A 57,671-nucleotide genomic window follows, 5' to 3' on the forward strand; every position below is an offset into this window, starting at 1 on the left:
CCACCGCAGCGAACTCGGTCGCATCGATGCCGACGTCCAGGCTGCCGTCGGCCTCCAGAAAATCAACGAACAGCAATCCGAACGAATACTGAGCTTCGAGAGGATCAAGAGAGTTTCTGAATAACTTCCCTGTCCAGGCAGATCGGGTACAGCTGGGGCCGGACCGCGGATGACGTGGTGTGGACACCGCTGCCGATGTTCCACTACAACGCTCTGGTCACGGCCGTGGTCGGAACACTGGTGTACGGCGGGCGGGCGGCTGTCTACCGGAAGTTCTCGGTCTCGAACTTCTGGCAGGAGATGAACCGCACGGGCGCGACGATGACCTCGACCCTGGGGACGATGGCCTACCTGCTGGCGCACGACGTGGACCGGCCGGAGATGCCGCGCTCGGGCGCGCCGGAGGCGAACCGGACCCTGCGGCTGATGGGCGCGGCGCCCCTGCCACCCGAGGTCGACAACGTGATCCGTACCAGGTTCGGGATCGAGACCTTCTCCGGGGCATACGGCGTGACCGAGGCGAGCCTCATCTCCTGGCAGCCGCCGGGGGTACGCAACAGGCCGCGTGCCGCGGGGATCATCAACACCGAGTACTTCGACGTTCGGATCTTCGACGACGAGGACAACGAACTGCCGCGCGGCACCGACGGCGAGATCGTGATCCGCCCGAAGCGCCCGCACGTGATGTTCGAGGGCTACTGGGGCCGCCCCGAGGTCACGGTGGAGACCAGCCGGAACTGGTGGTACCACACCGGCGACATCGGAAGGATCGACGAGGACAGCTACCTCTATTTCGTTGATCGCAAGGCCGACTACCTGCGCCGCCGGGGCGAGAACATCGCCAGTTTCGAGGTCGAGCGCATCCTCATGAGTCACGGGCAGCTGGCGGATGTCGCCGTGCACGCTGTGCCCAGCAAACTCACCGAGGACGACGTGAAGGTCACCACGATCCGCGTCGCTGGCTCCACGCTCACCGAGGAGGAACTTTTCCGCTGGTGCGTGGAGGCGCTTCCGTACTTTGTTCTTCCGCGCTATATCGAGTTCCGTGACGAGCTGCCCCGAAGCCCGGTCGGCCGGGTTCTGAAGCGTGAGCTGCGCGCCGAGGGCGTCACGGGGGCCACCTGGGACGTCGAGGCGGCCGGCGTCACCTACGAGAAGCGATAGGACGAAGCTCGTGGGTCAGACCCGGGACAGGACCCGGTGGAGCCCCTGGCTGACCATGTTGTCGTAGGGAAAGGTGTCGGGCATGAAGCCCATGTCGACAACCAGCTTCCCTATCCGAACCATGATTACTGCGAACCGGAGCCCCGCGAACACCTCGAAGTAGTCGAGGTTGTCGGTGGGGCGTCCGGTGATCGACTGCCATAGCGCGGCAGTCTCGTCGTGTGAGGGAAAGCCCGGCAGGCGGTTGAGGCCGGCTCCGGTGGTCAGCGTCTCGTCGGCGAAGACCCACCAACCCAGGTCCAGGAGAGGGTCCCCGACGCTCGTCATCTCCCAGTCGAGCACCGCGGCCACCTCGAAGTCCTGGAAGATGAGGTTGCTGAGCCGGGCGTCCCCCCAGCAGAGCGCCGGAGCGTCGACAGGTGCTGACGGYTGGTTGCGCTTCAGCCAGGCGAGTGCGTCCCTGGCCAGGTCGAAGGGCTTGCCCTCCTCGGCCCAGGCCAGGAACCGTTCATAGCGGTCGATCTCCGCGCCCACCGGGTCCTCCTGGCTCTCGAGAAGGCCCGGGGGGAGTCCGAGGTCGGCAAGCGGAGTGGTGTGCACGCCCGCCAACGCACGTACGCCGCTTACCCAGGCGCGGTGCTGCTGTTCGGGGGAGGCGTCCGCCAGCCAGCCAGCCGACGCGTAGGGCGGGGTGTCGCTGGGGATCTGGCCAGGGACTCTGTCCATGATCCAGAATGGGGCGCCGAACCAGGACCTGTCCGGCTCGAACCAGTGCATGCGGGCCATCGGCACGCGGGAGGCGTCGGCGAGGGCACGCATCACGTGGAACTGCAGCGCGAAGGTGTCGTCGGGGAACACCACATAACTGGTCGGCGCGATGCGTGCGACCAGTTGGTGCTGTTCGGGCCCGGAGGGGCCGGTCCAGACGGCGCCGAAGAGGACTGTCTCGTTGGAGGCCCCGGTCCCGGCCGGGATGGTCGGCTCGTCGACCTCCACGTCGGTCAGTCCGCGGACGTCGGTGAGCCAGGTGCGCAGGCGGCTGGCGGTCTCACGAGGATCTCGTAACTGGAAGTCCATGACCTGGCCTAACTGTTGTAGCGACTGAAAAGAACTATATGTTTTGAGGGGTGGGTGCTGCCGGCCTGGCCGACCGGGTGGCGGGCCCACCGCGGGACCCGCCACCCGGATGCACAAGCATGGGACCGACAGCAGGAGGTGCTGACTGCAGGTCAGATACCCAGGAGGTCCTTGACCGACTGCCAGACGTAGCCATGGCCAGGCATTTCGATATACGGAATTACCTCGGCGTAGGCCTGCCCGGTCACCGCCTGGCCGTTGACCGTTCCGGACACGGTCGTCGTGCCCTCCCAGTACGAGCCCACCGTGATGAGATCGCTGTAGACCTCCTGATCGGGGAACTGTGAGGTCACGTTCAACGTGCCGCCCGGAACACTGACAGTCCAGTTCTGGGGATAAACGATGCCGGTATGTGGACTGGTCCAGCTACCGAGCGCCGTGTGGCTGAGCTGGTTCGCAGGAAGGTCCACGGTGCTACCATCGGCGTTGACGAGAGTCCCGATCGTCTCGACGTAGTTTTTGTGTTCGTCGCGGATGAAGTAGAGCATGTACTGTGTGTTGTTGGACAGCTGGATGCTGTACCATTCCCAGCCGCCCTTGCCGGGGTTCCAGTTGCCCCACTGGTGGTCCATCCAGGCTTTGCCGGTCACGTTCACCAGCAGGCCGTGGTCGAAGAGCTTCCCGGAGACGTCGAGGTTCGTCTGGGAGTAGTAGCCCGACTCGCCGAACGGGCCGTAGGGGATCACGCCATCGGTCCCGTGCAGCGCCGCCGGGGTGCTCTGCTTCAGCGTCAGGCCACTGTACACATAGCTCAGGTCGGGGAAACCGCCCCAGATGTGGTTGACGCCGTTCTTGCCGTCCATGTGCACGCCACCGACGTCGAAGCTGAATCCTCCACCGGCCGGGGTCCTGTCATCCTGAATGCTGTAGATGTCCCTGTTCTGCTTGAAGGTGCCTCGGGTCAGGTCCGTGACAGAAATGTTCACGTTGTAGATGACCCCGTGCGGCGCGGTGTTGAGCCCGTCGTTACGAACGACCATGGTTTCGAAGCCGTACGAGTGGTTCTTGCCGAAGACGTCCTTTCCGGCAAGGTGGCCGGTGAAGTACCACCACTCCATCCCCGCACTCGGATGCGCGGACTCGTCCGTCGGCAGCGACACCGGGGGTGTCGCCGCCGAGACCACTGGTGCCTGCGCCGCGACCAGTGCGAGGCCGGCTGTCGCGCATAAAGCGAGCGAGACCAGTCTTCGGAAACGCGGCCTTCTTGCTCGGAAACCCTTGGTCGACGCCATGAATTCGCTCCTCTCGTAAACTGCGTTCGTACGATGAGGCAGTCGCCTCGCGGCCCGTCGGCGGAATTTCTGCATCGCCGAGGTTCGTGGATATCGGCGACCGCCGAGCGGCAGGCGAAAACGCCGATGTGACGTTCACTCGAAGAGAGCCAGAGGATTGTTTCCGTGGCCGAGCGAGGATCCCTTGCCCAGCCCCTGGGGAGAGGCATCCAGCGTCGGTCTTGCATCCGGTGAATACGAGCGCCCTGGAATATGTCGACCACATCGACGTCCGAGGCGACCGCGACGATCGCCCGGGCTTCCCGGTCGCGGGTGGGCCGCGAGAGTCCGGACGGTCGTCACCGGCATGCGACGATCACCCGACGAGTGAACCTAGCCGATACATCTAGAAATTTCAAGCCTACCCTTGGGCTGCTCTGAACGGGCCCCGCCCGCCTGCTGTCCGCCGGCCGGCGCCTCGGAGGGGCGACCAAGCTGGTCGGTCAACCACACGGCGACCTTGGCCCGGGAGTGGAATCCAAGCTTGCTGAGGACCTGGTGGACGTGCGACTCCGCGGTGCGCGGGGCGATCACCAGCTCCGTCGCGATCTCCCGGTTGGTCCGCCCCAGCGCCAACAGGGCGACGACCTCTCGTTCACGGCGGGTCAGCCCGGCTTCGGAGAGCGGGCCGGCCTCGGTGATCCAGGTCGCGACACCAGGCGGTGCGGCGGCGTCCCGCTCATCCATGCCGCTGGAGCAGGCCTCCGTCAGGGTCAGCTCTGCGCCGCGCGTCCACGCGGCGTCGAAGGAGGAGTCGCCGAGCGACCGACGGCACTCCGACTCACATTCACGACGAAAGCGGAACAGGCCGGGGAGGGCCGCGGTCGATGTCCCCATGCGCGACCACAGCCGGTCCGCGGCGCCGAGCAGCACCGCGGTCGTCACGTGCCGCCCGCGGCTGGCTTCGATCCAGGCGATGGTCTCCATGCACAACGCGAGGCTCAGCTGGTCGGACCGGCTGGCCGCGAAGGTCAGCGCCTCCCGGGCGCTCGACAGCGCGGCGTTCGAGTCACCAGTGCGCCAGGTGGCAAGCGCATAGGGCCACGCCGTGTACATACGCAGCGCCGGCACGTGACGCAGTTCGGCCATCGCGCCGCACGCCCCGTGGTAGCGCCCCGCCGCCGTGGGGGCGGGACCGAGCGCCGCGGCCACGGTGAGCATCGCGAGGGTCTCCAGCTGACGGTTGACATCACCGACCACACGGAACCGCTCCAGCGCGAGTTCGAGGTGTTCCGTCGCCACCGACTGGCCGGTATACAGCGCGTGCAGACCGTCCAGCTGGGTGATCAGGGCGGCGGCCGAGGCGTCCTCACTGCCTGCGGCCAGCTGCGCGCCCTGGTGCAGGATCGCCGCCGACGCGACCGCATCGCCCTGTAAGGTTGCCAGCCAGCCGGCCGCGTGCACGCCCCGGAGGCGATCCAGCACGGTTCCGTCGTCGGCGCGGAGGAACCGCGCGAGCCAGGTCCGGCCCTCGTCGAACCGCCCGTCGGCCACCCAGTAGTAGTGCAGCGACCGTGCCATGGTGAGCCCGTGCGCGTGGTCGTGCGCTTCGGCGCTGTACGCCATCGCCCGCTGGAGGTTGGCGTGGTCACGGCGCAGGCGACGCAGCCACTGCCGGCGGTTGGTGCCCAGCATCCCGCCCGCCGCCCGGACCGAGAGATCGAGGAACCAGTCGCGGTGAGCCCGGCGCACGGGGGCGTCCTCGCCGCTGTCCCGGAGCTTCTCGTAACCGTACTGACGCAGCATCTCCAGGAGCCGGAACCGGGCCTTCCCGGAACCTGCCTCGGGCATCAGAATGGATTTGTCCACCAGCGACAGGATCAGGTCGAGTACGGGCTCAGGGAGCCCCGAACCCTGACAGATCCCCTTCACCGCATCCAGCTCGAAGCCGCCGGAGAACACCGAGAGCCGGGCCCACAGGTGCTGTTCCTGCCTGGTACAGAGGTCGAAGCTCCAGTCGATGCACCCTCGCAGCGTGCGCCGGCGTTCCGGCATGCGGCGACCGTCGTGCGCCAGGACCTCGCTGCCTTCGCGGAGCAGCCGCAGGACCTCGGCTGGCGACAGAGCCCGAAGCCTGACCGCCGCCAGTTCGATCGCGAGCGGAATCCCGTCGACCAGACGGCAGATGTCCACGATCGCCTCGCGGTTCTTCCGCGTCAGATCGATGCCCGAACACACCGCGCGGGCCCGGTCCAGAAACAGGGCGACGGCGTCACCGGCTGACTCGCTGCGCCCTTCGAGGCCGGGCCCCTCAGGCACCGAGAACGGCGTGACCAGATACGTGCACTCGCTCTCGACGCGCAGCGACTCGCGGCTCGTCGCAAGAACGCACAGCCGCCGGCACGCCCGCAGCAGGCTGTCGACCAGGTCGGCACAGGCGTCCGCCAGGTGCTCGCAGTTGTCGAATACCAGCAGCAACCGCTTGTCGCGCAGGTGCCCCAACAGCATGGTCAGAATCGTCTGTTCCGCTGGCGGCGAGCAGCCGAGCGTGGCCGCGAGCTGATGTGTCAGCAGGTCTGGGTCACGCAACTGCGCAAGTTCGACGAACCACACCCCGTCGGGAAACTCGCCGCGGACATCCGCGGCGGTGCGCAAGGCCAGCCGGGTCTTGCCCACACCGCCCGCGCCCACGAGGGTGACCTGCCGAAACCGCCCGAGTAGCTGCCTGAGGTCGGCACGCTCCTGCCGCCGGCCGACAAAGCTGGTCACCTCTGTGGGCAGGCCCGTTCCGGGGAGCCGCGGCGACGTGGACGCGGTCATGGTCAATTTTTTCCGAGTGCGAGACAACACGTCAAGTCGCGACCCGCGGGCTGTCTGGCGCCCGGCGACGCGGTGGGAGCGATCGGAGAACTGTCAGACATCCCCGTAGGCCGTCTACGTAGTTCCACTGTGGACGGGCCCGGGAGAAACGCCGATCCTTTTCCCACGGCTGGGTCCGGCATCCCAGCCGCTCCGCACGTCCGGATGCGCGTCCCGGACAGCCCGCCAGACCCCGGGCATCCGGGTCCCTGGTCCAGGCACGTCGAGTACCTGGAGGATCCGTCGATGACGCCCCTTTCGGTAACTACAACTACCCCACACACCAGAAATCCCGTCAGAAGCCACCACCGAACAGCCAGGCACTGCTACCGATGTCACACGTCGTGGCGGCGAGCACTCCGCTGGCAACGCCTCTCTCACCCGAGTCCCGGCTGACCGGCGGGCGGCAGCTCCCGATCCTGTCCCGGACGCCCGTCATCGCCGTCCGCGACGGGCGGCGGTGGCCTGGGCCAGGGCCGAGTTGAYGGTGGCCGGACGATGTCCGCCGGAGGCCCTGCTCCGCCAGATCCACGCGCGTACGCCTGCGGAGGAGCAAGCCCGGGTGCCCCGTCGCGTCGTGGTGGATCCGGCATCGAGCCCCACGCACCGAGAGGCTGCGCAGGCCGGGTCCTGACCTCTCAGCAGCAGGCCCGCAGCCGAACCACGAGGTCGGCGACGGCGTCGGAGTCGAGGCTGGCAGGCGGGGTGAACGAGAGGCGGGTCAGCAGCCCGGAGTAGCGCGTGGCGATACGGCCGGGCAGCTCACCGGGGGCGGCGACGATCGCGAACGCCTCGACCATCTCGTCGGTGATCAGTCGGGCCATGTCGGACCAGCGCCCGGCCTTCGACAGGGCGGTCAGCTCCTCGTTCGCGGCCCCCCAGCCGTGCAGGTCGAAGACACCGCGATAGGCAGGGGTGGAGGCGTAGAAGGCGATCTGGCCGCGGACCTGCGGGAGCTTCCGCTCGATCTCCTCGTCGGTTCCGGTCACAATGAACGGGGTGTTGGCGACCTCGAAACCGTCCATTGTCGCACCCGTTTTCTCGCGGCCGGCGCGCAGGGCGGGCAGGGTACGCTCACGAATCCACCGGTCGGTGGTGTAGCCGTGGCAGATGAAACCGTCGGCCACCTCACCTGCGAGGCGGGTCATCGTCTCGCCGACCCCGGCGAGAAGTACCCGGGGTGGGCCGAATTCGTGGTGGGGCGGCACGAAATCCCGAGGCATGAGTGTGTGCTGGTAGTAGGTGCCCTGAAAATCCAGAGGGCTGCCGTCATGCCAGGACGACCAGATCGCCCGCAGCGCGCCCACGAACTCGCGCAGCTGTGCGGCGGGCCGCCCCCACGGCATGCCGAAGCGGCGGGTGACGTGCGGCTTCACCTGGGAGCCGAGGCCGAGCAGGAACCGGCCGCGGGAGTGGCGCTGCAGGTCGTCGGCGGTGTAGGCCAGGCTCATCGGCGAGCGGGCGAACGCCACCGCGATGGAGGTGCCCACCGCGAGGCGTTCGGTCACCTCGGCGGCGACGGCCAGTGGCAGGAACGGATCCTGGTTGAYTTCCCCCGCCCACACTGCGTCATACCCGCGGGATTCCAATGCGCGGGCGCGATCCGCTGCACCGGACAGTCCACTGAGCGTACCRTCGACTTTCACCCCGCAAAGAATACTTCCTCACGCCGTCCGTGACACCCTTCTCACCATCCGAGGCGCGCACATGACCGAATCCGAGTCCGCACCTGTCATCCTGACCGACGTCCGCGACCGCGTCGCCATCATCACCCTCAACCGGCCCGCGGCCCGCAACGCGCTGAGTCGGCAGCTCACCCATGCATTGTGGGACGAGGTGTCCGCTGCCGGTGACAATCCCGACGTCGACGCTGTCGTCCTCACCGGCGCCGACCCGGCGTTCTGCGCGGGGGTCGATCTGCGGGAGGTGTCTGGCGAGGTGCCACCGACCGACACCGAAAGACCGCCCGGCGCCGGCCCCGAACGTGACACCAACGGCCTGTACCGGTTCCTGCCCGTCATCGCCAAACCCGTCATCGGCGCGATCAACGGTGTCGCGGTCACCGGCGGCCTGGAGGTGGCGTTGCAGTGCACGTTCCTGGTGGCCTCGGAACGGGCGCGGTTCGCCGACACCCACGCCCGGCTCGGGGTCATGCCGGGTGGTGGGGTCACCGTTCTGCTCGCGCAGTCCATCGGGTGGCGGGCGGCTGTCGAGATGTCCCTGACGGGAAACTTCCTGACCGCGGACGAAGCACTGCGCCTGGGCCTGGTCAACCGGGTCGTCCCGCACGCCGAGCTGCTGCCCACCGCCCGCGGGCTCGCCGCCGACATCGTCAGCAACGACCAGCGCAGCGTCCGCCGGCTGCTGCGGCACTACCGGCAGCTGGCGAACACCGCCACCCTCGACGAGGCGCATCTCGTCGAGGGTGTCCTGGCGGAGACGTGGCGGCGCGGCACCGCCGACGTCGCCGCCCGCCGGGCCGCCGTCACCGCCCGCGGGAAGGCGCAGGCCTGCGAAGCGCATCCCGGACCGGCACCGTCATCGACTGCTCGTGCGCGCCCGACCGATGCCGCACGATGACTACGCACCGAGCGGCGTAGGGACGTACACGGGCCGCGTCGTACCGGCGGATCCGATACATCGATGGTTCTGGCAACCTGCGGGTGCGAGGCTTCCGGTATGACGACGGAACGGTTCGAGGTCCGGCGGCAGATCGCTGCGCCGAGGGAGGACATCTTCGCGGTGCTGTGCGACCCGCAGGGGCATGTCACGATCGACAGCTCCGGGATGCTCCAGTCCGCGGAGGGGAAGCCCGTCACCGGGATCGGCGACGAATTCGTCGTCCACATGGATCGGGAGTCCCTGAACGACTACCCGCTGGGGAAGTACGACGTCACCGTCGTCATCACCAGGTTCGTTGCGAATGCCGAGATCGAGTGGACGATCACCGTCAAGGACTGGCCGCGTATCGGGCACCGCTACGGCTACCACCTCGAGCCGAGCGAGGTCGGCACTCTGGTGACGTCCTACTACGACTGGAGCGAGATCACCGAGGACTTCCGTCAGGGCGTTTTCCCGGTTATCCCTGAGGCCGGTCTGCGGGCGACCCTCGGCATCCTCGCCCGCACCGTCGAACAGCAGCGGCCCGACCACTGACGCCTGGCTGTCCCGATCATTCCTGGGCCCGCCGAGCCCGCCGAGCCCGCCGCGCGCGGTCAGGGGCCGCGGCGAGCGACCGGTGGGTCGAGTCTGTGCAGCAGCAGTGCGGCGACGCCGATGCTGACGAGTCCGATGGCGCCGACCGCGGCGAGGTCGACGAGGTAGATCGGCGCCTCGTGGCGCCAGATCGGGTCGGCGGGGACGCCGGGGTTGAGGTATTCGACGTCGATTCTCTGGACGGCGATGAGGTCGGTCACCGACGCCGTGGCGGCGTAGCCCCAGCGGCCGGGGAACAGCCAGGCGAGCTGTTCCAGTCCTGGCCGGCCCGCCACCGGCACCAGGGGGCCGGCCAGCACCAGCTGCGCCGCCGAGAACACGACCAGCGGCGGAAGCGCCTTGTCGGCGTTGTCGACCAGTGCGGACACCGCCAGGCCCACCATGGCCGAGGCGACCGCCGTCGCGGTCACCGCCGCCGTCATCTCCGCCATCGGATGGGAGGTCAGAACGCCGTCCGCCGGGGCACGCCCGGCCAGGGCGATCATCGTGATCACGATGCTCTGGGCGGTCGTGATCAGTGTCTGCACCAGCACCTTGGAACCGAGGTACGCGGTGGTGGACAGGCCGATCGAGCGTTCCCGCAGGTAGACCGGTCGTTCCTTGACGAGTTCCCGGACCGAGTTGGACATGCCCAGGAAACAGGCCATGATGATCACGATGAGCAGTGCCCGGATCGCGTCCCGGTTCGGCTCGCCGGTGGGCGCGGCCCGTAACCCGTGTGGCGTCTCGACCAGGCGGGGGATCAGCCCCAGCATGATCGGGTAGCCGAGGAGCATGCGCAGGTAGGACGGGTCGGAGGCGATGATGCGCAGATATCGGCGGCTCAGGGTGAGCAGCTGGGAGAGCACTGGCTGCTGGCGGATGCCCGGCAGCGGTGCCGGTTCGGATCTGGCGGACGGCATGACGGTCGAGCTGTGGACGAAGTAGCCGGAGGACTGGTAGGTGCGGGCGAGCCGAGCCGCCCCCCTGGCGCTGGTGAGGGCGCGGAAGGCCTCCGACCAGGTGGCCTTGCCGAGGAACCGCAGGGCGTGCTGCGGCGGGCCGAAGTAGGCGACGTGCCCGCCTCTGGCGAGGACGAGCAGATAGTCGCACAGGTCGAGCTGGGCGACGCTGTGGGTCACCACGACGACGGTCCGGCCGTCGTCGGCGAGCCGCCGCAGCGCCTCCATGACCTCCTGGTCGAGCCCGGGGTCGAGGCCGGACGTCGGTTCGTCGAGGTAGAGCAGGGTCGGCTGGGTGAGTAGCTCCAGCGCGACGCTCGTCCGCTTGCGCTGGCCGCCGGACAGCTTCGCCACCGTCAGGTCGGCCACGTCGACGCCATCCAGCCAGCTCGTGCCGTCGGACTCGTCGTCGGAGGCGTCGGAGGCGTCGTCRGGACGCGTTTCGTTCCCGGGGGCGAGGCCGAGCTCGGCCAGCACCGCGTCGATGCGTGTCTGACGTTCCTGCCTGGTGGTGTCAGCGGGAAAACGCAGCCGCGCGGCGTACCCGAGGGCCTGCCGGACAGTGAGGGATCTGTGCAGGATGTCGTCCTGCGGCACATAGCCGATGCGCCGGCGCAGTTCGTCGTACTCGACGTAGAGGTCGCGGCCGGCGTAGCGGACGGTTCCCGCATCCGCCGGGCGGAAGCCCGTGAGTGCGTTCAGCAGCGTGGACTTCCCCGCCCCGCTGGGCCCGATGATGGCGAGTAACGCCCGTCCCGGGAGCCGGAACGTGACGTCGTGCAGCAGCCGGCTCTCCCCGATGTCGACGCTCAGGCCGTCGGCCTCGAAGAGGACGTCACCGGAGTCCACGTACTCGATCAGCCGTACCGGGACAGTCCGTGGGCCCGTCGCGCAGGCCGTCCCAGCCGCCCCCGCTGGACCGGCCGCCCCCGCTGGACCGGTCGCGCCGGCGGCGACGTGGAAGACGTGGTGCCCGATGGCGATGATGTCACCGGAGCGCAGGACGGCCCGGTGGATCCGCCGGCCGTTGACGAAGGTGCCGTTCGCCGACCCCAGGTCGACGATCCGTGCACCGCCGCGGTCGACGAGGATCTCCGCGTGTTCGCGGGAGGCGAGCAGATCACCGACGACGATGTCGTTCGACAGCGCCCGCCCGACGGACGTCCGGCCTCGACGCAGCTCATGCGTCCGGCCGGGTTCGCGGGTCTGGCCGGAACGACCCGCATCGAGCCGGCGTGGTGGGACCGACGGGCCGGCGATCCTGCGCCTGATCGGCTCGGTGGCGGGCGCCGAGTCGGGAGTCAGCGTGATCCGTGGCCCGTCCACCGCGCCGAGACGCAGCTCCGACTCCGAGTGGACGAGCATCCGGCGCATCCGCCGTCCCGCCAGCCAGGTTCCGCTGGTGCTGATGTCCACCACGGTCCAGCCGTCGGACGTCGACTCGATCAGCAGGTGCCGGCGCGAAACCCGATGGTCGGAGGCCACCAGGTCGGCGTCCACGCCACGACCGACAACGAACGACTGGTCCGGCGAGACGACAAGGAGCTCATCCCAGCCACGAACGGTCAGACTGGCCGACATGTTTCTTTTCCCCCGTCGCCCGAGTTCGGACAGAACTGTCCAGAATATCGCTGGCGACTTTCCCTGCCCCACCTCGACCGGCTGACGGCGACGTGCCCGGTCCGCGACCGTCAGCCTGACGGTCGCGGACCGGGCGTCGTCCTGTCTGCCGTGACAGGCCGCTGGTACCCGGAGTACCTCGACTCCGGTCAGCCGAGGTTGCGCTGCTGGACGTCCCAGTCGGGGTCGGCGCACAGGCCGCAGGACGGACCGGCGAAGCGCTGCCCCGCCGTCTGGTCGCCCTTGAGCTGCCACTTCAGCCAGTCCTTGCCGACCTGGGCGAACTCGCCGCCGTTCGTCTGGCCGTAGGTGCCGTAGTGGCCGACATCGAGGCTGCCCAGGAAGGCGGGCAGGGTCGGCGGCAGCTTGCTCCAGTCGTCGAGCGCGTTGGCGTGGGCGATGTCGCTCTCGCCGCCGGTGATGTAGGCGACGGGTGCGTGCAGCTCACGCAGCTCGGGCTTGGGACCCGTCCCGAACAGGCCACTGTTCCAGATCACGCTGGTGGTTATCCGCGGGTCGGCGCTGACCTCGATGGCCTCGAGCCCGCCGCAGGACTGCCCCATGGCCGCGATCTTCGTGGTGTTGAGTTTCCCGCGGTACTTGCCGAAGAGCCGGCTGTTCTCCCGGACGGCCCAGTCGATCCCGTCGGTCAGCCAGGATGCCTGGGTCTGGCCGGTGCCGCCAGGGCGGCCGTTGGCGATGACCAGAAATCCGTGCGACGCGATTTCCAGCAGGAAGTCATCGAACCAGGTCCCGTCCGCCCGGCAGGCGCCGTTGCCCCAGACGACGATCGGCAGGGTCGTGTCAGTGGGCAGGGTGCGCGGTCGGTATACGGTGTGGTTGGATAACCGGAGGTCGGTCTCGTACATCGCGGGATACGGCCCGGTCCCACTCCCGGCCGGTACCTGGGCGTTCACCGCGGGGACGGCGACGAACAGTCCTGCGAGTGCGAGTGCGAGGCTGGTCACCACAACGCAGGTGCGCCGAACAAAAGGTCTCATGTATTTCCTCCGATGCATCGGCGAGTGTCGCCGATTTTGCGGTCGAAGCTAGGTTGATGAACGCCCGGAGTCAATACAGTGCATGTCCCTGGAGCGGTCTTTCGGCCTGAAGGTGGAGTCGGGTCAGGTGAGGGAAGCGAGCGAGAAAGCGGAAATTATCCCTCCCTTTTCGGGGTCACCTCCAATGCGGGCTACCTGACCGTCGTAGTGGCCGGAAACTGCCTGGGGGCCTTCCTGGCGTACGTTTTTCGCAGCCGGGAAGAATATCGGCGGCCAGCGCGCGCAACTCCTGACAGGCCGCCGGAGGCGGCCGGAGGAGTGGGAAGGGGTGGGAAGGGGTGGGCAGTGACCTGTCCCAGCCCGGTCCACATGACGGGATCTCGACGTAGCGGACGTCCAGCGGTGGGTGGCGGCGGTGGCGGTGGCGCGCAGGCGGCTGGTTGACCCGGGTCGGACGCCGGTGTTTGGCTCGGGAGATGCCGGATGACGACCTGCCTGGTGACGGTGACGGTGTGGCCCGGCGGATGTGGCAGCTGTTCGAACCGGTGCACGCCGTCAGCTACTTCGCGCCGGCCTGTGCTGCGGCGTTCGAGGGTGCCGGTCTGCGCGGGTTCTGGCGGGGCTACTTCGCCGGGCGGTCGGCGCCACTCGGCCCGGTCGGTGCGGCGCCGGTCGTCGGCTGCTTCTTCGGGTTCGCGCCGGCGATGGTGGCACGGGCGCTGCCGGACATCTGGACGAGGATCACTCCCGCGGAGGCACTGACCGCCCGGCTCGACGGTGCCCGCGAGGCCCTGGTCCCGCTGCTGGCGCAGACGCGGCCGGGCGAGCTCGTCGAGCTCGCCGGGGTGCTGCGGGCGGCCGCGGAGCGGGCACCGGTCGCCGGCCGCGTGCTTGCCGCCGCGAACGCGGCCCTGCCCTGGCCGCAGGACCCGATCGGGGTCCTCTGGCAGGCCACGACGATCCTGCGGGAGCACCGCGGCGACGGCCATGTGGCGGCGCTGGTGACCGCCGGCCTCGACGGCGCCGAGACCGCTGTCTGGCGGGCCAGTCTCGGCGGTGTCGGCAGCGGCGGTGCCGGCGGTGTCAGCCGGGAGGATCTGCAACGCGCGCGCGGATGGTCCGACGCCGCGTGGGTCGACGCAGCCGGCCGGCTCCGTGCCCGCGGCTGGCTCGACGACACCGGCCGGCCGACGGAGGCGTCCCGGTCCGCCCTGCACGCGGTCGAGGAGACGACGGACCGCGCCGCCGCCTCGGTCTGGGAGCCGCTCGGCCCTGACGAGATCGAACGGTGCGTCGCGCTGCTGGCCCCCGTCGCCAGGCGCGCCGCGGCCCTCCTGCGGTGGCCGAATCCGATCGGTGTGCCCGACCCGCGGGAGTCAGGCTCCGGCTAGGCGTCAGGCGTTCCGACTCCTGGAGCGCCGCGCCTACGGCTGGACCGCCAGCGGGCCGGCGCCCGCCTCCCGAGGGCCGGGGGTGAACGCGATGGGGAGGGAGTTCGGGGCGCGGGTGAGGGTGTTGTGGAAGTGGATCTCGGCGCCGTCGGCGACGCGGATGTCGTGGAGTCGGCGGAGCAGTTCCTCCAGCGCGATCCGGAGGTTCTGCCGGGCGAGGTTGGAGCCGATGCAGCGGTGTGGGCCGGCCCCGAAGGCCAGGTGACGGTTCGTGGCCCGGTCGAGGTCGAAGGCCTCGGGGGAGGGGAACTCGTCCTCGTCGTAGCCGGCCGAGGCCCAGTAGAGGAGAACCTTGTCGCCCTTCCTGATCTGCTGACCGCCGAGTTCGACGTCCCGGGTGGCCGTGCGGGCGATGGCGACGAACGGCCCGTCGAGCCGCAGCAGTTCCTCGACCGCCTTCGGGATCAGGTCCGGCTGGGCGCGCAGCTGCGCCGGGATCTCGGGGGAGAGGCAGAACCGGTGCATCATCAGGCCCAGCGCCCCCGCGGTGGTCTCAAGACCGCCGAGAACGAGGAGCTGGACGATGCCGATGATCTCCTGCTGGGCCAGCGGCCGGCCGTCGAACTCGGCCTTCAGGACGGCGTCGACGACATCGCCGCGCGGTGGCTCGCCGCGCCGGCGCTCGACGAGGGCGGTGATCCACGCGGCGAGGCCCGCCCAGGACGCCGCCGCGTCGGGGTCGTTGGGAATCGACGACGTCGAGGCCAGCCGTGACACCTCGTCGAGGTCCTCGGGTGGGGCACCGAGACCGAACTCGAAGAACGTCAGGCTCGGCAGCGGCCGGGCGAAGTCGTCCATGAACTCGCAGCGCCCGCTCTCGACGAAACCGTCGATGAGGCGGGAGACCAGCGCCCGGGTGGCCTCCTCCCACGGGGCGATCATCTGCGGCGTGAAGTGGGCGTTGATCAGCTTCTTGTAGGCGCGCTGCTCGGGCGGGTCGACCTCGACCGGAATATTGCGGACATGCGTCCGGCTCGGCGGGATGTTGAGGCCGTCGGTCGAGGTGAAGGTCGCCCAGTCCTGGGCGACCCGCAGCACATCCTCGTATTTCGTGATGACCCAGAATCCGCCGTGCAGGTCGCTGTGGGCCACCGGGCACAGCGACCGCATCCGGGCCAGGGATTCGTGCAGCACGGGAGCCAGCTGCGGCGAGACATGGTCGAACTCGCGGAGAAGCCAGGCGTCGGGCATCGCGGCCGGCGACGCGCTCGACCCGTTCGACGTGCTAGACCCGTTCGACGTGCTAGACCCGTTCGACGTGGTTGGCGTGGATAAGTTCGTGTCCATGGTCGCTCCTGAAAGGGAGGGGCAGCGCTCGATTCGGCCGGGGAGGGGAGAGAAGGCGGTCAGTCAGTCGCTCAGTCCGTGTTGATCCAGACGGACTTGACGTTGAGATAGCCCTGGAGTGACTRCTGGCCCATCTCGCTGCCCCAGCCGCTCGCCTTGTGGCCGCCGAACGGCACTGCCGGGTCCAGCTGCAGGAAGGTGTTCACCCACACGGTGCCGACCCGCATCTCGGCGGCCAGCCGGTGCGCCCGGCCGACGTCGCGGGTCCACATTCCGCCGGAGAGGCCGAACGGGGTGTCGTTCGCGCGGGCGGCCACCTCGTCGTCCGAGTCGAACGGCAACAGGCACGCCACCGGGCCGAAGATCTCCTCGCGGGCGATCCGCATCCCGTCCTCGACGTCGGTGAAGACAGTGGGCGCGACGAAGTAGCCGTCGGCCAGGCCGTCGTCCGTCAGCCGGCTGCCGCCGGCGATGGCCCGTGCGCCTTCTTCGCGGCCCAGGTCGAGATAGCCCGTGACGCGGTCGAGCTGCTCGGCCGACACGACCGGGCCGATCTTCGTTCCCGGTTCCAGGCTCCTGCCGACCCGCAGGCTCCTCGCGAACGCCGCCACTCCGTCGGCGAACTCGTCGTAGATCGGGCGCTCCACGTAGATGCGGGTGCCGGCGCAGCAGATCTGGCCCGAGTTCGAGAACACGGCCATCGCCGCGCCGGGGATCGCCTTCGCCAGGTCGGCGTCGGCGAACACGACGTCCGGCGACTTGCCGCCGAGTTCCAGCGTGAGCCGCTTGAGGTTGCCGGCGGACGCCCGGACGATGTGCTGACCGACGGCGGTCGAACCGGTGAAGGCGACCTTGTCGACGTCGGTGTGCTCGGTGAGCGCCGCGCCGACGGTCTCGCCGAAGCCGGTCACGATGTTCACGACGCCGGCCGGCACCCCGGCCTCCAGGAGCAGCTCGCCGATCCGGACGGCGGCGAGGCCGGCCTCCTCGGCGGGCTTGAGCACCATGGTGCAGCCGGTGGCCAGCACCGGTGCGATCTTCCAGACGGCGTTGCTGACCGGCCGGTTCCACGGCACGATCGCCGCCACCACGCCGACCGGTTCCCGCAGCGTGTAGGTGAAGAAGGCTCCGGGGAGCGAGTTCGGGATGGTCTCGCCGTGGATCTTCGTGGCCCAGCCGGCGAAGTAGCGCAGCACGCTGGCCTCCCACGACGTGCGCGTGTGACCCGGCCGCTGCCTGCCGATCGGCAGGCCCATGTCCAGCGCCTCGAGGAGACGGAGCTCCTCGTAGTGCTCCTGGAGCTTCTCGGCGCAGGCCCACAGCAGGTCCTGGCGCTGCGCCGGTTTCATCGCACGCCACGGGCCGGCCTCGAACGCGGCGCGGGCGGCGGCCACCGCGAGGTCGGCGTCCTCGGCTCCGCCCTCGGCCAGCTCGGCGATCACCCGGCCGGTGGACGGGTTGATGCTGGGGAACGTCCTCCCGCTGACCGCGTCGACCCAGGCGCCGCCGATCAGCAGCTTCTTCGGGCCCGCCTCCAGAAAGGGAAGCACCGGCGATTCAGGCAGGACGGCGCCTGTCGTCATCGGAACTCCTGCCCGCGCGGCTACCCGCGCAGCTCGTAAAAGGTGAGAGTCGGCGGTGGCTGCATCGCCACCGTCCTGCTGCGTGGGACCCGACCGTCGGCGGAACGCGCCCTCAGCTCGCGGAGCATCGCGTCGACGTCGTCGGTCTCGATCTCGTAGATCGTGAGATACCGAAACGAGCCCGGGGGCACCTGAAGATGGCCCGCCTCGCGGACGTGATAGCGACGGGCGGCGAGGAACCCGGGCACCTGGAGAATGCCCGGGATGTGGTCCTCGTCGTACCACCGGTTGTACTCCTCCTCGAGCTCCGCGCTGACGGGGCTCGACTGTGCGATGAGGACACCGCGGGGCATGGCCACCTCCGGATGGGCGGTGTGGCCGGCCGGGAGGCCCCGTCCTGCGCGGGCCTGGYCCGTGGGGAATCCCGATCGACGCGGCTGCGGGGGTTGTCGGCGCGGAAGCGCGGTCGGTCTCGGTYGGTCTCGGTCGTCCTGGTCAGGCGTCGGGCAGCAGCGCGGGGGGCAGCCCGATGCTGCGGGTCTCCAGAAAGCTCCGCAGCCCTTCGGGACCGAGCTCACGGCCGAGCCCGGACTGCCCGAACCCGYCGAACGGCACCAGGGGGAAGGGCGGGTAGGCGCCGTTGATCGCGACGGACCCGGTGCGGAGCCGCTTCGCGACGTCGAGCCCGCGGGACGGGTCCGTGGTCCACACGCCGCCGGACAGGCCGTACTGGGAGTCGTTGGCGATCCGGACGGCGTCGTCGGTGTCGTCGTAGGGGATGAAGCTCAGGACCGGGCCGAAGATCTCCTCCTGTGCGACCCGCATGCCGTTGTCGACGTCGCCGAGGATGGTCGGTGCCACGTACCAGCCCTTCGGCAGGTGCGCCGGCCGCCCACCACCGGCGACCACCCGCGCGCCGTCCGAGACGGCACCCTGGATGTAGCCCTCGACCCGGGTCCGCTGCCGCTCGGCGACCAGCGGCCCCACCACGATCGACGGGTCGTGCGGGTCACCGACCGGCACCGCGTCCGCCGTGGGGCCGGCGATCTCCAGCGCCTCCCGGTAGCGCGAGCGCGCCACCAGCACCCGGGTGTGCGCGCCGCAGACCTGGCCGGACAGGTGCATGCCGCCCTTCACCACCGCCGCGACGGCGACCGCCAGGTCGGCGTCGTCGAGGATGACCGCGGCTGACTTCCCGCCGAGCTCGAGGGAGACGCGCTTCACCTGCTCGCCGCACAGGGACATGATCCGCTTTCCGGCGGCGGTCGAGCCGGTGAAGGCGATCTTGTCGACGCCTGGATGCCTCACGAGATGCTCCCCGGCCTCGCGGCCACCGGGCAGGACGTTCACCACGCCCGCCGGGATGCCGGCCTCGATGGCCGCCTCGGCGAGGAGGTAGTTGCTCAGCGGGGCCTCGGCCGGCGGCTTGACCACGACGGTGCACCCGGCGGCCAGCGCCGGTGCGACCTTCCACGCGGACAGGGTCACCGGGGCGTTCCACGGCACGATCGCGGCCACGACCCCGACCGGCTCGGAGGTCACCAGACCGCCGCGGGCGCCGGTCCGGACGAGTCGCTCGAACTCGTAGGTGCGGATCAGCTCGGCGTAGTACTCGAAGACGGGGGCGACGAGACCTGTCTGGGCCTGCTTCGACTGGCTGACGGCGCAGCCCATCTCGTCGACCGTGACCCGGGCGATGTCGTCCTCGTGCTTGCGCAGCGCGGCGGCGAGCCGGTCGAGCGCGTCGGCGCGTTCGGCGGGGCTCAGTCGCGGCCACGGGCCGTGGTCGAAGGCGGCGCGGGCCGCGGCCACCGCGCGGTCCATGTCCTCGGCGGTGGCGAACGGGACCTCGCCGACGGGTTCCTCCGTCGAGGGCGAGATGACCGTGGAGGGCTCGCTGGCGCTCGGCTTGGCCCACGTRCCGTCGATGTAGAACGTCCGCCGGTACATCAGCTGATCGCTCATCGTCGTCTCCCTGGGTCGTTCTCCGGCGGACTTTAGCATCGGGAGCGAGCGCTCGCTAGCAGAGCAAGATCTTCCCAGCTCCGGGTGTTGGTCCGGGGTGATCAATAATAGGTGAGTACTTACTTCACTATCGAATCAACGTAATCATGGGCGCGGGCGGCTGTCGACCGGGAGGCTGGAGGTCAGGTCGGACCGGAGGTCAGGTCAGGTCAGAAGGTGGCGGAGAGTGCCCAGGGGCCGTCGGGGAACGGCTGGCCGAGCAGATCCATGCTGTAGGTGATGCGGCCGGTGACGGATCCCGGGGGGGTGGCGCAGAGCGCCAGCGTGGCGTCGGCCATGGCGCTGTCCGGCTCGACCGGTGCGTTGTCCGGGGTGTGCGGGGAGACCACGGCGACGCCCGGGGTCATCACCAGACCGGAGGTGCCGAGGGAGTTGACGCCGACGCCGGTGCCCTCGAGCTCGGCCGCGAGGCCGGTGGTGAGGCGGTCCAGGGCGCTCTTGCACATGCCGTACGGGGTGCAGCCGTCGCTGGCCCAGTCCGGGTACGGCGGGCCGATGGGGTGGCGGGCCTGTTTGGACGTGATGTTGACGATCCAGCCGCGGCCATGCTCGACCATCCCCGGAACGGCCAGCTGGCACAGTCGGAACGGGGCGTGGACCATCATCTGGAACATCAGCCCGTAGCGTTTCGGGGTGATCTCCAGCGCCGGCCCGTAGAAGTTGACGCCCGCGTTGTTGACCAGGGTGTCGACCGGCCCGAACAACGCCTCGGCGCGTTCGACGATGGTCTCGACGTCCGCGGGCACGGTGATGTCCGCCTGGACGGCCGCCGCCCGCCCGCCGTCCGCCTGGATGCGCCGCACCATCTCGGAGATCGAGCCGGGCAGCGGGGAGGTGTCCGGCTCCAGGGTTCTGGCGACCAGGGCGACCGCCGCGCCCTCGGCCGCGAGCCTGCGCGCGATGTTCGCTCCGATCCCCCGGCTCGCGCCGGTGATGATTGCTACGCGGCCATCCAGTGATCCCACGAGTCCTCCGAGGCTTGAACGCTCCGAGCCGGCGTGGCCGGGACAGGCGCTGGTCATGCTAACAGAGTGAGCAAACACTCTGTGCTGTTCGGGCTGCTCGCAGGACGTCCACCGGGCGGCCGCGGAGCGCCTGTGGGGGCGCCATCTTTTCGTGCGCCCGCGCGAGGCGCCGAATCTTGTGAGGTGAGCAGTCGCTGAGCTACCGTCGCTGCTGGGCGGAGTTCGCGCGCCTGTCAGGCCGATGGTCCGCCGCCGGCGGAGGGTGGTCGCAGGCGGAGGGCTGCCGTYGCCGTAAGCCGCGAGGCAGGGCTGGGCGGAGGTCTCCGCCGGCGAGTCGGCCAGAGCGGGCGGACGGGTGGATCCCGACATAAGTGAGTGAGTGCTTGCTAAAATTGTGCCCCTACAGTGTGGGTCACTGATCGGAGTCCTGATGGATCTGCTGTTGCGTCACGCCACGCTGATCGACGGGACCGGCGCGCCCGCCCGGCCGGCGGAGGTCGCCGTGGCCGAGGGCCGGGTGGCCGCCGTCGCCGAGCCGGGTGAGCTCGTCCCGGCGGCGGGCACCGAGGTCGTCGACCTCGACGGCCTGGTGYTCGCCCCGGGTTTCATCGACGTCCACACGCACTACGACGCCCAGATTCTCTGGGACGGCGACCTCACCCCGTCCAGCTGGCACGGTGTGACCAGCGTGATCATGGGTAACTGCGGCTTCGGTGTCGCCCCGACCCGGCCGGAGCACCGCGACCTCATCGTGCGCCTCCTCGAGAACGTCGAGGGGATGTCCAGGGATGCGCTCGACGCCGGCATCGACTGGTGCTTCCATTCGTTCCCCGAGTACCTCGCGGCCCTGGACGCACGCCCCAAGCGGCTCAATGTCGGCGCCTTCATCGGCCATTCCCCACTGCGGCTGTTCGCGGTCGGCGGCGAGGAGCGCCCGGCGACGGCCGACGAGCTCGCAACGATGCGCGGGCTGCTGCGCGAGGCGCTGGACGCGGGTGCGATCGGCTTCTCGACCTCGCGGCAGCCTGCCCATCAGGGGGCCTACGGGCGTCCCGTGCCGAGCCGGTTCGCCGAGATCGCCGAGATCGACTCGCTCGCCTCGGTCCTCGGCGAGGCTGGCCGCGGGGTCCTGCAGGTCTCGATCGGGCCCGGGCTGTTCGTCGACCAGTTCTCCGACCTGGCGGTGCGCCACGGCATACCGGTGACGTGGACGGCGCTGGTCACCCGGTCGGAGAAGCCGGGCGCCGCGCTGCGGACGGTCGCGCGCGGGGCGGCGCTGCCGGGCGAGGTGTACCCGCAGATCGCGTGCCGGCCGATCGTCATGCAGATCACGATGGCCGACCCCGTCCCGCTCGCCCAGATCGACGAGTGGAAGGAAGTGCTCGCGATCCCGCGGGAGGAGCGCCCGGCCCTCTACCAGGACGCGTCCTGGCGCGACCGGGCCCGGCCGGCCACCCTCACGGCCTGGGAGCACCGGTGGCACAAGATCGATGTCGAGGAGACGGGTGCCCACCAGGACGCCGTCGGTGTTCCGCTCGACGAGCTGGCCCGCCGGCGGGGGACCACCCCGTTCGACCTGATGCTCGACCTGGCGCTCTCCGACACCGCCACGACCCGTTTCCGGGTGGTGCTGGAGAACGACGGCGATGCGGAGATCGGTGAGCTGCTCGCCGACCGGCGCACGCTGCTGGGGCTCTCGGACGCTGGCGCGCACGCCAGCCAGCTCTGCGACGCCTGCTATTCGACCCACCTGCTCGGCCACTGGGTGCGCGAGCGTAAGGCGCTCACGCTGGAGGACGCCGTCTGGCGGCTGACCGGGCACCCGCACCAGGCGTTCCGGGTCGCCGACCGCGGGCTCGTGCGGCCCGGGTTCCACGCCGACCTGGTGGCCTTCGACCCGGAGACGGTCGGTGCCGCCCCGGTCGAGCGGGTACACGACCAGCCGGGCGACGCGGACCGGCTCGTGGTGCGCAGCATCGGGGTCGAGCACGTGTGGGTCAACGGCGTGGCGACCCGCCGTGCCGGTGCGGAGATCGCGGGCGTCGCCCCGGGCCGGCTTCTGCGCGCCTGACGCGAGGCCAGAAGAACAGAAGGAAGGAAAAGGGCCCTCGGTAACCACCGAGGGCCCTTTCTGCGGTGGGGGTCCGGCGAGGGCCGACCGAAAGCGATCCTGCCGGCCGGGTCTTCCTGGACCGGGCTTGAAAAGTGTATGCTCACTTACAATCGGGCGGAGGTTGTGCCGATGCTGGCCCGTGGCGGCTCGCTCGCCCCGTCGGTCCGCGGGCGAAAGCGTGTGGATCACGGTCGCGCCACTGTCGGGACTGCTTCACGTCGCGTCGTCGGTCGGGTGAGTCGTGTCGCTGGGCGGTGCGTCTGCTGGGCCGCTGAGAGCGCCGTCCTTGATAAATAGGTGTTCACTATTCAGGGCTGATCGGAGGTGGCGCGCGGTGGACTACAGCCTGATCGACGCCGACGGGCACTACTACGAGCCGGACGACTGCTTCTCGCGCCACATCGAGGCCCGGTATCGGGACGCGACGGTGCAGGTGCGGCGGGGGGCGGACGGCCTGGGGCGGGTGTTCCTCGGCGGCCGGCGCACCTTCATGAGCGTCATGCCCGGTGACTACGCGTCCGCTCCCGGCGCCCTGCAGGGGCTGTTCATGGGCGAGGTGGCGGACGGCTTCACCCACCGGGAGGTGATCAACGCCAAGGACCACCCGGAGTTCACACACCGTGCCGCCAGGCTGGCGCTGATGGACACCCAGGGTGTCGAGGCGACCCTGATGCTGCCGACGCTGGCGGTGGCGGTGGAGCAGGACATGGTCGGTGACGTCGAGCTGACCTACGCCAGCCTGCGCGCGTTCAACCGCTGGCTGGAGGAGGACTGGGGCTACTCGGCCCAGAACCGCATCTTCGCCGTGCCCATGTTGTCCCTGCTCGACCTCGACCAGGCCATGGCCGAGCTGCGCCGGGTGCTCGACGCCGGCGCCCGGCTCGTCCACCTRCGGCCCGGCCCCGTGGGTGGCCGCTCACCGGCGCACCCCGACCTGGATCCGTTCTGGGCGGCAGTGGCCGAGGCCGGCGTGCCGGTCGTGTTCCATGTGTCGAACAGCGGCTACAACCTGGCCTACGGGACGCTGTGGTCGGAGGATCCGGCCAACCCGTCCCATCTGCAGTCGCCGCTGCAGTGGGCGCTGTGCAACACCGAGCGGCCGATCGTGGACACGCTGACCGCGCTCACCCTGCACAACCTGTTCGGCCGGCACCCGAACGTCAGGGTCGTCTCCATCGAGAACGGGAGCAACTGGGTCAGGCCCCTCCTGAAGAACGTGGACAAGGCCGCCGCGCTCGGCCGCCGTGGTCCCGCGCTCGGCGGCAGTCTGCCGGCCCGGCCCAGCGAGGTGCTCGCCGAACACCTGTGGGTGTGCCCGTTCCCGGAGGACGACGTCCGCGACCTCATCACGGTTCTCGGCCCGGAGCGGGTGCTGTTCGGCTCGGACTATCCGCACCCCGAGGGCCTTCGCCATCCGGCTGACTTCGTCGGCCTGCTCGAGGGCTGCGACGAGGTGACCACCCGCCGGGTGCTGCGGGGAAACATCGCCGAGCTCCTCGGCATCCCCGACCGGCGGCCCGCGGCCCGGCCCGCGTAGACGAAGCTGTCGGCGTGACAACGCCGGCGTGATTCCGCTGGCAGCGGGGTCACGCCGGTGTCGCCCCCTCGCCCCCTCGCCGCCGGCGCGCCATCGGCGGCCTCGTCGCCGGCGTCGCCCGCGTGCTCATCGGCTGGCTCCAGACAGGGCATCGAAGCCCCGTGGCAGGCTTGGGCGAGGGGTGGGGCACCGATTCAGACGACCACCCTCAGTCCGGCCATCCAGCGTGATGCGCACGTACGAAAGGGGACGTCGCTGATGACCGTCCGCACCGTGAACACAGAGGCAGGGCGACTTTCCGGTGACCACGCCGACGGGGTCGCCCGGTTCCTGGGAATCCCCTTCGCGGCAGCTCCAGCGGGCGAACGCCGGTTCGCGCCCCCAGGCCCTGCCGAACGATGGGCAGGGACCAGGAACGCCACCGGTTACGGCGCCACCGCACCCCAGCCGGAACTGCACCCCGCTCACGCGTATCTGGCTCCGCTGACCGGGCCCGRATGGGTCACCGGAGACGGCGACTACCTCAATCTCAACGTCTGGACACCCGACCCGGGCGCGAGCGGGCTTCCGGTGATGGTCTACCTCCACGGCGGCGGGTTCGTGATCGGCTCGGGCGCCGCCCCCGCCTTCGACGGCACCTCGTTCGCACGCGACGGCGTCGTCCTGGTCACCGTCAACTACCGACTCGGGGCGGAGGGCTTCCTCGCGCTGCCCGGTGAGGTCACGAACATCGGACTGCGCGATCAGATCGCAGCGCTGCACTGGGTTCGCGACAATATCGCCGGGTTCGGCGGGAACCCGGACAACGTCACCGTCTTCGGTGAATCGGCCGGCGGTACCTCGGTCGCGTTCCTGCTGCACTCCCCGCTGGCCGTCGGACTGTTCCAGCGGGCGATCGTCCAGAGCGGACACGACGAGATGGCCCGCCGGCTCGAGCTCACCGAAGAACTCACGAAGGCACTCGCCACCCGGCTCGGAACCTCCCCGACAACAGAGGCGTTCCGAGCGTTCTCCGCCCCCGACCTGCTGCGCGCGCAGGCAGCTCTGCTCAGAAACGGACCCCGCCCGGACCTGCGCGACGACAACGGTGTCGACCCGGGCCACCGTCGTGCGCTCTTCCTCCCCACCACGGGTGACGACGTCCTCCCCGACCCGGTCGGAATCCCGAGCACACGCTCGCACGGGGTCGAACTGCTGATCGGCACAACACTCGAGGAAGCCAACCTCGGCCTGGGCGCCGAGGCGTTCGCCGCCTTCGACGCGCAGGACGCCGTAGCCGAGCTGGCCGCCACCTACCCCGATGCCGAGGCGCTCCTCGAACGACACGGGCTCCACGACCCGGCCGTCACCCCCGCGCAGGCACTCACAGCCGCCTACACGGACCTGATGTTCCGATCACCGAGCCGCCGCACCGCGCTCCGCCACCCAGGCCCCGCCTACGTCTACGAGTTCGCATGGCGATCACCCCTGCACGGCGCCGCACACGGCCTCGACGTCCCCTTCGTCTTCGACACCACACAGGCCTGCCGCGGCCTCATCGGCGACGCCGCACCCGACGCCCTCACCCGCGCGATGCACAGAACCTGGCTCGACTTCGCAACCCACGGAGATCCTGGCTGGCCCACCTACGACGACGCCAGAAAAGCGATGAGGTTCGATGCCAGCCCCCATCTCTGCGAGGACACAGCTCCCGACGACACCGGCGCCGAATACCTGCCGAGAACCTCCACAACATGAGTGGACACCTCGCCGGACCGGGGCGACGCCGCCACTCGACACACATGTCCTCCACTAGAGCTGGCGGACGACCTTGCCTGCCAGCAGGGCGTCGATCTCGGGCGGGCTCATCCCCAGCTCGGTGAGGACGCCGACGCTGTGCTCGCCGATGCCGGGCAGCATCAGTGCCGGACCGCTGCCGGCGCCCGCGGGACCGCAGCGGGGGAGCGGGCCGATCTGCTCGAAGTGGCCCCAGTCCGTGACCTGGTAGGACGCCACCCGGCCGAGCTGGCGGTTGACCGGGTCGTCGAGGATCCGGCGGCGGAAGACGTCGCGGTCCATCGGCTCGACCGGCTCGGCCAGCAGACCGGCCGCCCGCAGCCGGCTGACCCACTCGGCTGCCGGCGCGGTCGCGAAGGCCTGCTCGAGGACGGCCTCCGCCTGCCTGGCCAGCGCGTCACGGCCGTCGGCTCCACCCCGCAGGGGCGCGTAGACCGCGGGCAGGTCGCCCGTCCCGACCAGGGCGCGCAGCCGTGACCAGCCGGCTTCGTCGGGGATGACGAGAGCGAACCAGGCGCCGTCGGCGGCCTCGTAGAGGCGGTAGCCGGGGCCGTACCCGGTCTGGCGGCCGTCCAGCGCCGGCCCGCGGACCAGGGCGCCGTCGCGGAGGAACGCCCCGCTCTGCAGGAGCAGCCCCGCGCCGAGCAGGCTGGTGTCCACCCGCTGGCCCCGGCCCGTGGTCGCGCGGGCGTACAGACCGGCCAGGATCCCGATGGCGGCGACCCAGCCGCCGGACATGTCGAGTGGGATCCAGGTCAGCGCGACCGGGTTGTTGCCCTCGCCGCCGACGGCCCGTTCCAGCCCGGTGAGGGCCTGCATCAGTGCATCGTTGCCGGGCTGCTTCGCCCGGGGGCCGGTCGGCCCGAAGGCGCTGGCGTGGCAGTAGACGACGTCCGGGTTCAGGTGCGCGACGGTCGCCGCGTCGATCCGGAGCCGCTCGGCCACGCCGACCCGGAAGTTGTGGACGACGACGTCCGCCCAGCCGAGAAGCGCCTCGACGACCGGGCGGGCCTCGGGCGCGCCGATGTCGATCGCGATGCTGCGCTTGCCGCGCTGGCAGGCCGCCACCGCGTAGGCGGCGGCACGCATGGCCTCGCCCTCCGGCGGCTCGACCTTGATCACGTCGGCGCCGAGGTCGGCGAGGACCTGGGCCGCCAGGGGCCCGGCCACGAACGCGGAGAAGTCGACCACCCGGACGCCGGCGAGCAGCCCGCCGGACGGCCCGCCGGTCGCCGGGCCGTCCGGCGAAGGGCTGATGCCCGCTGCCGAAGGGCTCGCGCCGGCCGGTGCCGGGAGCGGCTCGACCGCGATCGGGGCGGCGAGCAGGACGTCGCGGTGGCCGTCCTCCACACGGGTGAGCGCCAGGCCGGTCTCGACCAGGTGCGGGTCGGAGAGAGCTTCCCCGGGGCTGAGCACCGGTTCGCAGGCCACGCCGGCCTCGCGGAGCCGCTGGATCCACATGTCCCGGGGCTGCAGCGCGAACGGCGCGCGCCACCGGAGGGCACGAGCGTTGAGCTGGCCGGTCATCTGGTCGTGGTAGTAGCCCTCGGTGCTCGGCTCGTCGCCGAGCACGTCGATGAGCTTCGCGTACATCCCCTTGCCGCCGAACCAGACCTGGATCAGCTGGTCGTCGGCGCAGCGGTAGAGGAAGTTCGGGAACGTCGACCCCGACCGCCAGTAGCCCTCGATCTCCGGTGCCGCGTGCTCCGACCTGCCGATCATGCAGCCGAGTGTGGCGAGCATGCCGTCGTAGAGCGAGGTCTCCGCCCAGCCTCCGGTCCCGGTGGCGGCACGGCGGCGCAGCAGCGCGAGGACGGAGGTGGTGAGCAGGAAGGACGCGCCGCTGCCGGAGGCCCGCGCGTCGACGAAGATCGGCCCCGGCCGGTGGCCGGCGAGCTGGCTGCAGAACCCGGCCCGTGCCTCCACCAGCAGGCCGAAGTCCGCCGTGTCGCCGGCCGACGTCCGGCTTGGCCGGCAGCGCGCGTACACCAGCCGGGGGTTGCGCCGGCGCAGGTCGTGGAAGCCCAGCCCCCGCTGTTCGACCAGCTCCTCCGGGCCGTAGACGAGCACCGCGTCGGCGTCGTCGAGCAGGGCGCGCACCTCGTCCGCGTCGTCGGTCGCGACGGTCCGCTTGTCCCGGTGCCAGGCACGGCCCCAGGTCACGTCCGCGTCGATCGCGGTGGGGGACGTGCCGACCACCCGGACCACCTCGGCGCCCAGGTCGGCGAAGATCATGCCGGGGACCGCGCCGGCGAGGTCGAGGCCGAGTTCGCTCGTCCCGACCACGACCTCGACGACCCGCAGCCCCACGCAGGGACCGGTACCGGAGCGGGCGCTCATGATGCGGCCGCGGAGGCGGGCTCGGCTCCCCGGGCGGATGCCGGCCCTGGCGGCGTCTTCGGCTCGTTCGGCTCGTTCGGCTCGCTCGGGATGGTCAGCCGGGGCAGGACCTCCTCGGCGGCGAGCCTGACCACCTCGAGGGTGTCCTGGTGCGCCGCGGGAGAGATGACGATGTGGCGGGCCCCGGCGTCCACATAGTGCTGAATGCGGGCCGCCACCTCCGCCGGGGTGCCGGCGGGTGCGATCCGGTCGAGCATGGCGTCGGGCTTGTCGCCGTAGGCGCGGCCGAGGAAGTTCCGCACGTCGGCGCGGGCGCGGTCGCCGTCGGCCCGGACGGAACAGTAGAGGTACAACATCCACTCGAAGCCGTCGAGATCCCGGCCGGCAGCGGCGGCCTCGGCACGCACGGTCTGCAGGGAACGGGCGTACGCGTCCGGAGAGACCAGGTAGGGCAGCCAGCCGTCACCGAGACGGGCGGCACGGCGCATCGCGGCCTCCTTGCGCCCGGAGACCAGCAGCGGCGGCCCGCCGGCGCGCATCCGGGACGCCCCGAGGCCCGGCTCCGCGGCCGGGTGCAGCTCCACGTCGTCGAAGGTGAAGTGGGTGCCATGGTGGGTGACCGGCCCGCCGCGCCAGAGGGCGCGCAGCACCGTCATCGCCTCGTTCGTCCGGGCGCCGCGCTGGGTGACGGGCACCCCGACCGCCTCGAACTCGTGCGGGAACTCACCGCCGACCCCGACCCCGAGCGAGATCCGGCCGCCGGAGCGGGAGTCCAGGTCGGCGATCTGCTTGGCGATGATCACGGGATGGTAGAGCGGCAGCACCAGAATGGCGCTGCCCACCCGGACCCGCTCGGTCCACGCGGTCATCAGCGCCAGCCGGGTGATCGCCTCGCCCGTCGGGTGGCGGGGCAGGATGTGGCCGCCCTGCCAGACGGAGTCGATCGGGAGGCGTTCCACGGCGGCGAGCCAGTCCCGATCCGGTTCCGGGAGTGCCGCCGCTCCGAAGATGACGCGATCGCCAGGCAACCGGTGGCTCCTTCGTGAACGGGTGACGCGTACAACCCGCGGACAGCGACGTGCCGGGCCGCCGGATCCGCGGCGGCCCGGGCCAGCGCTGCGCGGCCGGCCCGGCCGGCGCGACGTCCAGTCTCTGACCTGCAGTCGTCTGACCTGCTGTCTGTCTGGCGCCGACCTGATAAGTGAACGTACACTCCGTGAGTCATCCTGGCTACCGGCGTGAAGGGGACACATGGCCGCAAACGTGGGCATACCGCCTGCCGTGACCGACGAGTCCGCGGCGTACTGGGCCGCTGCGGCCGAGGGCCGCCTGCTGGTCGAACACTGCGGAGCCTGCGGGGCCGAGTCGTTTCCCCCCTACGGGATCTGCCGCTCGTGCCGGGGCAGGGCCACCGCGCCCGTCGAGGTGACCGGCCGGGGCGTCGTCTACAGCCTCACGGTCAACCACCAGCGCTGGATGCCCGGCCTCGAGGTGCCGTACGCGCTCGTCCTCGTCGAGTTCCCGGACCATCCGGGTGTGCGGGTGTTCGGCCGGCTGCGGGGCTGCGAACCCGAGGAGGCCGCCATCGGCATGGCGGTGGACGTCGGTTTCGAACCCGGCCCGGGGGGCTGCGCGATTCCGAGCTTCGTGGCGGTCGCCGCCAGCCCGGACCATGGCCCGGGCAGCGGCCCGGCCGTGCCCGGAGCGGTGTGATGGGCGCCGATCTGTTCGAGCGGCGGGCGGTGATCTCCGGCGTCGGCCAGTCCGCGATCGGCCGCCAGGTCGACCGGTCCGGCTTCCAGCTCACGCTGGACGCCGTGCTCGCGGCCATCGCCGACGCCGGCCTGACCGTCGACGACATCGACGGCCTGGCGATGTTTCCCGGCGGCGGGAAGGCCAACCTTCCCGGATACGCGAACGGCAACCTGTACGAGGTCCAGGACGCGCTGCGCATCACGACCCGGTGGCGCCAGGGCGTCGTCGAGGGGATGTGCATGCCGTTCCACGGGCCGGCGATGGCGGTGGCGACCGGCCAGGCCCGCCACGCCGTCATCTGGCGGACCGTCAAGGAGGGCAGCGCCGCCCGCAACGCCGGTGGCCGCCCGGCCTACGGGTCGACGAACCCGATGGCGGAGGGGCCGCTCGCCTGGCTGCTGCCGGTCGGGGCACTCTCGCCGGTGTGCCAGGTCGCCCCGTACGCCGCCCGGTACATGCACGAGTACGGGGCCACCCGGGAGCAGCTCGCCTGGATCCCGGTCACCCAGCGGGCACACGCCGCCCTGAACCCGGATGCGGTGTACCGGACCCCGCTGTCCGTCGACGACTACCTGAGCGCCCGGATGATCTCGACCCCGATCTGCCTGTACGACTGCGACGTGCCGGCCGACGGGGCCACCGCGATCGTGGTGTCGGCCGCGGAGACCGCCCCCGACCTGCGCGCGCCGGTGGCGATCGAGGCGATGGCCGGTGTGGTCGACGGCCGGCCGTCGTGGGAGCAGTGGGAGGACATGGGCCGGGTCGGCTACGCGACCGCGGCGGCGCTGTGGGAGCGCACCGACCTGCGGCCGGCGGACGTCGACGTCGCCCAGCTCTACGACGGCTTCACCATCGAATGCGTCTGGTGGCTGGAGGCGATGGGGTTCTGCAAGCCCGGCGAGGCGGGTGCGTTCGTCGAGGGCGGCAGCCGCATCGCGCTCGGCGGGGAGCTGCCCCTCAACACCTGGGGCGGTCAGCTCTCCGGCGGACGGCTGCACGCGGCGTTCGGGCACGTGGCCGAGGCGGTCCGGCAGGTGCGCGGGGAGGCAGGGGCCCGGCAGGTGCCGGGCGCCCGGGTCGCGGCCGTCACGAACGTCGGCGGCTACGAGGCCGGCGCGGCGCTGCTGACCACCTGGTCCGGATGACGGCGCCGGCCGGCGGCCGGTGGCCGGTGGCCGGCCGGGGCATGGYCGGGGCCGGGGCAGGAGCAGGGATCACGAAACGATGCCAGAGGGAGTGCCACCATGACCGGGAGCGCAGGCGACAACGGCAACGGCAGCRGTAGCAGTGCTGGCGGTGGCAGTGGCGGCGGGCGGGGCGGGCGCCTCGACGGGAAGGTCGCGATTGTCACGGGCGCCGGCTCGACCCCCGGCCCGGGGGTCGGGACGGGAAAGGCCAGCGCGGCGGTGCTGGCGCGCGAGGGCGCCAGCGTGCTGCTGGTGGATCTCCACGCCGAGCGCGCCGAGGAGACCCGGAAGATGATCGAGGTCGAGGGCGGGACGGCGGAGGTGTTCGCCGCCGACTGCACGAAGGCGGCCGGCTGCGAGGCGATGGTGAAGGCCGCGGTCGACACCTTCGGAACCGTCGACGTCCTGGTCAACAACATCGGGCTGGCCTCGGTGGGCACTGTCGTCGACCTCTCCGAGGAGGCGTGGGACAGGGCGCTCGACATCAACCTGCGGACGGTCTTCCTGGCCTGCAAGTACACCGTGCCGGTGATGGCGGCCCGGGGAGCCGGCTCGATCGTCAACATCGCGTCGATCTCGGCGCTGCGCGGCGACGGCACCATCGCCTACTCGGCCGCCAAGGGCGGGATGCTCGCGATGACCGTCGAGATGGCCTACGCCCACGGCCGGCAGGGCATTCGGGTCAACGCCATCGCCCCGGGCCACATCACGACCCCGATGGTCATGTCGATCCCCGGGCAGACCACCGACTACGTCAACAGGCTGCGGGAGGAGGCCGGCCTGCTGGGGACCCCGGGAACCGGCTGGGACGTCGGCGCGGCGGTCGCCTTCCTCGCCAGCGACGACGCCCGGTGGATCACCGGCGTCACCCTCCCGGTCGACTCCGGTGTCCTCTCCGTGACCCCGCTGGCGATGGCCAGGTACATCCGCGCCATCCCGGAGTGACGGCCACCGCGGGCGGGCCGGCGTCGACCACGGCGCCGCCTCCCGCGGTGCCGGCGGCGGCGCCAGCGGTGTCAGCGGTGGTGTCAGCGGCGGCGGCGGGTCGGTTCCAGGGTGGGAAAGAAACCCTTGATGGTGCCCTCGCTGACCAGCGCGACGGCCCGGTCCCGGTTGAAAAGGTCATTGTGCTGGCTTTCGAGGGCCATGATCAGCGCCGTTCCCATGACGGCGCGGGCCGAGACGTCCGGCGACTCGAACTCGAATCCGTAGCGGTCCTCGACCTCCCGCCAGGCCTCGGCGAGCCGGTCCATGGCGACCGTGAAGTGCTTTCGGTAGAACTTCCGGGCGACTTTCGGGTCACCGAAGAGCACGAGCCCCAGCAGCGGGAGAATCTCCGCCAGGGTCGAGATGAGCTGGCGGTAGAGGCCGTTCATCGTCTGCAGCTGGCGCTCGGGGGTGAGGGGCTCCTCGAGGTCGACGACCTGGGAGGCGGCGACCAGCTCGTCGATCGCCTCCCGCAGCGGCTCGAAGACGGCCTCGTAGAAGAGCTGGTCCTTGCCCTCGAAGTGGCGGTAGATCACCCCTTCGCTGATCCCACCGCGCTCGGCAATCTGCTTGATTGTCGTGCCATTCATGTCACCGGTCTCGACAAACGCGGCGCGAGCTGCCTTGAGGATGGAGCTCTTGCGGGCTTCGGCGGTGAGGCGCCGTGGCCGCGGGGGACCGTCCGTACCCGACGATTCGGTGGTTTTCTCTGCCATCGGTCCTCCCTGCGTCTCCGAGCCCGCCCCTCGGTGAATGAACGTACGCTATCTTACGTTGCAGATCTTGAGGGTCCTCCCGCGCTGTGATGTGCGCCTTCGTACCGCCTTCGTACCGGTTCGCCGGCGCGTTGTCGGCGCCGGCCGGTCCGCCTGCGCGGCGGGATGCCGGCGGGCGGCGCAGAACACGGGCGCGGCGAGACGCGGCGGCCGGAGGCCCGAGGGCTGCGAGGGCCGTGGCACATGACCTTGACAGGGTTCGAGCGGTCATCCTAGGATTTTCTGAAAATGAGTGCTCATTTACTGGCGTGCTTCAGCTGCCAGCCATGCTCCAGCTGCCAGCAGAGTTCCTCGTACCTGCTGGTCCTCGCGGGACCCGATCCTGGGTGAACTCGCTGCCGACGTGTGCGCCCCGTCCCGAGGACGGGCCCGCCCGGCACCGTCGGCCGGCGCTTCCGCCGAGGAGCGAGTTGCCGATCTGACGACGTCCGGGCCGTGGGCGGCCTCCCGGTCGGAGGTGCGGGTATCCCATGCATGACATCGTGATCCGCGGCGGAGAGGTCGCCGACGGGACCGGCGCACCGCCGCGCCGCGCGGACGTCGCCATCGACGGCGACCGTGTCACCACCGTCGGAGCGGTCCCGGAGCGGGGGCGCCGCGAGCTCGACGCCACCGGAAGGCTTGTCACCCCCGGCTTCGTCGACATTCACACCCACCTCGACGCCCAGCTGTTCTGGGACCCGGTGGCAAGCCCGTCCTGCTGGCACGGTGTGACGACGGTGGTGCTCGGCAACTGCGGGGTGACCTTCGCGCCCGTCCGCCCGGACGCGCACCTCTATCTCGCCGAGATGATGGAGTCGGTCGAGGACATCCCGACCGCGACCATCATGGACGGGCTCGGCTGGGGCTGGGAGTCCTACGGCGACTACCTGCGTGCTCTGACCGGCCTGCGGCTCGGGGTGAACGTCGGCGGCATGATCGGGCACTGCGCGCTGCGGTACTACGTCATGGGGGAGCGCAGCCTGGACGAGTCCCCCGCGACCGACGACGACATCGCCCGGATGGCCCAGGTCGTGGGTGAGGCGATCGACGCGGGCGCACTCGGCTTCTCCACGTCCCGCAGCCTCATGCACACCGTCCCGGACGGCCGGCCGGTGCCGGGCACGTTCGCCGGCACTCCCGAGCTCGCCGCGATCGCCGGCGCCCTCGCCGACCGTGGCCGGGGCACGATCGAGGTCGTGGCCCGGATCGGGGAGCGTGACGGTCCCACCCGGCAGAACTCGGTCGCCGAGCTCGCCTGGATGGAGGAGGTCAGCCGGGCCTCGGGCCGGCCGCTCACCTTCGCGATCATGCAGAGCGACCGCCGCCCGGACCTGTGGGCCTGGGTCATGGAGCAGGTGGCCGGGGCCCGCGCCCGCGGCGCCGATCTGCGCCCGCAGACAGCTGCCCGCGGCAGCGGCATCCTCTACGGGCTGATGGGCCGGACTCCGTACGACAGCGTGCCGGCCTGGGCCGAGCTGATGGCGAGGCCGTGGCCGGACCGCCTGACGGCGCTGGCCGACCCGGCGCTGCGCGACCGCCTGGTGGTGGAGGCCRCCGCGCCCACCAACCTCTCCGGCCCGCTCGCGCCGAAGGACCCGGCCAAGCTGTACCTGCTGCCGCCCGGTTCGGCCGGCTACGAGGTGGGGGCGGACAACAGCCTCGCGGCCGAGGCCGCCCGCCGCGGTGTCAGCCCGGCCGCCGCCTTCCTCGACTACACGGTCGAGACCGCCGGCCAGGGGCTCCTCTACTACCCCGTGCTCAACCAGGACCTCGACGCGGTCGCCGCCATGCTGACCAACGCGGACGTGGTCGTCGGGGTCGGCGACGCCGGAGCGCACGTCGCCCTCACGATGGACGCCGGCCAGCCCACCTACCTGCTGCGGCACTGGGTCCGGGAGCGGGGCCTGCTCGACATCGGCCTGGCGGTGCGCAAGCTGACCCGGGAGGGTGCCGAGCTGTTCGGCATCRCCGACCGCGGCCTGCTCGCACCGGGCATGTTCGCCGACGTCAACGTCATCGACCTCGAGCGCCTGGACCTGGACACCCCGCGGATGCTGGCCGACTTCCCGCTGGGTGCGAACCGGTACGTCCAGCGGGCGCGCGGCTACGACTACACCCTCGTCAACGGTGCGGTGCTCATCGATCACGACCAGCTGACCGACGAACGGGCCGGGTGCGTGGTGACCGGGTGACGCCGTGCCCGGCTGCCCGGCTGCCCGGCTGCGCGGGTGGCCGGGTGGCCGGGTGGCCGCCGGCGGCACCTCGTCGGCACTGGCGATCACCGGACATGCCCGTTAATATGTGAGCGTTCGCTTTATTGTGTGGATCAGGGCGCGCGAGGCGCCGTCCGAAGCCCACGCACTGTTGGAGGTCGGTGTGTCGTTCAACTGGTTCGTGTCGGTCGACGACCATCTCATCGAGCCGGCTCGGCTGTGGTGGGAGCGGTTGCCCGCGCAGTGGCGGGACACCGGTCCGCGCATTGTCCGCGACGGGAGCTCGGAGTTCTGGGTCTACGAGGACAGGCAGATCGTCACCACCGGCCTGAACGCCGTGGCCGGCAAGACGCGCGAGGAGTTCTCGCCGGAGCCGATCACCTATGAGGAGATGCGGCTCGGTTGTTACGACCCGGCGGCCCGGGTGGCGGACATGAACCAGGGCAACGTGCTGTCCTCGATCCTGTTCCCGTCGTTCCCGCGGTACTGCGGGCAGGTCTTCCACGAGGCCCGGGACAAGGAACTGGGCCTGCTCTGCGTGCAGGCCTGGAACGACTTCATCCTGGAGGAGTTCGGCGCGGCCTACCCGGGCCGGTTCATCCCGATGATGATCATTCCGCTGTGGGACCCGGTGGCCGCGGCCGCCGAGATCGAGCGGACGGCGGGCCTCGGTGGGAAGTCGATCGCCTTCTCGGAGAACCCGACGAAGCTGGGGCTGCCCTCGATCCACAACGGCTTCTGGGACCCGGTGTTCCAGGCCTGCAACGACACCGGCTACGTGATCTCGATGCACGTGGGGTCGTCGTCCAACCTCATCCGGACGTCGCCGGACATGCCGACGCTCGCGTTCATGGCGTACTCGGCCGCGGCGAACCAGGCCGGCACCCTGCTGGACTGGTTGTTCAGCGGGATCTTCCCGAAGTACCCGAACCTGAAGATCGCCCTGTCCGAGGGCTCGATCGGCTGGATCCCGTACTTCCTGGAGCGCGCCGAGCAGGTGGTCGACAAGCAGCGGTTCTGGGCATCACGGTTTGACATCGACATGAACGCCGCCCACGATCGCGGCGAGGAGAAGGGCGCGGCGTCCTTCGACCTCGACACCGACATCCGGGCGCTGTTCCGTGACCATGTCTACGGCACCTTCATCGAGGATCAGGCCGGTGTCCGGCTCCTGGACATCATCGGTGAGGACAACGTGATGCTCGAGTGCGACTACCCGCACTCGGACTCGACCTGGCCGGACACCGTCCGGATGGCGAACAAGTGGCTTGGTCATCTGCCGGAGGACGTCCAGTACAAGATCACAGTCGGTAACGCGGCACGCGTCTACAACTTCACGCCCGCGGACCCGGCCACCATCAGCTCCTCCTGACGGAGGGAGGAAAGCGACATATGGACCGGGAAGCGTTGGAACACAGCCTGGCGCGCCGGCTGCTCGACCACATCGAGCACCGCACGACGGACATGGCGGACGACGTTCTCGAACTGCCGACCGACATCTACTCCGCGGCGCACCACGACGAGGAGATGCAGGCGCTCTTCTACGACCAGCCGATGGTGCTCTGTCTTTCCGGTGCCCTGCCCGAGCCGGGTACCTACCGCACCATCGAGATCTGCGGCACGCCGCTGCTGCTGACCCGGGACGACGACGGCCGGGTGCATGCGATGGTCAACGCCTGCCGGCACCGCGGTGTCCGGCTCGCGGACGGCGCCGGTGAGGCCATCCGCTTCACCTGCCCGTTCCACGCCTGGACCTACGACCTGTGCGGCGGCCTGGTGCGCTACCCGTTCCCCGCCGGCTTCGAGGGAATGGACAGGAACGACAAGGGCCTGATCCAGCTCGAGGTCACCGAGGGCTACGGGCTGGTGGTCGGCCGGCTGCGGCCGGGGCCGCCGATCGACATCGACGAGTATCTCGGCCCGGAGCTGGCCGGCGAGCTCTCCCTGCTGGACTTCGCCAGCTGGTTACCGTACGGCGAGCCGCACGTTCACCGGGTCGCCGCGAACTGGAAGGTCACGCTCGACACCTTCCGCGAGAACTACCATTTCAACTACCTGCACAAGAAGACGCTGTCCACCTACGCCGTCGGTGGGGTGCTCACCTTCGACGCCTTCGGCCGGCACCTGCGCAACGCCTCGGCCCTGCGCTCCATCGTGGAACTGAAGGACCGCCCGGAATCAGAGTGGCGTGACGTCGCGCAGCACTTCAGCTACCAGTACGCGCTGTTCCCCAACACCAGTCTCACCTTCGACACCCGGCACATCGAGCTGTGGCAGATCGTGCCGGTCGACGCGGCGACATCGGAGGTCGTGCACACGGCCTATCTGCGGCCGGGGCTGAGCGACGAGGAGCGGTCCAAGGCCGTCGACATGGCGCCGTGGATCTGTGAGACGGTCGTCGACGGGGAGGACTTCTGGGTCGCCGCCCGTTCCGAGCCCGGGGTGCGGCTGGGAATGCTCGACACGGTCATGTTCGGCCGCAACGAACCGGCCCCCCAGCACCTGCACCACGGCTTCACCGAGGTTCTCGAGGCCGCCCGCGCGACCCGGGCCGCCGAGGGCCCGCAGGCCGGGCAGGGCCCGCAGGCTGGGCAGGCCGCTCAGGGCGCCCGGTGACCGCGGAGGCTCCGCGGCTGGTCGAGGAGATGGCCCGCCGCTTCCAGGCGGGCGACGCGGACGGGGCACGCGCCCTGATGCACCCGGCGATCCGGGTCCAGCAGCCGGCCTCGCTGCCGCACGGCGGCTGGTACGAGGGCCATGACGGCATGGCGGCGATGGGCGTCGCCTTCGCGCGTCACTGGGACCGCACGATCACCGACCCGCGCGTCTTCGGCGACGGCGGGAACGCCGTGCAGGTGACGACCCAGACCTGGACCGCGAAGGCGACCGGCCGCTCGGCCACCGTCGACGTGGTCGAGCTGTTCGCCGTGGCCGACGGCGCGATCGTCGAGATCAGGGTGTTCCAGCAGGACACCCGGCTGCTGCTCGCGACCCTCGCGGACGCGGTGGCCGGGAGTCAGGGCACGACAGGCCAGGGCACGACGACAGGCGGGGGAGAGCACCGATGAAGGTCGCCGTGGCGTACGAGGCCTCCGAACCGCTGGTCCTGGAGGACCTGCCCGTTCCGGCGGTGGGGCCGCGGGACGTCCTGGTGCGGGTCGCGGCGAGCGGGATCTGCCACTCCGACCTCAACGTCATCAACGGGCTGTCCGCGCTGACGCTGCCGATCGTGCCGGGCCATGAGGCGTGCGGCGTGGTCGAGGAGGTCGGTGCCGAGGTCCGGCGGGTGCGGGTCGGCCAGCGGGTGCTCGCGTCCGTGTCGCCGGCGTGCGGCGGCTGCTGGTGGTGCCTGAACGGGATGTCCAACCACTGCGAACGCGGGCCCGCGGTGCAGGCGGCCGTGCGCTACCACCTCGCGGACGGCCGGACGGCGCGGGCCGTCTGCGGCTGCGGGTCGTTCGCCGAGGCCATGGTCGTGGACGAGTCCACCGTGGTGGCGGTGGAGACCGACCTGCCCGACGAGCAGCTGGCCCTGATCGGCTGTGGGGTGACCACCGGGGTCGGAGCGGCGCTGAACACGGCGGGCGTGACCCCCGGGTCCTCCGTCGTGGTGATCGGCTGCGGGGGTGTCGGCCAGGCCGCCGTCCAGGGGGCGCGGATCGCCGGCGCCGCCACGATCATCGCCATCGACCTGTCCGAGGCACGCCGCGGGTCGACGCTGAAGATCGGCGCGACGCACACCGTCGACCCGGCCGAGGGCGACCCGGTGGAACAGGTCCGGGCCCTCACCGCGGGCCGGGGCGCCGACTTCGCCTTCGAGGTCGTCGGCCAGCCCGCGCTGATGCGGCAGGCGTTCGACATGACCAGGGCGGAGGGGACGGTGACACTGGTYGGCATGCCGGCGACCGGCGCCACCGTGACCCTGCCCGCGATCGCGGCCGTGTTCTCGGGCAAGAAGCTGGTCGGCTCACCGGTCGGCGGCTCCCAGGTGCTGCGCGACTTCCCCCGCTTCATCCGGCTGGYCGAGACCGGTCAGCTGGACCTGAGCTCGATGGTGTCCCGGCGGATCAGCCTCGACGAGGTCAACGAGGGTGTCTCGCTGCTCGGCAGCGCCGACGGCATCCGCACCGTGATCGTCTAGCGCCGTCGCGGCTCTGGCGGGCTGACCGGTTCCCTCGGGAGGAGTGCGAAGAGATGTCCCAGCGCACACTGATCAGAAACGCGCGTGTGCTCGCCTGTACCGGTGATCCCGACGAGCGGCCCGTCGACGGCGACATCCTCGTCGACGGGAACCGGATCGCCCAGGTCAGCCGAGGGCGGCTCGACCTCGACACGTCCTCGACGCGGGTCGTCGACGTCCGCGGTGCCACCGTCCTGCCGGGGCTCGGTGACGCGCACACGCACATCAGCTGGCCGCTGGACTTCGTCTTCGACCACTCCGGCGTGGCCGCCGAGTCACCCGCCAGGCACGCGCTGGACGTCGCCGCGGTCGCCCGGACCTTCGTGGAGAGTGGCTACACCCTCGTCGTCGGGGCCGGCGTCCTGCAGCCCCTCGACGACGTGCTGGCCCGCGACGCGATCGACGCCGGCCTGATCCCCGGCCCGCGGATCGTGGCCAGCGGCCTGCTGGTCACCTCGCCGGGCGCGATCAGCGACGGCAGCGGGATGTCGGACGTCGCCGCCGACGCCGACGGGTTACGCGAGATCGTCGCGCGGCAGTGCGACTCCGGGGTGCGCGCGCTGAAGCTGTTCATCTCCGGCGACGGCATCGTGCCCGAGTTCCCGTCCGACGACGTGTACATGAACGACGAGATGCTGGCCGCCGCCGTCGACGAGGCGGACCGCCACGGCGCCTTCATCACGGTGCACGCCCGCGGGTCGGCGAGCGTGGCGATGGCGGCCCGCACCGGCGTCCGGCTCATCCATCACGCCTGCTTCCTCGACGAGGAGGCGGTCCGCGCGCTGGAGGAGCGCCGCGACGACGTGTGGGTGTGCCCGGGCCTGCACTACCTGTACGCGATGGTCAGCGGCCACGCCGAGCCGTGGGGCGTGACCCCCGAGAAGATCGACGCCTCGGGGTACCGGCAGGAGTTCGCCTCGCAGGTCGAGGGCCTGCGGCGGCTCCGCGAGGCCGGGATCCGCATCGTCGCCGGCGGCGACTTCGGCCACCAGTGGACCCGTCACGGCACCTACGCCGCCGAGCTCGCGCGCTACGTCGAGCTGGTGGGCATGACGCCGACCGAGGCGATCCTCGCCGCGAGCCGGTCGATGGGCCCGCTCGTCGGCCTGGATGTCGGCCAGATCCGGGCGGGCTACCTCGCCGACCTGCTGGTCGTCGACGGCGACCCGACCGAGGACATCACCGTGCTCCAGGAACCGGCCCGCCGCCGCGCGGTCCTCAAGGACGGGGCGTTCGCCTACGTCAACGCCGAGGTGTACCCGTGAGCGCAGGTGTACCCGCAAGCGCAGAGCTGATCGCGGGGGCCGGTACGGCCGGGATCGCGCCGGTGGAACAACAGCCCGCCGGCGAGGGCAGGGGAGCATCGGCCGGAAGCCTGCTGTCCGGGGTCGAGGCGCTGGCCCGCCTGCTCGTCGTGCGGGCACAGCTCGACGCCCGGGAGGGCCTGACCACGGCGACCATGGTCTCCGGCTACCCGGGCTCGCCCCTGGGCACCTTCGACCTGACCCTGGAGCGGTTCACCGACCTGCTCACCGGCCACCGGGTCGTGCACCGCCCCGGCCTCAACGAGGAGCTCGCCGCCGCCACCGTCTGGGGCAGCCAGATGGGCTCCGCCCAGAGCCTCGCCGAGGTCGACGGCGTCGTCGGCGCCTGGTACGGCAAGACGCCGGGCCTGGACCGCTGCGGCGACGTCCTGCGGCACGCGAACGCGATGGGCACCGGCCCGCACGGCGGGGCCGTCCTGTTCTGTGGTGACGACCCGTCCGCCAAGTCGTCGACGCTCGCCTGCGACAGCCAGTACACGTTCGAGGACGCCTGTGTGCCCGTGCTGTACCCCGGCGACCAGCAGGACATCCTCGATCTGGGGGTGCACGCCTTCCGGATGTCGCGGTACAGCGGCTCCTGGGTCGGGCTGAAGGTCGTCACCGCCGTCGCCGACGGCATCGGCACCGTCGACGCGGACGTCGACCGGCACACCCCGAGCGACCCCGCCGACGCCGACGCGATCGTCGCCGGGGTGCCCTGGCGGCACGTGCCGCTCGCCCGGGTCGGTGCGCATGCCGTCCCCGGCCAGGAGGAACTCGTCGCCGACCACCGCCTGCTCGCCGCGCAGGCGTACGCCCGCCACAACGGGCTCGACCGCGTCGTCGGCGCCGGCCCCGGCGCGCGCCTCGGCGTCGTGTGCGCCGGCAAGACGTACTTCGACGTCGTCCAGGCCTTCGCCGACCTCGGCCTCACGGTGGACGGGCTCGCCCGCGCCGGTGTGCGGGTGCTCCGACTCGGGATGACCTACCCGCTGGTGGCCGAGACGGCCCTCGAGTTCGCCCGGTCCGTCGACACGATCGTGGTGGTCGAGGAGAAGCGGCCGTTCGTCGAGACGCAGCTGCGCGCCATCCTGCACGAGGCAGGGGTGGACGTCCGCGTCGCCGGCAAGCGGGACCGGGACGGGCGCAGGCTGTCGTCCTCCTCCGGCGAGCTGGACGCGGCCGCCGTGGCCACGATCCTCACCCGGGTGCTTCCCGACCTCGCCGACCGGGCGGGGCCGGCAGGCGGTCCGGTGGCACCGCGGCCGGTATCGCGGCCGGCGCTGCGGCTCCTCCCGCTGCTGGACATCCCGGCCCGGCCGCCGGGCTTCTGCAGCGGCTGCCCGCACAACCGCTCCACCGTCGCCCCGGACGGCGCGCTGGTCGGCGGCGGCGTGGGYTGCCACGGGATCATGTACTTCGAGGCCCGCCACGCGGACCTGAAGACCATGCCCCCGACCCCGATGGGTGCCGAGGGCGTGCCGTGGATCGGGCTGTCACCGTTCGTCGACGAGCCGCATCTCATCCAGAACCTGGGTGACGGGACCCTGAGCCACTCGGGCATCCTCGCGATCCGGGCCAGCGTCGCCGCCGGCGTCAACGTCACCTTCAAGATCCTCTACAACGCCGCGGTCGCCATGACGGGCGGCCAGGACGTGGTCGGCCTGATGGACGTCCCGGCGATGACCAGGGCACTGGAGGCCGAGGGCGTCCGACGGGTCGTGGTCTGCGCCGAGGACCCGAAGCACTACGGCCGCCGGGCGCGCTGGGCGCCGGGCACCCGGGTCCTCGGGCGCGACGAGCTGCCGCGGGTGCAGGAGGAGCTGCGGGCGGTGCCCGGCGTGACCGTGGTCATCTACGACCAGCGGTGTGCCGCCGAGGCACGCCGCCTGCGGCGCAAGGGCCTGCTCCCGGAACCGCCGCGGCGGGTGGTCATCAACGAGGCGGTCTGCGAGGGGTGCGGCGACTGCGGCACCAAGAGCAACTGCCTGTCCGTGCTGCCGCGGCAGACCGAGTTCGGCGAGAAGCGCCAGATCGACGACCTCTCCTGCAACCGGGACTACACCTGCCTGGAGGGCGACTGCCCGTCGTTCGTGACCATCACCCCGCGTACGCCGAACCGCTGGGCGCGGCGACGCGGCGCGGCACGGGCGAAGGACAGCGAACGGGCGAAGGACAGCTCACACGGGAAGAACGGCGCGCACGGGAAGGACGGGGCGCGGGCGAAGGCCGGGGGAACCACTGCGGGCCGGCCGGTCATCCCGGCGGGCACCCTGCCCGCGCCGCCCGCGGTGACGGTCGACGGCCGGTTCGGCATCTACTTCACCGGCGTCGGCGGTACCGGCGTGATCACGGCGAACCGGATCATCGCCGCCGCGGCCGAGTCCGCCGGTTTCGTCGTCAGTGGCGTGGACCAGACCGGTCTCTCCCAGAAGGCGGGCGCGGTCGTCTCCCACCTCCAGCTCGCGGCGGACCGTACCGCGCTGGGCTCGTCGACGGTCGGCTCCGGCGGCGCCGACCTGTACCTGTCCGGTGACATCCTGCAGGCCGCAGCACCCCGACATCTCGACCGGACGAGCCCCGGGCGCACCCTCGCCGTGGTGGACGTCGACGTCACTCCGACCGCGGCGATGCTGCAGAGCGACCTCACCGCACCCGACCCGGCGCTGCTGCGGCAGGCGATCGCCGAGCGGGTCGGCGAGGACCGGGCCGCCTTCCTCGACACGAAGCGGATCGCCGAGGTGGTCTTCGCCAACCACCTGCTCGCCAACATCGTCCTGCTCGGCGCGGCCTTCCAGCTGGGCGGACTGCCGGTCTCCCTCGCCGATGTCGAGGTGGCCATGCGCCGCCAGGGCCGGGCCGCCGCCGACAACCGCGCGGCGTTCGACTGGGGCCGCTGGGCCGCCCACGACCCGGCCGCGGTCGAGGTGGCGCTGGCCGCTGCTGACCAGCCCAGCGCGACCAGCGGGACTGGCACCGCCGGTGCGGCGGGCAGCGCGGCCGGCGCCTCGACCGGCCTCACCGACCCGTCGCCGGCGGCGCTCGCCCTGGCCACCCGCCTCGTCGCCGCCCGCGCCCTGCCCGCCGGACTGCCGGACGAGCTCCGTGCCCTGATCGTGCGCCGCGCCGCCCAGGCGGTCGACTACCAGAACGCCGCGCGCGCCGAGCGCTACCTGGGCCTGGTGGCGACGGCCGCCGAGCACGACGCGGCGGCGGGCCACGACCCGGCGGCGGGCCACGACGACACAGCGGGCCACGACGACGCGGCGGGCCACGACGACACAGCGGGACACCACGAGGCAGCTCACGAGTGGGCCTTCACCCGGGCGGTCGCCGAGTCCTGGTTCCGGCTCCTCACCTACAAGGACGAGTACGAGGTGGCCCGGCTGCACCTGCTGGCCGACAACGACCAGATCGCGCGCGGCCTGGGTATCGACGGGCCGTACACCCTGACCTACCACCTGCACCCGCCCGCCCTACGGCGTCTCGGCCTGTCGAAGAAGCTGCCGATGGGCCGGCCGTACGCCGCGGCGTTCCACGTGCTGCGGGCGATGCGGGGCCTGCGGGGAACCCCGTTCGACCTGTTCGGCCGGGACCCGGACCGGCGCACCGAACGTGCCGTCATCACGGAGTACGAACACCTGGTCACCGGGGCTGTCGGCCGCGGCGACGGCGGCGCCGACGGCTGGGCCGGCCGGCCGTACGAGGACCTGGTGCGCCTTGCGGCGTCGGCGACGTCCATCAAGGGCTACGGGCCGATCAAGGAGGCCGCCGTGGCCCGCTGGCGGGAGCAGATCGCCGACCTCACCCGGCCCGTATCGCACGAGGCGGTGGCGGCAGGAGCGGCAGGGACGGCCGGGGTGGCGGGGGACCGGCAGCAATGATCAAGAGGATCCGGTTCGCCACCCGCCGCGAGGCCGCCGCGCCCGCCGAAGCGGTGGCGAGCGCCTGGCGGCAGGCCGCTGACGCCGTCGCAAAGGCGCCGGCCGCGGCGCGCCCGCTGCGGGCCGTGGTGTGCACCGCACTGGACGATCCCCGGTTCGGCTCCCCGCGGCACGACCTCGTCGGCATCGAGTGGTTCCCGGACGCCGCCAGGTTCGCGGCCCATCAGACCTGGCTGGACAGTCCCGCGGGCCTGGCTGCGAGGTCCCTGGTCGACGAGGTGACCGCCCCCGGGGCAACCCTGACCCTGGTCGCCCGGGAGCGGGTCCCGCGCGGCGCGGACTGGCTCGCCGCGCGCTGGCGCGGCGGCGGCACCAGGTTCAAGCACCTGGCGCTCGCCCGGCGGGCCGCGGGACTCACTCCCGCCGCGTTCTCCGACCTGTGGGCGGCGCATGCCGGCCAGGTGCCCGTCGCCGCGGCGGCGGCGCCGACCGTCATCCCGGAGCGGGTGCGTGGCAGTRCCTACGTGCAGAACCACCCGTGCCCACGCCCGGCGGGCGAGGAGTGGCCGTATGACGCCGTCAACGAGGTCTACTTCACCGACCAGGACGGCCTCGCCGAGCGGGTCGCCTGGTTCCGGGAGAACCCGCCGGACGCCGGCGGGGACCTGTTCGGCCCGTCGGAGTTCCTCGCCGTCCGGGAGGAGCTCCTGCTCGCCGCACCGCTCGGGTAGCCGCGTGGTACCGGCGGACGGGTGGTCCCGCACCACAAGAAAGTGTACGTTTACTTTGTATGGATGCGGCCGGATGCTCCGTCCCCCACAGCGCGTGATGACCACACTGCGTGGTGACGTGACGGCGGCCAGGGCGTGCCGCCGCCGCGAAGGAGCGAGGCCCGTAGCGGCGGAGGAGTACCTGGCATGCGTGATGCAGTGATCGTGGAGGCCGTCCGGACACCGGTCGGCAAGCGTAACGGCGGCCTGTCGGGAGTGCATCCGACGGACCTGTCGGCCCATGTGCTGAGCACCGTCGTTCAGCGCGCCGGGGTTGATCCGGCCCTGGTCGACGACGTGGTGTGGGGGTGCGTCGGGCAGGTCGGTGAGCAGACGTTCGACATCGCGCGCAACGCCGCGCTCGGCGCCGGCTTCCCGGAGACCGTCGCCGGCGTGACCGTCGACCGGCAGTGCGGGTCCTCCCAGCAGGCGGTGCACTTCGCCGCCGCCGGGCTGATCGCCGGGCACTACGACGTCGTGATCGCCGGTGGCGTCGAGTCGATGTCCCGGGTGCCGATGGGCTCCTCCCTGCTGGACAAGGTCCCGTTCGGGGAGCGTTACCTCGCCCGCTACAACGGCGCGTTCCCGAACCAGGGCGTCGGCGCGGAGATGATCGCGCAGCGGTGGGGCCTGTCCCGCGCGCAGCTCGACGAGTTCGCGCTGACCTCGCACGAGAAGGCCGCCATCGCGCAGGACGAGGGCCGCTTCGACGCGCAGATCGAGCCGGTCACCCTGCCCGACGGCACGACGGCCGCCCGGGACGAGGGCGTGCGCCGCGGCGGCACCGTGGAGGGTCTCGGCGGGCTCAAGACGGTGTTCAAGCCGGTCGAGGATGGCGGTGTGATCACCGCGGCGAACTCCTCGCAGATCTCCGACGGCTCCGCCGCGCTGCTGATGACGACCAGCGAGAAGGCCGCCGAGCTGGGTCTCACCCCGATCGCGCGGGTGCACACCGCGGTGCTGGCCGGCACCGACCCGGTGATCATGCTGACCGCGCCGATCCCAGCCACGCAGAAGGCGCTGGCGAAGGCCGGCCTCAAGATCGACGATATCGGTGCGTTCGAGGTCAACGAGGCGTTCGCCTCGGTGCCGCTGGCCTGGCTCGCCGACATCGGTGCCGACCCGAAGGCGATGAACCCGAACGGTGGCGCGATCGCGCTCGGCCACCCGCTCGGCGGCTCCGGCGCCCGGCTGATGACCACCCTGGTGCACCACATGCGTGACAACGGGATCCGGTACGGCCTGCAGACCATGTGCGAGGGCGGCGGCCAGGCCAACGCGACCATCATCGAGCTGCTCTGAGCTGCTCTGAGTCGCTCTGGCATCACCGCGGCACGTGATGACCACGACGTCGCCGGCCCGCACGGCGCGGGCCGGCCGGCGGACCTCCGACGGCCATCCGCGAACGGCCGGCGACGTGGCCGCGGACGGGACAGTCAACGAGGGCCCTCGTGCACATTCGGGTCCTTCGAGCTGACTGACGGTCCTGCCAGATTGTGGGTGCCTGCTGCGCGTCGGTGGGCGGGCGACCGTCACGGCCGTCGGCCCGGGAAGGTCCTCGGGTTCGGGCGGTCCGCCCGCCGGCCGCCGGCCGGTGCGGTGGTCCGCCACGCGAGGGCTCACCGCCGCACACACAGGTCTCAGGGCGCCGGCAGGTCGCTGACCAGCGGTTTCCTCGAATCCGCCCGAGGCGGCGAGTGTCGACTGCGACGACTAAAGGGCCTCTTGTGTCTCCTGCCGAATACGGCTTGCGAAGCACCGTTCACGGCTTCGGCAAGAGGTTTCCGGAGAGGGACACAAGAAGCTCTTTAGTCGTGCGAACGCGACACCTGGGTCCGAGCCGAAAGACGGTCAGCAGTGTCAGATCGCCCGACGCCCGACGCCCGACGCCCGACGCCCGACGCCCGCCTTCGCGGGCGGTGCGCGGAACAGGTCAGCCGTTGGTGGGGAAGCCGAGGTTGATGGCGCTCGGCGTCGCGTCGGGCCAGCGGGTCGTGACGACCTGCGGCCGGGTGTAGAAACGGATCCCCTCCGGGCCGTAGATCGGCGCGTCCCCGAACAGCGAGGCCTTCCAGCCGCCGAAGGAGTGCCAGGCGACCGGCACCGGGATCGGCACGTTGATGCCGACCATCCCGACCTCGACATCGCCGCCGAACCGCCGGGCGGCGCCGCCGTCCCGAGTGAACAGGGCGACCCCGTTGCCGTACGGGTTGGCGTTGATCAACGCGACCGCCTCGGCGTAGGTGTCGACCCGCACCACCGACAGTACCGGCCCGAAGATCTCGTCGTCGTAGACTGCCATGCCCGGCCGGACGCCGTCGACCAGCGAACAGCCGAGGAAGAACCCGGCCGGGTCCACGCCGGCAGGTGCGGCGGAGCCGTCGACGACGACCCGGGCGCCGTCGTCGGTGGCCCGCTCCACATAGGAACGGACCCGGTCGCGGTGCGCACTGCTGATCAGCGGCCCCATCATCGAGGACCCCTCGGCTGCCGGGCCGACGACGATGCCCGGGATGCGGGCGGCGATGGCGTCGACCAGCGGATCCGCGACGGGGCCGACGGCCACCACGACCGAGATCGCCATGCAGCGCTCGCCGGCCGACCCGTACCCGGCCGAGATCGCGGCGTCGGCAGCCGCCTCGATGTCGGCGTCGGGGAGGACGACCATGTGGTTCTTCGCGCCGCCGAGCGCCTGGACCCGCTTGCCCGCGGCGGTGCCGGTCTCGTACACGTGCCGGGCCACCGGAGTGCTGCCGACGAAGGAGACGGCGGCGATGTCCGGGTGCGTCAGCAGCGTGTTGACCGCCTCGGCATCGCCCTGGACCACGTTGACCACGCCGTCGGGGAAGCCGGCCTGGTGTACCAGCTCGGCCAGCAGCAGCGAGGCGGACGGGTCCTTCTCCGACGGCTTGAGCACGAACGCGTTGCCACAGGCGATGGCGTTCGCCATCATCCACAGCGGCACCATCACCGGGAAGTTGAACGGGGTGATGCCGGCGACGACCCCCACCGGGCGCAGCACGGTGTGGACATCCACCCCCCGGGAGACCTCGGCGCTGTGCGACCCCTTCAGCAGCTGCGGGATGCCGCAGGCGAACTCGACGCACTCCAGGCCCCGTGCGACCTCGCCGAGGGCGTCCTCGTGGACCTTGCCGTGTTCACGGCTGACGGCGGCGGCGAGGTCGTCGCGATGGGTGTGCAGCAGCTCGCGCAGGCCGAACAGCAGTGTGGCGCGCCGGCTCAGCGATGACTGCGACCAGGTGCCGGCCGCCGTCACCGCGGCCTTGACCGCGCTGTCGACCACGGCCGCGGAGGCGAGCGAGACCTGTGCGGTCTGCTCGCCGCGCGCCGGGTCGTGGACGGGCCCCGTGCGGCCGGGCTCGTTGACGGCCCTGCCGTCGATCCAGTGTCCGATCGTCCTCACGCCGTCCTGCTCCCGCCTGGAGGTCTTCGGTCCGAGCTGGACGCCAGTATATAAGTGAGCACATACTTTGTGTCCAGACGTACGGCGGCTCCGGCCCAGGGTGGCGCCCGGCGGCCCCGGCTGCGGAGTTCCGCCCCCGATCCCTTGCCGACGCCTTTGTCGGCGGTTTCCGGAAAGTGGCGACGGTACATTCTGTGCGACTCGGATCTGGGTGTCGCGCTTCGCTTAAGCGGCGATTTTCGGATCTTTCCTGGTAAAGGAAAGAACGTCTGTCGGCGTTTCWCTGGCCATCCTACGGTGCCGGCTTCGGGGACTCGGCGAATCCGGCTGAGCCGGTTGATCCCCTGCTGGACCTGTGGTCGGAGTGTCGGTGGACCGGTCGGACAGCTTGGAGCGGACGGATTTGCCCGCCGCTCCGTGGTGTCGGTGTGTGGTGGTCAGTCGTTCTTCGGCGGGGATTTCGATGCTAGCGTGCGATGTATGGCGACTGCAACGGTGAACGGGCTGTCGATCTCCTATGAGGTCATTGGCGCACGGGGCCGGCCCTGGGTGATCACACCAGGTGGCAGGTACGGCAAGGATGCCGCCGGCATACGTGAACTCGCGGTGGCGCTGGCGGAGGAGGGTGAGCAGGTACTCATCTGGGACCGGCCGAACACCGGCGCGTCGGATGTGTCCTTCGACGGCGAGTCGGAGTCGGAGCTGCAGGCCGACGCCCTCGCCGGCCTGCTCGAACACCTCGGTATGGCCCCCGCGGTCATCGCCGGCGGGTCGGGCGGCTCCCGGGTCTCGCTGCTCACCGCCGCCCGGCACCCGCAGGTCGCGGCCGGCCTGGCCGTCTGGTGGGTCAGCGGCGGGGTCTACGGGATGATGAGCATCGGCGTCCACTACGCCAGCGGATCGTTCCAGGCGGCCTGGAAGCACGGCATGGCCGCGGTGGCGGAGCTGCCCGAGTGGCGGGAGCCGATCGAGCGCAACCCGGGCAACCGCGGGCGCCTCCTCGCCCAGGGCCGGGACGAGTTCCTGGCCACCATGGAGCGCTGGATGGCCGTGTACTGCCCGCGGGAGGGTGAACTCGTCCCCGGGCTGCCGGATGCGGTGGCCCGCGCGCTGGCGGTGCCCGCGCTGGTGCTGCGCAGCGGGGCGAGCGACATCCACCACCGGCGTGAGACGTCCGAGACGCTCGCCGCGCTGCTGCCGAACGCGGTGCTGCGCGAGCCGCCGTGGCCGGACACCGAATGGGCGGACCGGCACACCCCCGAGGCGGCGAAGGAGGGCCTGTTCGCGCGGTGGCCGCTGCTCGCGCCCGGTCTCCTGGCATGGGCCCGGGAGGCGCTCGCCTGACGGCGTCAGCCGATCCGCTTCCACCTACGCTGCTGGGATGTCACCCGTCTGGCTGCGATCTGACCCTGTCTCGGACTCTGTCGCTGGTCGCGGGGCTGGTGAAGCTGTTGCGGTAGGACTGCGGCGTGGTTCCGACCACCCGCCGGAACCGGTCGCGGAAGGCGGTGGGTGAGCCGAACCCGACCTGCGCGGCGATGCGGTCCACGGGATGCCCGGTGGCTTCCAGCAGGTGCTGGGCCCGGCGGATGCGGGCACGCAGCAACCACTGCAGCGGGGTCGTCCCGGCCTGCTCGCGGAAGCGGCGGTTGAGCGTGCGGACACTCATACCGGCGCGCGTGGCGATGTCCTGCAGGGTCAGGTCGTTCGCGCAGTTCTCGTCCAGCCACTGCAGCAGCGGCTCCAGCTCCGATCCTCGGGGGGTGGGCRCCCGGTCGTGCGCGATGAACTGGGCCTGCCCACCCTCGCGTTCCAGCGCCATCACCGACAGCCGCGCGGCGCTGGCCGCCACCGCGGAACCATGGTCGTTGCGGATCATGTGCAGGCACAGGTCCAGTCCCGCGGAGGCACCCGCGGACGTGAGGAACTGGCCGTTGTCCACGTACAGAACATCCGGATCCACCTTGACCGCGGGATGGAGGACGGCCAGCGTCTCCGCGGCCATCCAGTGCGTCGTCACCCGCAGCCCGTCCAGCAGCCCGGTCTCGGCCAGGATGAACGCGCCGGAGCAGATCGTGGCGATGCGGGTGCCGGCGGCCGCCGCGCGGCGCAGCGCGTCGAGAACGTTCCCCGGCGTGGGCAGGGGAGCCTCGCGCCCGGGCAGGATGATCGTGTCCGCCGCCGCCAGCGCGGCCAGATCCCAGCGCGGCGTGAGAGTGAACGTGGCGGTTTCCACGGTCGGGGCGGCGCCGCACACCCGCACGCGGTACGGCGCGCTGCCGTCAGGCAGCCGGGTGCGGCCGAACACCTCGATCGGGGTGGCCAGGTCGAACGCGACGACCCTGTCCAGCGCGAGAACGGCCACAGTGTGCATGGCACGAGCCTAGAAACCGGTGCGGGGCGGTTGGCCGGAACCCGTGGGAAGCTGGCAATCCAGCCACTCCTGGGCGCCGCTCCCGCTGGTTAGCGTTGCGGTCATGCCCGCACACATCGTGCTGTTCGACGGGTTCGACGGGTTCGACCCGTGGAACGGCCCTGCCTCCTCCGACGTGCTTGCGGGCCCCCGTGTGGCCCGCGGCCTCCGGGCGTTCGCACCGTGACGAAGTTTCTGCTTTCCGCTCATGTGCTCGCCGTCATCCTGGCGATCGGTCCGGTGACCGTGGCGGCGAGCATGTTCCCCGCCGTGACCCGACGGGTGCTGGCCGCGCCAGCAGGGGCGCTGGCCGCGCCCGAGGCGCCCGAGGCACCCGAGGCGCCCGACGTCACCGTGCTGCGGACCCTGCACCGCATCTGCCGGGTCTACGCCGCGGTCGGCCTCGCGGTACCGGTGTTCGGCGTGGCGACCGGAGCCAGCCTCGGGATCCTCGGCGACGCGTGGCTGATCGTCTCCGCGGTGCTCACCGCGGTGGCCGCGGTCCTGCTCGCCATAGTGATCCTGCCCCGCCAGGACGACATCCTCGCCGCGGCGAGCAAGGCCGAACCRCTGCACGAGAGGCTGCCCGCGCGGCTGGCCATGACCACCGGCGTGTTCAACCTGCTGTGGGCCACGGTGACAGTGCTGATGATCGTGCGGCCCGGCTCGACCACCGGAGCCTGAGGGACCGCCGTTCGATGGCGGTGCGGTGCGGGGGAGCCGGCGGGCGGTGCTCACAGGGTGCAGGGAGACGCTGGCCCTGGCGCCGCCGCTGTTGTCGTCGCCGCCGGGGCTGTGACGGGTGCGCGGGCGGTGGGCGCGGCGGCGGTGGGGGTGGCAGTCGTCATCGTCGGGGTGACCACGCCGGTGTAGCCGGAGCCGAGGATGAGGTGGATGCCGGTGATGCTCGGGTCGGCGCGGGTGACGGAGCCGGGCACCGCCGCCTGAACGGTCCACGCGGCCTGTTGCTGGCCCGGACCGTAGAGCACGCGCGACGTCGTGTACTCCGTGGAGTCCGCGTTGCGGGCGTTGACCGCGTGGAAGCCCTTCGCGGCCAGCACGGTCGTCACCTTCGTGGCCAGTCCGGCGGTGGGGGAGCCGTTGAGGACGGAGACGGTGACCTGCGCCGGCGGGACGGTCACGGGCCCCGGTGTCGCACCGGCGCCGGGGGCCCCTGGCACGGTGGTGTCCTCGGAGGCGACACCGTCGACGTGGCCGCCCATCGGGACGACGATGCGCGCGAGGTCTGCCGGGTCGTAGAGCTTCACTGACCCGAACGGAGGCAGTGTGCCGTTCTCCGGGTTCCCTCCGTCGGCGAGGCCGGGTGATCGCGTGGGCAGTGTCAGGACGTGCATCCCACCGGCGTCCTTCATCGACAGCGCGAGATCCTTGAGGTTGTCGAGGGAGGTGCCTTCGTCGAGGGTCACGGCGCCGGTTGCCGCGTCGACCAGCGCGGCCAACCTGAGCGGGTTCGTCAGGATGTCGCTGCTGGTGGCCTTGTGGAACACGGCGCCGAGAAACTGCTGCTGGCGGGCGATCCGGGCAAGGTCGCCCTCGAAGAAACCGTGACGCTGCCGGACGAAGGCCAGCGCCTGCCTGCCGTTCACGTGCAGCGTGCCCGGGCCGCCACGCCAGCCCGTCATCGAGTCGTCGGTGTTGGTGCTGACCCGCCAGTTGCCGTCGTCGTCCTCGAAGCCATCACGATAGGTCGACGGCAGCACGCAGACGTCGACGCCACCGATCGCGTCGGTGATCTTCATGAAGCCCGCCAGGTCGATCGCCACGTAGTGGTCGATCTGCATCCCGGTCAGCTTCTCGACCATCTTGACCAGCAGTTCCGGGCCGCCGTCGTGGAACGCCCCGTTGAACTTGCCCCGGTGCTGTCCGTGGGTCCTGCCGTCCGCGTCGGTGTACTCGGGGATCGTGACGAGGGTGTCGCGCGGGAACGAGACCATCGTGGCGGTCCCGTCCTCGGCGACGTGCATCAGAATCGTGCTGTCCGAGTGCTGGCCCGGCTCGTCGCCGAACTCGCCGTTCGTGCCGTCACGGCTGTCGTTTCCGACGAGAAGATAGTTCGCGACGTCATGGTCGGCGGACGAATGGTCCCGGCCCAGCCCCAGATCGACGCGTCGGAAGTTGTGCTCCGCGTAGGCGGAGACGGACCAGCCGCCCACACTGAACAGCAGCACTCCGAGGGACATCAGTGCCGCGAGCATGGTGCCGAGGCGTCCACCTGGGACACGGGCGCGCCGGGCGCGGCCGCCGGAGCTCCCGCCGACCCGCAGGCTCAGATGGGGTGGCAGCGACGAATCTTCCGACACGACGACATCCCCGCACTTCGCCCCATGTGCCCGATTGGTGACAATAAGCGTAGTGCGTCAGCCACTTCGGATGTCTGAGGGGGCGGGTCGCGGACTCTGCGGGTAGCGCGCCGCGATTCCGGAACGGCATCCGCCATCCCGATGCGCCGGCCGGCCGGGAGAACCTCAAGGTCGAGGTGGGAGACCGCCTCGGGAAGTGCGGTCAATGCTGTCTGTCTTACGTTCCGGAACGGTGCCGAGTCGGCGGTGGGTGAGCACCGGGAACTCGGCACGTACGGCGGACAGCCGGGCGGGGTCGAGCACGGCCCGCAGGACCGCGGGCTCGGTGTCGCCCCGGGCGAGCACCTCGCCCCACGGGCCGACCACGAGGCTCGTGCCCGCCATGGCGGTGCCGGCCTGGCTGCCCGCGACGTTGCAGGYGATGAGAAAGACCTGGTTCTCCACGACGCGCGCCCGCACCAGCAGCTCCCAGTGCTCCAGCCGCGCCAGCGGCCACGCGGAGACCACGACGACCAGCTCGGCGCCACCGTCGACCAGGAGCCGGAACAGCTCGGGGAACCGCAGGTCGTAACAGGTGGCGAGGCCCACGGTGCCGAGCCCGGTGGGCACGACGCGCACCTCGTCGCCGGCGGTGAGCAGCTTCGCCTCCGCCGACTCGTAGCCGAACAGGTGGATCTTCCGGTAGGTGCCGAGGACCGCGCCGTCGGGGCCCAGCAGGGCGGTGGTGTTGCACAGCGCGCCGTCGGGCGTGCGCTCGACGAAGCTGCCGGCGACGAGGTGCAGCCCGCGCTCGGCGGCCACCTCGCGCAGTGCGCCGACGGTCGGGCCGTCCAGCGGCTGCGCCTGCTCCTCGTACCGGTCGAAGTTGAAGTAGCCGGTGGCCCACAGCTCGGGCAGGACGACGAGGTCCGTCTCCCGCGGGTCGAGCGCGCGCAGCTGGCCGAGGACCCGGGCCACCCTGCCGTCGTGCTCCTCGTCGTCGGGGCAGGCGAGCTGCAGCAGCGTCACCCGCACCGGGGCGGCGGGGTCATGAACAGATGTCTGCGGTGTGGTCGTCAACAGCGCCTCACTCCGCCCAGGGCGGCAGCCCTTGTTCCACCGGGCCCGCGGGCCCGCCGTCGGTTCGCTACAGCCGGGTGAGGTCGATCCTGACCGGGAAGGGGGCGACCGTGTCGACGAGACCGGTGAAGACCTCACCGTGGTGGTAGGCCCTGGTGGCCGGGTCGAGCACGTGGGTGTGGACGACCGGGACGCCGGCGGGGGGCTGCTCGATCCGCCAGTAGTAGGAGATGCCGACCTTCGCGTACTGCTCGGCCTTGACGATGCGGTCGGTCGTCTCCGAGCCGGGGGAGACGACCTCGGCGACGAGCAGGATGTGCTCGGGGCGGGTCGGCGTGACGTCGATCGTGTCGGCGCGGTAGACGACCACGTCGGGGCGCCGGTTCGTCAGCGGGACGTCCTGCAGGCGGACGTCGAAGTCGAAGTCGGCGTTCCAGACCGGCCCGGCGGCGGCCTCCAGGGCGACCGCGAGGATCTTGACGAGCCGGTTGTGGCGTTTCGACGCGCTGGGGCTCACGACGACCATCCCGTCGACGATCTCGATGCCCGCGCACTGCTCGTCGGACCAGGAGTCGTACTGCTGCGCCGTGATCTGCTGGTGCATCCAGGCGGGAGCAATCATCTCGGCGGTGATGACGCGTCTCCTTCCGCGGGCCGGCCAGCGTCAGCCGTCCTAGCCAGGGTAACGCGCTCAGGCCCGCCCGGCGGGCCCCTCAGGCGTGCCCCGATGTGCCTCCGCAGGCCTTCGCGCGCCTAGGTGGGGGAGCCCCGGGAGTCGGGAGGGCCCGGGCTGTCGGCTCCGGCGATGAGGGCGAACACACGCTCGCGCCKCCTGTTCCAGCGGGCGGCCCGTTCTCCGGCCCGGGCCAGCTTCCGCTCGTCATAGGTGCGCCGGGCCCACGGGCTGCGCGGGGCGGCGAGCCGCGTCACGCCCCAGACTCCGATGACGGTCGCGAACACGCTGAACAGGGCCAGCCAGGGCTTGCCCTTGAGCGCGGTCAGCATGGTCAGGGCCAGGTTGACCAGGACGAACGCGACCACCGTCCACCGGGTCAGACGTTCGTCCCCGCTGATGTTGTCCAGCCCGAAGGGGGCGACCCGGAGCAGCAGAAGCCCGGTCAGCGCCGTGGCGACGATGACGGCGTCGACGGACGAACGGCCCTCCCTGGTCCAGTAGACGTCCTTCAGGTGGAGCAGCAGCGCGAACTCGTCGAGCACGAGGCCGGCCCCGATCCCGAAGACGAGGGCGAGGACGTCACGCCACGGACCGGTGGTGTCCGTGGCGAAACTGATCGTGCCGGTCGTGAGCACCATGAGCACGCCGAAGAACTCGTGATGCAGGTGCACGCCACCGGCCGAGACGTTCCCCGGCCACCACCGGACGTTCGCCCGGATGAGACGGGCGGATGTCCTGATGAACAGGAAACCGCCGACCAGGCCCAGGAGCAGGAGCAGCAACGGCTCGCGGCCGGTCCTGACGATCTGTTCGTGATACGAGCCGGTGAGCCAGGACCACTCCATGCGCGGAGTCTGTCAGCGGCGCGGGCCCCCGGCCGGCCATGACGGGTAGGACGGGTCGCGGCCGATGAAGCCGAGCAGGCGGGTCTGGGCATCCGAGCCGGCGGGGACGGCGACCCGCGGCCCGTACTGGCCCGAGCCGCGGATGACGTCCTCCATCTGCTCCATGCCACCGACCAGCTGGGCGCAGTAGTCGGCGTCGAGGCGGTCGTCCTGGCCGGTCGCCCGGGCCAGGTCCCAGGTGTGCATGAAGACGTCCGACGTGTAGATCATGTCGGTGGCCGCGGCCAGCGGACGATCGCCGAGGTGCGGGTTGCGCAGCACCAGCGTGGCCGTGGCCGGGTCGTCGAGGAGCCGCTGGACGGCCTCGGTGTGGACCTGCCAGGCGCGCACCGGGTCCTCCTCGACGGCCGGGCCGCGGCGCAGCACCGGCCCGCCGCTGCCCTCGACGAAGCCGGCGAACCAGGTGCACAGGTGGCCGACCACGTCGCGCGCCGCCCAGCCGGTGACCGGTGTGGGGGCGTCCCAGTCGTGGGTGCCGAGCACCCGGTCGGTGAAGGTGGCCGCGATCAGCCGGTGACGCTCGGCCGGACGGTCGGCGAGCGCCACCAGCGCCGCCGGGGACGCTGTCATCTCAGACGGCACCCGAGGAGACCAGCGCGGCGAGCTTGGCGTAGCCCTCGTTGACGCCGGTCTCCATGCCGCCGCGCAGCCAGGCGTCCCGCGCCTCGAAGCTGTCGACCAGGGACTGGGCGTGCAGCCGGGTGCGGCCGTCGCCGAGGTCCTCGAACCACAGCGTCTCGAGCGCCACGCCGTCCGGCTCGGCCTCGAAGGTGAAGGTCTGCACGAGCCGGTCGGGACGGATCTCGTGGAAGCAGCCGCGGAACCGGAACTCCTGACCGTCCCGGCGGGCGACGTAGCGCCAGCTGCCGCCACTGGTGGCGTCCCAGTGCTCGATCGTCACGTCCAGACTGTCCGGCCCGACCCAGCGGACGAACAGGGCGGGGTCGGTGTGCGCGCGGAAGAGCTGCTCGGGGGTGGCGGCGAAGTCCCGCGTCATCCGGATCACCGGCACGGTCGGGTCGGCCTCGATCCGGGTCGTCTCGGCGGTGGCGGTGCTGCTGCTGTGGTTGCTCATCAGGCTGTTTCCTCCAGTGGTTGTTCGTCGTTCGAGGTGCCTTCGTTCATTGCGGCCAGGAGCGTGTCGAGGCGGCGGTAGCGCTCCTCGGCGCAGCGGCGGTAGCGCTCGATCCACCCTGTCATCAGGTCGAACACCTCGGCCTCAAGGTGCACGGGGCTGCGGTGCGCCGGCCCGGCCCTGCTGACCAGACCCGCCTGTTCGAGAACCTTCAGGTGCTTCGACACGGCCTGGACGCTCATGTCGTAGGGCGCGGCGAGCTCGCCGACGGTGGCGTCGCCCTCGGTCAGCCGGGCGACCAGATCCCGCCGCGTCGGGTCCGTGAGTGCCGCGAAGAGCCGCGACAGCTGATCCACACCCACCTCCCTCAACCATTCGGTTGACGATGACCCTAGGTGCCCGTACCGAGGACGTCAACCATCTGGTTGAGATTTATTGYCGCCGCGGACGGTGGACGGAGGAGCAGCCCGGTCTCCCCACGGTTCAGGTGCGCCGGATCTCGGTCTGCCACCACTCGTCGAGAAGGGCGTGCAG

46 protein-coding genes (1 of these 46 running past the window's edge) are annotated in these 57,671 nt (G+C 71.1%); 22 read left to right on the plus strand and 24 right to left on the minus strand.

The features are described 5' to 3' along the window. The first annotated feature begins 141 nt into the window (after positions 1–141). Positions 142–1,164 (plus strand): AMP-binding protein, encoded by a 1,023-nt coding sequence (locus CC117_RS19860; protein ID WP_256385400.1) that lies wholly within the window; start codon positions 142–144, stop codon positions 1,162–1,164. Between the two features lie 15 nt (positions 1,165–1,179). Here the strand turns inward: CC117_RS19860 and CC117_RS19865 are convergent, their stop codons facing one another. The 4 genes from CC117_RS19865 to CC117_RS19880 all read right to left on the minus strand — a co-directional run bounded on the left by CC117_RS19865 (position 1,180) and on the right by CC117_RS19880 (position 8,017). After that, positions 1,180–2,241 carry a phosphotransferase family protein gene (locus CC117_RS19865; protein ID WP_071086359.1) on the minus strand — a complete coding sequence of 354 codons (1,062 nt, stop codon included), beginning with the start codon at positions 2,239–2,241 and terminating at the stop codon, positions 1,180–1,182. 152 nt (positions 2,242–2,393) lie between these two features. Further along, positions 2,394–3,533: a lipocalin family protein gene (locus CC117_RS19870; protein ID WP_071086361.1), complete on the minus strand. Its 1,140-nt coding sequence runs from the start codon at positions 3,531–3,533 to the stop codon at positions 2,394–2,396. Positions 3,534–3,905: 372 nt separating this feature from the next. Further along, positions 3,906–6,362 carry an ATP-binding protein gene (locus tag CC117_RS19875; protein WP_131803098.1) on the minus strand — a complete coding sequence of 819 codons (2,457 nt, stop codon included), beginning with the start codon at positions 6,360–6,362 and terminating at the stop codon, positions 3,906–3,908. A gap of 647 nt (positions 6,363–7,009) precedes the next feature. Continuing rightward, positions 7,010–8,017, minus strand: a complete 1,008-nt coding sequence (locus CC117_RS19880) for a TIGR03617 family F420-dependent LLM class oxidoreductase (protein ID WP_071086364.1) — start codon at positions 8,015–8,017, stop codon at positions 7,010–7,012. Positions 8,018–8,078: 61 nt separating this feature from the next. Between CC117_RS19880 and CC117_RS19885 the strand changes: the two genes are divergently transcribed. Next, positions 8,079–8,951 (plus strand): enoyl-CoA hydratase, encoded by an 873-nt coding sequence (locus tag CC117_RS19885; RefSeq protein WP_071086366.1) that lies wholly within the window; start codon positions 8,079–8,081, stop codon positions 8,949–8,951. A gap of 99 nt (positions 8,952–9,050) precedes the next feature. Then, complete coding sequence (locus tag CC117_RS19890) at positions 9,051–9,527, plus strand: SRPBCC family protein (RefSeq protein ID WP_071086368.1); 477 nt, start codon at positions 9,051–9,053, stop codon at positions 9,525–9,527. A gap of 59 nt (positions 9,528–9,586) precedes the next feature. On the opposite strand, the gene CC117_RS19895 is transcribed toward CC117_RS19890, so the two are convergent. Continuing rightward, the gene (locus CC117_RS19895) at positions 9,587–12,109 is read right to left on the minus strand and encodes an FHA domain-containing protein (protein ID WP_071086370.1); all 2,523 of its coding nucleotides are present in this window, start codon (positions 12,107–12,109) and stop codon (positions 9,587–9,589) included. Between the two features lie 188 nt (positions 12,110–12,297). Next, on the minus strand, positions 12,298–13,149 hold the full coding sequence (locus CC117_RS19900) for an alpha/beta hydrolase (protein ID WP_071086371.1): 852 nt from the start codon (positions 13,147–13,149) through the stop codon (positions 12,298–12,300). 476 nt (positions 13,150–13,625) lie between these two features. Between CC117_RS19900 and CC117_RS19905 the strand changes: the two genes are divergently transcribed. Next, positions 13,626–14,540: an SCO6745 family protein gene (locus tag CC117_RS19905; RefSeq protein WP_241830263.1), complete on the plus strand. Its 915-nt coding sequence runs from the start codon at positions 13,626–13,628 to the stop codon at positions 14,538–14,540. A gap of 33 nt (positions 14,541–14,573) precedes the next feature. Here CC117_RS19905 and CC117_RS19910 read toward each other — a convergent pair whose 3' ends face one another. From CC117_RS19910 to CC117_RS19930, 5 genes are all read right to left on the minus strand, one after another. After that, on the minus strand, positions 14,574–15,791 hold the full coding sequence (locus tag CC117_RS19910; RefSeq protein WP_071086373.1) for a cytochrome P450: 1,218 nt from the start codon (positions 15,789–15,791) through the stop codon (positions 14,574–14,576). Between the two features lie 167 nt (positions 15,792–15,958). Next, positions 15,959–17,470 carry an aldehyde dehydrogenase family protein gene (locus CC117_RS19915; RefSeq protein ID WP_071086375.1) on the minus strand — a complete coding sequence of 504 codons (1,512 nt, stop codon included), beginning with the start codon at positions 17,468–17,470 and terminating at the stop codon, positions 15,959–15,961. Between the two features lie 20 nt (positions 17,471–17,490). Then, on the minus strand, positions 17,491–17,823 hold the full coding sequence (locus CC117_RS19920; RefSeq protein WP_071086377.1) for a DUF4286 family protein: 333 nt from the start codon (positions 17,821–17,823) through the stop codon (positions 17,491–17,493). A 142-nt stretch (positions 17,824–17,965) separates the two neighbouring features. Further along, the gene (locus tag CC117_RS19925; protein WP_071086379.1) at positions 17,966–19,435 is read right to left on the minus strand and encodes an aldehyde dehydrogenase; all 1,470 of its coding nucleotides are present in this window, start codon (positions 19,433–19,435) and stop codon (positions 17,966–17,968) included. A gap of 209 nt (positions 19,436–19,644) precedes the next feature. Then, entirely contained in the window at positions 19,645–20,460 is an 816-nt protein-coding gene (locus CC117_RS19930; protein ID WP_071086381.1) for an SDR family NAD(P)-dependent oxidoreductase, read from the minus strand. Positions 20,461–20,890: 430 nt separating this feature from the next. Here CC117_RS19930 and CC117_RS19935 point away from each other — a divergent pair, with 430 nt between their 5' ends. The 3 genes from CC117_RS19935 to CC117_RS19945 all read left to right on the plus strand — a co-directional run bounded on the left by CC117_RS19935 (position 20,891) and on the right by CC117_RS19945 (position 25,847). Next, positions 20,891–22,531 (plus strand): N-acyl-D-amino-acid deacylase family protein, encoded by a 1,641-nt coding sequence (locus CC117_RS19935; protein WP_071086383.1) that lies wholly within the window; start codon positions 20,891–20,893, stop codon positions 22,529–22,531. Between the two features lie 376 nt (positions 22,532–22,907). Beyond that, positions 22,908–24,110: an amidohydrolase family protein gene (locus tag CC117_RS19940; RefSeq protein WP_071086385.1), complete on the plus strand. Its 1,203-nt coding sequence runs from the start codon at positions 22,908–22,910 to the stop codon at positions 24,108–24,110. Between the two features lie 258 nt (positions 24,111–24,368). Next, a complete protein-coding gene (locus CC117_RS19945) occupies positions 24,369–25,847 on the plus strand; it encodes a carboxylesterase/lipase family protein (RefSeq protein ID WP_071086387.1) in 1,479 nt (492 codons plus the stop codon). Positions 25,848–25,901: 54 nt separating this feature from the next. Here the strand turns inward: CC117_RS19945 and CC117_RS19950 are convergent, their stop codons facing one another. Both CC117_RS19950 and CC117_RS19955 read right to left on the minus strand, forming a co-directional pair. Then, positions 25,902–28,226, minus strand: a complete 2,325-nt coding sequence (locus tag CC117_RS19950; RefSeq protein ID WP_071086388.1) for a CaiB/BaiF CoA-transferase family protein — start codon at positions 28,224–28,226, stop codon at positions 25,902–25,904. Next, the gene (locus CC117_RS19955) at positions 28,223–29,254 is read right to left on the minus strand and encodes an LLM class flavin-dependent oxidoreductase (RefSeq protein WP_084132433.1); all 1,032 of its coding nucleotides are present in this window, start codon (positions 29,252–29,254) and stop codon (positions 28,223–28,225) included. Before CC117_RS19955 ends, CC117_RS19950 begins: the two co-directional genes overlap by 4 nt. Positions 29,255–29,477: 223 nt before the next feature. Between CC117_RS19955 and CC117_RS19960 the strand changes: the two genes are divergently transcribed. The 3 genes from CC117_RS19960 to CC117_RS19970 all read left to right on the plus strand — a co-directional run bounded on the left by CC117_RS19960 (position 29,478) and on the right by CC117_RS19970 (position 32,113). Beyond that, entirely contained in the window at positions 29,478–29,939 is a 462-nt protein-coding gene (locus CC117_RS19960) for a Zn-ribbon domain-containing OB-fold protein (protein WP_084132435.1), read from the plus strand. Next, on the plus strand, positions 29,939–31,126 hold the full coding sequence (locus tag CC117_RS19965) for a thiolase family protein (protein ID WP_071086392.1): 1,188 nt from the start codon (positions 29,939–29,941) through the stop codon (positions 31,124–31,126). Before CC117_RS19960 ends, CC117_RS19965 begins: the two co-directional genes overlap by 1 nt. 99 nt (positions 31,127–31,225) lie before the next feature. Next, on the plus strand, positions 31,226–32,113 hold the full coding sequence (locus tag CC117_RS19970) for an SDR family NAD(P)-dependent oxidoreductase (RefSeq protein WP_241830264.1): 888 nt from the start codon (positions 31,226–31,228) through the stop codon (positions 32,111–32,113). Between the two features lie 83 nt (positions 32,114–32,196). On the opposite strand, the gene CC117_RS19975 is transcribed toward CC117_RS19970, so the two are convergent. Beyond that, positions 32,197–32,871 carry a TetR/AcrR family transcriptional regulator gene (locus tag CC117_RS19975; RefSeq protein ID WP_071086394.1) on the minus strand — a complete coding sequence of 225 codons (675 nt, stop codon included), beginning with the start codon at positions 32,869–32,871 and terminating at the stop codon, positions 32,197–32,199. Between the two features lie 530 nt (positions 32,872–33,401). Between CC117_RS19975 and CC117_RS19980 the strand changes: the two genes are divergently transcribed. From CC117_RS19980 to CC117_RS20020, 9 genes are all read left to right on the plus strand, one after another. After that, positions 33,402–35,105, plus strand: a complete 1,704-nt coding sequence (locus CC117_RS19980; RefSeq protein ID WP_071086396.1) for an N-acyl-D-amino-acid deacylase family protein — start codon at positions 33,402–33,404, stop codon at positions 35,103–35,105. A gap of 184 nt (positions 35,106–35,289) precedes the next feature. Further along, a complete protein-coding gene (locus CC117_RS19985) occupies positions 35,290–36,498 on the plus strand; it encodes an amidohydrolase family protein (RefSeq protein WP_071086514.1) in 1,209 nt (402 codons plus the stop codon). Positions 36,499–36,518: 20 nt separating this feature from the next. Continuing rightward, positions 36,519–37,742, plus strand: coding sequence for an aromatic ring-hydroxylating oxygenase subunit alpha (locus CC117_RS19990; RefSeq protein WP_071086398.1), 1,224 nt, complete (start codon positions 36,519–36,521; stop codon positions 37,740–37,742). Then, positions 37,739–38,194, plus strand: coding sequence for a nuclear transport factor 2 family protein (locus CC117_RS19995; RefSeq protein WP_071086400.1), 456 nt, complete (start codon positions 37,739–37,741; stop codon positions 38,192–38,194). Before CC117_RS19990 ends, CC117_RS19995 begins: the two co-directional genes overlap by 4 nt. Then, positions 38,191–39,267 (plus strand): zinc-binding dehydrogenase, encoded by a 1,077-nt coding sequence (locus CC117_RS20000; RefSeq protein ID WP_071086401.1) that lies wholly within the window; start codon positions 38,191–38,193, stop codon positions 39,265–39,267. Before CC117_RS19995 ends, CC117_RS20000 begins: the two co-directional genes overlap by 4 nt. A gap of 53 nt (positions 39,268–39,320) precedes the next feature. After that, positions 39,321–40,571, plus strand: coding sequence for a metal-dependent hydrolase family protein (locus tag CC117_RS20005; protein ID WP_071086403.1), 1,251 nt, complete (start codon positions 39,321–39,323; stop codon positions 40,569–40,571). Beyond that, positions 40,568–44,494: an indolepyruvate ferredoxin oxidoreductase family protein gene (locus CC117_RS20010; RefSeq protein ID WP_407673559.1), complete on the plus strand. Its 3,927-nt coding sequence runs from the start codon at positions 40,568–40,570 to the stop codon at positions 44,492–44,494. Before CC117_RS20005 ends, CC117_RS20010 begins: the two co-directional genes overlap by 4 nt. Continuing rightward, complete coding sequence (locus tag CC117_RS20015; protein WP_071086405.1) at positions 44,491–45,225, plus strand: EthD domain-containing protein; 735 nt, start codon at positions 44,491–44,493, stop codon at positions 45,223–45,225. The genes CC117_RS20010 and CC117_RS20015 overlap by 4 nt, the downstream gene beginning before the upstream one ends. Before the next feature lie 186 nt (positions 45,226–45,411). Beyond that, positions 45,412–46,566 (plus strand): thiolase family protein, encoded by a 1,155-nt coding sequence (locus tag CC117_RS20020; protein WP_071086407.1) that lies wholly within the window; start codon positions 45,412–45,414, stop codon positions 46,564–46,566. A gap of 631 nt (positions 46,567–47,197) precedes the next feature. On the opposite strand, the gene CC117_RS20025 is transcribed toward CC117_RS20020, so the two are convergent. Beyond that, a complete protein-coding gene (locus CC117_RS20025) occupies positions 47,198–48,688 on the minus strand; it encodes a CoA-acylating methylmalonate-semialdehyde dehydrogenase (RefSeq protein WP_071086409.1) in 1,491 nt (496 codons plus the stop codon). A gap of 480 nt (positions 48,689–49,168) precedes the next feature. Here CC117_RS20025 and CC117_RS20030 point away from each other — a divergent pair, with 480 nt between their 5' ends. Then, positions 49,169–50,032 (plus strand): alpha/beta fold hydrolase, encoded by an 864-nt coding sequence (locus tag CC117_RS20030; RefSeq protein WP_071086411.1) that lies wholly within the window; start codon positions 49,169–49,171, stop codon positions 50,030–50,032. A gap of 40 nt (positions 50,033–50,072) precedes the next feature. On the opposite strand, the gene CC117_RS20035 is transcribed toward CC117_RS20030, so the two are convergent. Further along, positions 50,073–51,062, minus strand: coding sequence for a GlxA family transcriptional regulator (locus CC117_RS20035; RefSeq protein ID WP_071086413.1), 990 nt, complete (start codon positions 51,060–51,062; stop codon positions 50,073–50,075). A 103-nt stretch (positions 51,063–51,165) separates the two neighbouring features. On the opposite strand from CC117_RS20035, the gene CC117_RS39820 reads away from it, so the two are divergent. Beyond that, positions 51,166–51,288 carry a hypothetical protein gene (locus tag CC117_RS39820; RefSeq protein ID WP_256385398.1) on the plus strand — a complete coding sequence of 41 codons (123 nt, stop codon included), beginning with the start codon at positions 51,166–51,168 and terminating at the stop codon, positions 51,286–51,288. Further along, on the plus strand, positions 51,285–51,785 hold the full coding sequence (locus CC117_RS20040) for a hypothetical protein (protein ID WP_071086415.1): 501 nt from the start codon (positions 51,285–51,287) through the stop codon (positions 51,783–51,785). The genes CC117_RS39820 and CC117_RS20040 overlap by 4 nt, the downstream gene beginning before the upstream one ends. 50 nt (positions 51,786–51,835) lie before the next feature. On the opposite strand, the gene CC117_RS20045 is transcribed toward CC117_RS20040, so the two are convergent. From CC117_RS20045 to CC117_RS20080, 8 genes are all read right to left on the minus strand, one after another. After that, on the minus strand, positions 51,836–53,422 hold the full coding sequence (locus CC117_RS20045; protein ID WP_071086417.1) for an LCP family protein: 1,587 nt from the start codon (positions 53,420–53,422) through the stop codon (positions 51,836–51,838). 165 nt (positions 53,423–53,587) lie between these two features. Next, positions 53,588–54,481, minus strand: a complete 894-nt coding sequence (locus CC117_RS20050; protein ID WP_241830265.1) for a carbon-nitrogen family hydrolase — start codon at positions 54,479–54,481, stop codon at positions 53,588–53,590. A gap of 67 nt (positions 54,482–54,548) precedes the next feature. Then, the gene (locus CC117_RS20055; RefSeq protein WP_071086421.1) at positions 54,549–55,103 is read right to left on the minus strand and encodes a Uma2 family endonuclease; all 555 of its coding nucleotides are present in this window, start codon (positions 55,101–55,103) and stop codon (positions 54,549–54,551) included. A gap of 131 nt (positions 55,104–55,234) precedes the next feature. Continuing rightward, positions 55,235–56,002 carry a hypothetical protein gene (locus tag CC117_RS20060; protein ID WP_071086423.1) on the minus strand — a complete coding sequence of 256 codons (768 nt, stop codon included), beginning with the start codon at positions 56,000–56,002 and terminating at the stop codon, positions 55,235–55,237. A 12-nt stretch (positions 56,003–56,014) separates the two neighbouring features. Then, complete coding sequence (locus CC117_RS20065) at positions 56,015–56,632, minus strand: TIGR03086 family metal-binding protein (protein WP_116287844.1); 618 nt, start codon at positions 56,630–56,632, stop codon at positions 56,015–56,017. Position 56,633: 1 nt separating this feature from the next. Beyond that, positions 56,634–57,137, minus strand: a complete 504-nt coding sequence (locus CC117_RS20070) for an SRPBCC family protein (protein WP_071086425.1) — start codon at positions 57,135–57,137, stop codon at positions 56,634–56,636. Next, positions 57,137–57,493: an ArsR/SmtB family transcription factor gene (locus tag CC117_RS20075; protein ID WP_071086427.1), complete on the minus strand. Its 357-nt coding sequence runs from the start codon at positions 57,491–57,493 to the stop codon at positions 57,137–57,139. Before CC117_RS20075 ends, CC117_RS20070 begins: the two co-directional genes overlap by 1 nt. Positions 57,494–57,620: 127 nt before the next feature. Continuing rightward, a protein-coding gene (locus CC117_RS20080; RefSeq protein ID WP_131803099.1) for a hypothetical protein crosses the window boundary here: on the minus strand, positions 57,621–57,671 show its 3' end. It continues 288 nt past the right edge of the window; the window shows 51 of its 339 coding nt (coding positions 289–339); the start codon falls outside the window, past its right edge; its stop codon occupies positions 57,621–57,623.

Source organism: Parafrankia colletiae (genome assembly GCF_001854655.1).
Classification (GTDB): Bacteria; Actinomycetota; Actinomycetes; order Frankiales; family Frankiaceae; genus Parafrankia; species Parafrankia colletiae.

What these genes read in the sequence shown, in the direction of transcription:
- CC117_RS19920 (WP_071086377.1), bottom strand. Translation starts at nt 17,823, where the DNA reads ATGCCCCGCGGTGTCCTCATCGCACAGTCGAGCCCCGTCAGCGCGGAG.
- CC117_RS19900 (WP_071086371.1), bottom strand. Translation starts at nt 13,149, where the DNA reads ATGAGACCTTTTGTTCGGCGCACCTGCGTTGTGGTGACCAGCCTCGCA.
- CC117_RS39820 (WP_256385398.1), top strand. Translation starts at nt 51,166, where the DNA reads ATGCCCGCACACATCGTGCTGTTCGACGGGTTCGACGGGTTCGACCCG.
- CC117_RS19960 (WP_084132435.1), top strand. Translation starts at nt 29,478, where the DNA reads ATGGCCGCAAACGTGGGCATACCGCCTGCCGTGACCGACGAGTCCGCG.
- CC117_RS19965 (WP_071086392.1), top strand. Translation starts at nt 29,939, where the DNA reads ATGGGCGCCGATCTGTTCGAGCGGCGGGCGGTGATCTCCGGCGTCGGC.
- CC117_RS19910 (WP_071086373.1), bottom strand. Translation starts at nt 15,791, where the DNA reads ATGCCCGACGCCTGGCTTCTCCGCGAGTTCGACCATGTCTCGCCGCAG.
- CC117_RS20065 (WP_116287844.1), bottom strand. Translation starts at nt 56,632, where the DNA reads ATGACAGCGTCCCCGGCGGCGCTGGTGGCGCTCGCCGACCGTCCGGCC.
- CC117_RS19885 (WP_071086366.1), top strand. Translation starts at nt 8,079, where the DNA reads ATGACCGAATCCGAGTCCGCACCTGTCATCCTGACCGACGTCCGCGAC.
- CC117_RS20070 (WP_071086425.1), bottom strand. Translation starts at nt 57,137, where the DNA reads ATGAGCAACCACAGCAGCAGCACCGCCACCGCCGAGACGACCCGGATC.
- CC117_RS19870 (WP_071086361.1), bottom strand. Translation starts at nt 3,533, where the DNA reads ATGGCGTCGACCAAGGGTTTCCGAGCAAGAAGGCCGCGTTTCCGAAGA.
- CC117_RS20020 (WP_071086407.1), top strand. Translation starts at nt 45,412, where the DNA reads ATGCGTGATGCAGTGATCGTGGAGGCCGTCCGGACACCGGTCGGCAAG.
- CC117_RS19950 (WP_071086388.1), bottom strand. Translation starts at nt 28,226, where the DNA reads ATGAGCGCCCGCTCCGGTACCGGTCCCTGCGTGGGGCTGCGGGTCGTC.
- CC117_RS19975 (WP_071086394.1), bottom strand. Translation starts at nt 32,871, where the DNA reads ATGGCAGAGAAAACCACCGAATCGTCGGGTACGGACGGTCCCCCGCGG.
- CC117_RS19890 (WP_071086368.1), top strand. Translation starts at nt 9,051, where the DNA reads ATGACGACGGAACGGTTCGAGGTCCGGCGGCAGATCGCTGCGCCGAGG.
- CC117_RS19905 (WP_241830263.1), top strand. Translation starts at nt 13,626, where the DNA reads ATGCCGGATGACGACCTGCCTGGTGACGGTGACGGTGTGGCCCGGCGG.
- CC117_RS20055 (WP_071086421.1), bottom strand. Translation starts at nt 55,103, where the DNA reads ATGATTGCTCCCGCCTGGATGCACCAGCAGATCACGGCGCAGCAGTAC.
- CC117_RS20030 (WP_071086411.1), top strand. Translation starts at nt 49,169, where the DNA reads ATGGCGACTGCAACGGTGAACGGGCTGTCGATCTCCTATGAGGTCATT.
- CC117_RS19990 (WP_071086398.1), top strand. Translation starts at nt 36,519, where the DNA reads ATGGACCGGGAAGCGTTGGAACACAGCCTGGCGCGCCGGCTGCTCGAC.
- CC117_RS20005 (WP_071086403.1), top strand. Translation starts at nt 39,321, where the DNA reads ATGTCCCAGCGCACACTGATCAGAAACGCGCGTGTGCTCGCCTGTACC.